The sequence below is a fragment of the Chryseobacterium indologenes genome (assembly GCF_002025665.1).
Classification (GTDB): Bacteria; Bacteroidota; Bacteroidia; order Flavobacteriales; family Weeksellaceae; genus Chryseobacterium; species Chryseobacterium metallicongregator.
On sequence record NZ_CP018786.1, the window covers coordinates 3,402,332 to 3,460,002 of the forward strand.

Below are 57,671 nucleotides of genomic sequence, written 5' to 3' on the forward strand. Positions count from 1 at the left end.
GCTGCCAAAACTGTGGAAAGAGTAAGTATATTCAGTAGTTTCATTATTTCAATATTTAAGGTTGAAGGTTTCGGCAGGCTTTCAGCCTGCCGAAACAGATCATTAATGTTTTAACATTTCCTGAGCATACTGAATTCCTATACCGTAAGCTCCTCCGTGTTTTTTCATCAGATCATTAACTGGTTTGTACGTTTCTTTTCTTGCCCAGTCTCTCTGCAGTTCCAACACATACTGAACAGAAGTAATTGGGTGTGCTCCTGCCTGAACCATACGGGTGATTGACTGATCGTGAGCTTCTTTGGAGATATCTCCTGAAGCATCTGTTACCACATATACATCATACCCTTCATCAATAGCTGATAATACAGGGCCTACGATACATACACTTGTCCATAATCCTGCAAAAACCAGTTTCTTTTTATTTTTCCCTGTGATGGCTTTGTGAGCATTAGTGTCTTCCCAGGTATTCATTGTGGTTCTGTCTACATATCCGCTTGTTACTTCAGGATATACTTCTGAAATTTCAGGGAAAACAGGTCCGCTGAATGATTTTTCTGCCACTGTCGTTACCACTGTAGGAACATTGAATATTTTTGATCCTCCTGCTACCAATGCCACATTATTTCTTAATTCTTCCATGCTGATGCTTTTTGTAGCGAAAGCCATTTGTCCTTCGTGGTCTATAAGCACTACTGCGTGATTAGTAGGGTTTAATAATGATTTTCCAGGGTTTTGAGCTGATGCAGTTAATGATAATAAACCAGCTGCAAATGATAGGATTAATTTTTTCATAATTATTTAAAATTTAAGGGTTGTTATTTCTGTTGGATTTTTTATTTATAATGTCATCGGTACTTCCATCAAAAGGATTTCTGTACCTTCTTGAAGGGTTTTGATCGTAATTTCCTGAATATCCCAGACTCCGAATCCGTCACGTTCTTCTATGATCTCTCCGCCTATTTCTGCGCTTCCTTTAAGGATAAAAACATAGATTCCATTTCCTTTTTTTCTGATCTGATAATGCGTTTCTTTATTCTGATCAAAAGTTCCCAGGTGAAACCACGCATCCTGATGAATCCATACACCCTCGTCATCTGCATCAGGAGAAAGAATCTGTTGAAATTGATTGTGGCCTTTGGTTTTGTCTAAAGTGATCTGATCATATCTCGGCGTCACATTTCTTTTTTTCGGATAAATCCAGATTTGAAGGAATTTTACCAGCTTATCACTGTTTTTGTTGAATTCACTGTGCATAATTCCTGTTCCTGCACTCATCACCTGAATATCTCCACTTCTGATCACCGCTGTATTTCCCATGCTGTCTTTGTGTTCCAGGTCACCTTCCAAAGGAATACTGATGATTTCCATATTGTCGTGAGGGTGTGTTCCGAAGCCTCTTCCGGCTTCTACTTTATCATCATTCAGGACTCTCAATACTCCGAAATGCATTCTTTCAGGATTGTGATAATTGGCAAAACTGAAAGTGTGCTGGCTCAACAGCCATCCGTGGTCAGCTTTCCCTCTTGAGTCTGCTCTGTGAATAACAGAGTTTTCTTTTATTTTTGATTCTGTATTGGGAAGATGATTGTATCCGATCGGTTCTAATGGTTCGATCTCATCGATGTCATTTTTCATAGCGCTGGCCAAAGAAGCTGATGCTACAAACATTCCTGTTCCCAATAATCCTTTCTTTAAAAAATCTTTTCTGTCCATATCAGATTGTTGTTTGTTCTTGTTTGATAGGACAAATGTAGAGAGACCAGAAACCCTGCACATTTAACTAGTTTAATAAATGACTTTGCAGCAAAAAAAAATGCCGGATACTTTTGTATTCGGCAGTATAACTAAAGTGGATTGCAGTTTTTTGGAAATTGCAAGAATCTTTTTACTCTTAGGAACTATTCAATTCAGTATAATAATTTAAAGGATAACTTCACTAGATTCCTACGGAATGACAAACTGCATGGGTAAGGCCGCAATTGCAATTGTGTCATTCCGTAGGAATCTCTGTATGAATGATAAGTCAAAAAATAGCTGAATAGTTGGAAACCGCAAAGACGCGAGTTGTTTTTTAAGCTAAATATTTTTAAGGCGTCAGGATTTTATTTCCGATAAAATGGGTGGCTATAATTTCACAGGAATATTCACACCTATAAAACCCATGCAAATCTCTGCAATCTGCAAGTATAAAAACTAAGATTTATTTCTCCTTTGAAGCAAGACGCTTTCTGATGGTACTGACAAATTCTTTTGAAACACCGAGATAAGAAGCGATGTAATATTGTGCTACTCTTTGTGGAATTGAAGGATATACTTTGATAAATTCAAGGTATCTGTCTGATGCGGTTTTGGAAATGGTATTAACCAGTCGGCTCTGCAGGGTTGCCAGATTTCTCTGAACCAGCATTCTGAAAACTCTTTCAAATTTAGGAACTTCCTGCAATAATTTTTCTTTCGTTGAAGGGTTTAGCATATAGATTTCCGAATCTTCCAGCGTTTCAATATACACTTTAGAAGGTTTCTGCTCCTGAAATGAGGCAATATCACTGATCCACCAGTCTTCGATGGCAAACAGTAACGTTACTTCAGAACCATTATCATCCAAACAATACATTCTTACACATCCTTTGTGAATATACCCTTCAAACTGGCAGATTTCTCCTTCTCTGAGTAAAACCGTTTTCTTTGGAAACGACTGGCAAACAAGCAGATCTGTAAAAGTTTTTTCTTCTTCCGGAGTGATGGAGATAAATCGTGTAATATTTTTGATGATATTTTCGAACATAATGTAGGTTTATCCCTGCAAATTAGGAAAAAGACTGTAAACTTCATTCTTTAAAAGTCCACTTCCGCCTCCGTAATGATCAATTACTTTAACGTCCTTATCTAAACCGGCACAGAATATTTTTATATCTTTCTCAAAATCATCTTCTAAGCCAGAGCTTAAAAGGACAATATCTACTTTATTATTTTTTATGTATTCATAGCAGAAACCTTGATCGCTTTGGATTTCTGCTGTCCAGCCTTCATTGTTTTCTATAATTCTTTTTAAAGTATCCAGAATTTCCTGGTTTTTTCCAATGACTAAAAAATGTAATGTTTTCATATTGTTTAAAGTTTAAAATTCAAAGTTCAAGGTTCAGAGTTTAATGTTTAATGTTTATATTGTTCACGAAGGGTAAAATGACGATCTAGATTCCTGCGGAATGACACAGTGTGCGGATAAATAAAGTGCTTAGTTTGTCCATTCCGTAGGAATCTAAACACTTTTACTCCCAAATGCTCCCACTCAATAATCTGAATCTCGAAACCCGCTTCCACACTAACAACTCTAATATTCTCAAACCCTCCGACTGTCAAACTCAAAACCCACCTTCCGAACCGCTCCTACAAATGTTTATTCCCTGTAATTTTCAGTTCATTAAGATCCAGTTGGGATTCTGCTTTTCTGATTTCATCATCACTGAAGAGTTTTTCTCGTTTCATTTTAAACAGTTCCTTTCTTTGCAGGGCAAATATGTCCAGCATTACTTTGTGATATTCTGCCATATCATTTTGCCTGTTGGCACACATTTCAATAGAACTTAAATGATTCTGGTGAAGTTTGATATCACTTTCCAGTGCCTTTTTAAGATTCTCCAGCAGACCATTGCTGTTCACCGCTTCATTGTATTCGTTATCAAGTTTATGAACGGCAAGTTTATCCAGTCTCATCTGAATTCCGGCCTGCTGTTCATGAGAAGGAAGGATATGATCAATCTCTCCTATTTTAGTTAATTTAATAACTAAAGGCAAGGTAAGTCCCTGAAACACCAATGTCACAAAAATGACTACGAATGTGATAAAAATGATCAGGTTTCTCATCGGGAATTCAGTTTGTGAATTCATCATAACCGGTATTGACAAGGCTGTTGCAAGGGAAACCACTCCTCTCATTCCTGCCCAGCCTATAATCAACGGATTTTTCCATCCCGGACTAGGATCACGACGAGCTTTTTCACTGAACCATCTTGGAAGATGAGCCACAGGATAAATCCACAACAGACGTACAACAATGACAATCAAACTGATAATTAAACCATATTTGATTCCTTCCATCAAAGAAATTCCCCCTAATCCATTGATGATATCCGGAAGTTCGAGCCCTATTAATACAAAAACCAAAGCATTCATCACAAAAATAAGGGTGTTCCAGACTCCTGTCATGTTAATTCTAGTGGTTCCTGTTTTAAAAATTTCATGAGCACGGAAAGACATAAACAATCCTCCGCTCACCACAGCCATCACTCCCGAAAAATGAAAATGCTCTGCTGAAAGAAACAAAATATAAGGAGTCATTACAGTAAGTGCCGCATCAATAGCGGGTGTAGTGGGTAAAAACCTGTGAATAGCATAAAAAATATGCGCTCCTGCGATTCCTATGACAACACCCATTCCTGCTACCAGAAAAAACTGTCCAGTCGCTTCATGCATTGAGAAAGCCCCTGTCATTACAGCTGCCAGAGCAAATCTGAAAACAATCAGTGAAGAGGCATCATTAATCAGACTTTCTCCTTCCAGAATGGCAATCGTACGCTTGGGAACTTTTAATCCTTTTAAGACGGTTGTGGCTGCTACAGCATCCGGTGGCGAAACAATTCCTCCCAATAAAAACCCTAATGCCAATGTAAACCCAGGAATCAACATTTGTGAAGTATAAGCCACTACCAGAGAGGTCAGAAATACCAATCCAAATGCCAACAAACTAATGGGACGTTTCCATTTCCAGAAATCGTTCCATGAAGTGTACCAGGCCGCTTCGTATAAAAGAGGTGGTAAAAAAATCAGAAATATAATCTCCGGATCCAGCTTTAAAACAGGGACTCCGGGAATAAGGCTGATTCCCAAACCGGCAAGAACCAGAAAGATAGGATAGGCAATTTTGATCCGCTGTGCCAGCATGACCAGCAGCATAACCAGTAATAAAAGACCTAATATTAAAAGTAGTTGTTCGTGCATGTTTTTTAGAAGTTAGAAATTAGAGGTTAGTTTTTAGATTCTGGTTATTTAGGTTTTGGCTAAAGCTAGTGGATTGATTATTTATTGTAAGGCGGGCTAAAGCTCATCTTTATTAAATGTTAATTTATGCATTGGATAGATTCCTACGGAATGACAAAGTGTACGGATAGATAAAACGTAATATTTGTCATTCCGTAGGAATCTCCACTTTACTTGATTACTTAAAATGTAATAACCACAAAAGTCACAAAGTTTTTATTTTAAAATGTTTATAAAGTTTAATAACATACAATATAAAGATCACATAAGAGAAAAATCAAAGATTTTTATAAAACTTAAGTGTCCTTGTCATAAATTCAATATTAGCTTATCAAATCTTTTGTGACTTTTGTGGTTAAATTATTTAAATATCACTGAATTAGCTATTTCAATTTCTTCCTCGTTAATAGAATGTCCGAAATTGGCATATACTTTTTCTGTTACCTCCGCATTCATTTCTCTTAAAATATTGGCTGTAGCATATACTCTTTCTACGGGCACATGAAAATCCGGATTGCTGGTTCCCAGAAAAATTGGAGTTCCTGCAAAATCGCCTTTATAATTTTCACGGTTGATTTTATCTCCTATCACTCCACCGATAATGGCTGCTGCTCCACCAAACTTCTGAGCATTTCGTGCTAAAAATTCAAGGGTAAGACAGGCTCCCTGAGAAAATCCGAAAAAGTAGATATTTTCAGGTTGAATTCCGGATTTTACTGTGGCTTTTACTGTTTCATCAACCATTTCAAGGGCTGATGACAACCATGGTTCGTTCTGTTCCACGGGTGCTATAAATGAGAAGGGATACCAGGTGTGATTCAGTGCCTGTGGCGCTAACAGAGCATAATCTTTTACATTTAAATGCTGTGATAAACTCAGAATATCCTGAGCACTTCCTCCACGTCCGTGAACCATGATCAAAGCTTTTTCTGCCTGATTCAATGGTATGCCTGCTGTTTTTATATTTAAAATATGACTCATTATTTCTATCTGAATTTTTCTGTTGGATAATCGATTTTGGGAAGAACTTCATTCAAACGTTCTCTTCTTTTTTCAAACTGTAGTGGCAATTGGAGATCTTCTCCTAAAAATGCGGCCTCTTCATCTACATCGAATCCGGGGCCGGAAGTTGCAATTTCAAATAAAACACCTCCCGGTTCTTTAAAATACACAGAAGTAAAATATTTTCTGTCTTTCACTTCAGTATGTTCCAGTCCGTATGCATTTAATCTTTTTACCATTTCCAGCTGAGATTCTGCATCTGGAGTGGCAAAAGCTACATGATGAACAGTACCTCTTCCGGCTAATCCTTTCAAAGCGTTGGGAGTAGAAAGCAGATCTACGTATTTCCCTGGCATATTTTCTGTTCCTAATCTCAATCGGTCAGGACTTTCTTTGATCACTTTATGATCCATCTGAGTCGTCAGAAGTGCAGCTGTTCTTTCATAAGCATCCTGCCAGATTTCCACGTGATGAATCCCTTTGATTGCATAATCTTTTGGAATATAGCCGTTGTAATATCCTTTTCTTTCGTCTTTATCATTAAAAACCAATTCCAGCCCTAGCCCGTCAAAATCTTCCAGATAAATGAAAACTTCATCAGAAAATCTTTGCTGCGGCTGCTTGAAAGGAATATTGAATTGTTCCAGACGATTCATCCAATAATCCAGGGCTTCTAAAGAAACTGAAAAAGCAGTGGTATTGAGCATTCCTTTACCATGTCTTCCATTGATCAAATCTTTGCCATAGGGAAAAGTGGTCATAATGGTTCCCGGTGTTCCGTATTCGTCACCGAAATAAAAATGATAAACATCTGAGTAATCAAAATTGACCGTTTTTTTTACTAATCGAAGTCCTAAAACTCCGGTATAAAAGTCTATATTTTCCTGTGCATTGCCGGTAATTGCCGTTACGTGATGCAATCCTGTGATAAGTTTCATTGTGTTGAAATTGTTAATTGGTTATTATGATGGAAGGCGAGATTTCGGGATTCGGGTTGATAAGCGCGAGAGTAGCTTTATGCATCGTTTGTCTTTCACTTCTATTTTTTAGCTCAAGACTCTCAAACCCTATTACCCTCCGATTCTCAAACTCGAATCTCGAAAACCCGCATCCCGAAACCCGCCTCTCAAACTCACTATAGCTCTTCCTTCAACCATACATCATTATATTCTTCCGGATGACGTTTGAACTGGGCGTGAACATACGGACACAACGGTAAAATTTTCAAATCATTTTCTCTTGCATAGGAAACCAGTCTTTCCAGTAAAATTTTTGCAAAACCTTTTCCTTCATATTCCTGATTTACTTCGGTATGGTAAACAGTCAGTTTTTTTCCAATGACTGAAATATCCATTTTACCTGCTTTATGATCGTCTGAGAAAAGCTGAATCTCTCCTTTTCTTCCTTCTAAAACTATTTCTGTTCTTTCCATTTTTCTTGTTTTTAATTCTTAATTCAAAATTAGCATCTTTCTAAAATATGACCGATGATCTATGATAAGTTCGGCAGTACTCCTTCTATTTTGTCACGCATTCCTTCATATTGAACGGGAAGTTTCAGATTTTTGCCCAATTCATTCAAAGGTTCGTCTACGGTGAATCCCGGGTTGTCGGTTGCAATTTCAAACAAAACGCCTCCCGGCTCACGGAAGTACAGTGAGTAAAAATAATCTCTGTTGATCTTCGGAGTGATGCTTAATCCCGCAGATAACGCTTTCTCACGATACTCCATCAAAACATTATCATCTTTTACTCTGAATGCAATGTGGTGATTGGTTCCCGCTGCATTTCTACCTGCCGGAATGGTATCATTTTCAATAATATCAACAATATTAGCCGTATCAATGGCATCAGTTGCCAATCTGTATCTTTCGCCATCTTGTTTCTGCAAATCATATCCTAAAATATCCGTCAGAACTTTGATGGTAGGATCTGCCTTTTTTAAGGTTAATGTAACATTATGGAACCCTTTCAAGGCATTTTCATCTTTGATATCATCTGTTGTCCATACTTTTCTGTTGTCTTCACTAAGCGGTTCTATCAACTGTAACTGAAGCCCGTCCGGATCTTTAAAAGAAATCATTTTTTCTCCGAAGACTTCGCCCTCTTCTGTAGCTACATGTAAGCTTTGTAAATGATCTTTCCAGAATTCAAGACTTCCTTTGGGTACTGAATATCCAATATGAGTAGCCATACCACTTCCATTATTTCCTTTTCCTATTCCTTCCCATGGAAAGAAAGTAAGAATGGTTCCCGGTGTTCCGTTTTCGTTTCCGAAATAGAAGTGATACGTTCCAGGATCATCAAAATTTACAGTTTTCTTTACCAGTCTTACACCTAAAACTTTGGTATAAAAATCTAAATTTCTTTTGGCGTTGTCTGCAATAGCAGTAATATGATGCAGACCTAAAATTCTATTGTCCATGTCTTTTAATTTTGATGCTAAATTACAGTGAACAGAAATCCTGTGCATTTAACTAGTTTAATAAATCAAAAAGGTCCAATGATCTTGTCTCTTTGATCTGATAATAATTTAATTTAAAATTCACAGATTTGATTGGAATTCCCTCAATACACACATTAGGTTTATAAATAATCTACAAAATAAAAATGCACCAGAATAAATTTCTATCTATTTTACCCATGACAATATAAAAATTATTCAATTCTCATAAATTTCAATTTATATTACATTTTTAATAATTAAAAATAAATGATATTTTCTCTATTTTTTGAAATAAAAGGCATTAAAAATATTTTTAAAATTAAAATAAATGAGTGAATATTTAAATTGTAAAATACTGCCAAACAGTAATTTAAATCATTAACAATAAATTAATATTCAAAATACCTACTTTTTTAGTAGACTAATAAAAATTAAATTATATATTTGCAAACGTATTCAGGAAATAAAACAAAATGAAGGCAAAATCAAACAATAATACAATTAAGAAACATACCATCAAAAATATGATGAAGGATATCTGTATGCCTATACATCAAGAATACTGTGGTTGACCTTACTTTTATATAGATATATTTTCAAAGGCTTTACCACGTGGTAGAGCCTTTTTTTATTGAACACAACAACATCAAAAAAATAAAAATGAGCAATTCTAAAAACAAATGGTTGATTCCATTGGCTTTTACAAACATCTATGTGATATGGGGAATTACGTTTTTAGCTATTTCATTTGGCTTAAAAGGTTTTCCGCCATTCATTCTTTCAGGATTAAGATTTCTGGTTGCCGGAATTCTGATGATAGGATATCTTCTTTCTAAAGGAGAAAAAGCAAATTCTCTGATCAACTGGAAGAAAAATGCAATTACCGGTATTCTTATTCTTACCGGAGGAACCGGGCTAGTAGCCTGGGGAGAACAATATGTAACGGCTTCTGAGGCTGCTATTTCGATTGCAACAGGGCCATTCTGGTTTATTGCTATCGACAAAAAGAACTGGAAATATTATTTTTCAGATAAATTTATTCCGATAGGATTGGTAATTGGTTTTGCAGGATTGATTATGTTTTTAAAAGGTAGTGTAAATTCTAATGCTCATGCATTGGCAGATGGAAACTTACGTATTACTGCGTTTGTAGTGTTGGGATTAAGTTCTATTGCCTGGGTATTAGGTTCTTTATATTCAAAGAAAAATCCGGCTTCTCAATCTACATTTATGAATATTGCTCAACAGCTTATCATAGCAGGATTAGCCTCCTTTCTCATTGCTTTTTTCAGAAAAGAATGGACTGATTTTTCAGTTTCTGCTGTTCCGTTATCGGCATGGTTTGGAGTTCTATTTTTGATCTTCTTTGGATCGATAGTCGCTTATTTGTCGTACATTTGGCTTCTGTCCGTAAAACCCGCTGCTTTGGTAAGCACCCATACCTACATCAATCCTATTGTAACAGTGATTGCAGGCTGGATTATTGCCAACCAAAGCATCAATGGAGGTCAGCTGTACGGTTTATTCGTTATATTGCTGGGAGTACTTCTAACGAATGTCACCAAATATTTCAGACTTTCAAAACGGTCAAAGGTCAAAATCAGAAGAGTAAGGAGATTTTTAAACAGAACAGGCAGAAGATATCAGCCTATTTAAAAAAGTATATAAAATCAGAATGATAGAAATCAGAAACATATCAAAAACATTTCATCAGAAAAAACAGTCTTTTAAAGCACTGGATAAGGTAAGTCTTACCATAGATAAAGGAGATATCGTAGGAATTATAGGATTTTCGGGTGCAGGAAAAAGTACCCTGATACGTACCGTTAACCTCCTGGAAAGACCGGATGAAGGACAGATTATCATTAATGGAAAAGATTTTACCCAACTGAGTTCCAAACAACTGGCTGAGGAGCGTAAAAAAATCGGAATGATTTTTCAGCATTTCAATCTTCTTTCTTCAAGAACTGTTTTTGATAATGTAGCGCTTCCTCTTGAACTGGATCATACCAGTAAGGACGAAATCAACAGAAAAGTCAATGAATTACTGAAAATCGTAGGACTTGAGGATAAAGCCAACGATTATCCTAAAAGCCTTTCCGGAGGGCAGAAACAAAGAGTTGCCATTGCAAGGGCTTTGGCCAATGATCCTCACCTTCTGCTTTGTGATGAAGCAACCAGCGCACTGGATCCTGCTACCACGCAGTCTATTCTGCAGCTTTTAAGAGATATTAATCAGAGACTGGGAATTACCATCCTTTTAATTACCCACGAAATGGAAGTCATCAAAGCGGTCTGCAACCACGTTGCTGTGATCGATAAAGGAAAATTATTAACAAAAGGAACGTTGAGCGAGATTATTTCGGATAAAGAAAACCCGATCATCCGCCAGTTCATCAATTCAGACATCATGACCCTGCCACAGGAACTCAGCAACAGACTACAGAAAGAACCTAAAAAAGGTTTATTTCCGCTGGTCGAAATAGAACTTAACGAAAATATCAGTGTTGAACAAATTCTTTCAACACTATACAACCAATATAAAATCCCTTATAAATTGTTAAAGGCAGATGTAGAGTATTTTGGAAATTCCAATTTCGGGAAACTTCTGCTGCAGCTTCAAGGTGAAACTGAAGAAAACCAACAGGCGATCTATTATTTCAACCAAAATAAAATTCAAAATACAGTAAAAGGATATGCTTAGTGATACGGTAATTGCCCTTTTGGCAAAAGGAACCTGGGAAACGGTTTATATGACATTTTTATCCGGATTTTTTGGATTTGCACTGGGTCTTCCGGTAGGAATACTGTTATTTTTAACAAGAAAAGGCCAACTGCTGGAAAATGCAGCCTATCATAGAGGGCTTTCTATTTTGGTTAATATTTTCCGCGCCATTCCCTTCATTATTCTAATTGTATGGATGATTCCTTTTACCAGAATTCTGGCAGGTACTTCTATTGGAGTAAATGCTGCTTTGGTTCCACTAAGTGTGGGTGCAGCTCCTTTTATTGCAAGACTTGTAGAAAACAGCCTTATTGAAGTTCCTCATGGTCTTATAGAAACAGCCAGAGCTTTAGGAGCTTCTCCATTACAGATCATCAGAAAAGTTTTGCTTCCTGAAGCACTTCCTTCATTAATCAATAATGCAACCATCACTTTGATTACTTTAGTAGGTTACTCAGCAATGGGTGGTGCCGTAGGTGCAGGTGGACTTGGACAGGTGGGCTACCAGTATGGATATATCGGATATGATATTGTCATTATGAATACGGTATTGATTCTGCTTGTACTTTTGGTTTTCTTCATCCAGTTTATGGGCGACAGGTTGTCAAAAAGATTTGATCACAGGTAATTGGGTGAGAGTGTCGGAGGGTTTGAGATTTGAGATCCGGCGTACGAGATGCGTGATGCGTGATCAGTATATATAAAATTTAATTAGAATGAAAAAAATAAAGATTTTTGGTTTATTAACTGCCGGAATATTACTGTTCAGCGCATGTTCGGGAAGAAAAGATGATCCGAACTTTATCCGCGTAGGAATTACTTACGGTCCGGAACAGGAAATTGCCGAAGTTGCCAAAAAAGTAGCTAAAGATAAGTATAACCTGGAAGTGGAGCTTATCCCTTTCAACGATTATGTAGTTCCCAATGAAGCTTTGACCAACGGAGATATTGATGCCAATGCTTTTCAGCATATTCCTTATTTAACAGAACAGTCAAAACAAAGAGGTTATAATCTTGTGCCTGTAGGCAATACATTTGTTTATCCTATAGTAGCGTACTCAAAAAAGATTAATAATATCAGTCAGCTACAGGAAGGCAACACGATTGTTATACCCAATGATCCTACCAACGGAGGACGTTCTTTACTGCTTCTGCAAAAAAGTGGTCTGCTGAAATTGAAAGATGGTGTCGGACTTCTTCCCAAAGTAACGGATATTACAGAAAACCCGAAACAACTGAAAATTATGGAAATTGAAGGAGCTCAGATCCCAAGAGTTCTGGAAGACAGAGATGTTGTTGTGGGGGTGATTAATAATAATTTTGCTGCTCAGGCAGGGTTGGATCAGGAAAAACAAGGTATTCTTGTAGAAGATAAAGACTCACCTTATGTGAATGTAGTCGTTGCCAGACCAGATAATAAAAACAGCCAGAAAGTAAAAAACTTTGTAAAAGCCTATCAGTCTCCCGAAGTGGAAAAGAAAGCCAAAGAAATTTTCAAAGGTGGCGCTGTGAAAGGATGGGATTGATGAGTGAGAGAGTTTGAGGGTTTGAGAGTAGTAGAGTTGTGAGGGTGGATTCGGGGTACGGGTTTTCGCGATTCAGAGTATTGCTTTTCACTCTTATGCTTCTCTTCAGTTTTTCCGCATTTACCAATACAATATTTAATAAAAAGCTGTCCGCCATTAAGCAGGCAGTTTTTTATTCGCTAAAATTTTATTTTCTCAATTTGAGATAATAAAAAATTTTCTTTATTTTTGCTGTAAATCAAATAGAAAGGCATTATGTTAAAGAAAACCGTCATTATAAGTTTACTCACCTTTATTTCTGCTTCTTATATGGCTCAGACCAATACTACCATCCCCGTTTATTTAGATGAATCCAAACCTGTAGAACAGCGTATTCAGGATGCATTATCAAGAATGACACTGGAAGAAAAAGTGGCCATGCTTCATGCACAGTCGAAATTCAGCTCACCGGGTGTTCCCAGATTGGGAATTCCTGAATTCTGGACAACAGATGGCCCTCATGGAGTACGTCCTGAGGTAATGTGGGACGAATGGGATCAGGCCGGATGGACAAACGATTCTATTATCGCCTACCCTGCCCTGACCGCTTTATCCGCCACATGGAATAAAAAAATGTCATGGAATTATGGTAAAGCGTTGGGTGAAGAAGCCCGCTACAGAAAAAAAGATATTCTTCTGGGACCTGGAGTTAATATTTACAGAACTCCGCTGAATGGAAGAAATTTTGAATACATGGGTGAAGATCCTTATCTGACTTCAAAGATGGTAGTACCTTACATTAAAGGAGTACAGTCTAACGGAGTGGCAACCTCTGTGAAACATTTTGCCCTGAACAATCAGGAAATGTTCCGCCATACAAGCAATGTGAATGTAGACGACAGAGCTCTTTATGAAATCTATCTGCCACCTTTCAAAGCAGCCGTAACAGAAGGTGATTCCTGGACCATCATGGGTGCTTATGACATGTACAAAGGTCAGTATGCCAGCCAGAATCAGTATCTGTTAAATGATATTTTAAAGAAAGAATGGAACTATAAAGGCGTAGTGGTATCCGACTGGGGTGCTGTAAACAATACAGAACAGGCCATCCATAACGGTCTTGATCTTGAATTCGGGTCATGGACGAACGGACTTTCCGCAGGGACGAAAAATGCCTATGATAATTATTATCTGGCAAAGCCTTATCTTGATTTGATTAAAGCAGGAAAAGTAGGAACTAAAGAATTGGATGATAAGGTAACAAGACTTCTTCGTCTTGCCTATAAAACGACAATGAACCGCAACAAGCCTTTCGGAAATATTGCTTCTGAAGAGCATAAAGCGGTTGCTAAAGAAATCGGAGAAGAAGGAATTGTTTTATTAAAAAATCAGGGCAATATTCTTCCAATTGATATTAATAAGGCTAAAAAAATAGCGGTTATCGGAGAAAATGCCATCAAAATAATGACGGTAGGCGGAGGTTCTTCATCTTTAAAAGTGAAATATGAAACCCTTCCTTTAGACGGAATCAAATCCAGATTTGGAAAACAGGCAGATGTACAATATGCAAGAGGTTATGTAGGTGACATCGGAGGAGAATACAATGGCGTAAAATCCGGACAGGATTTAAAAGATTCCCGCTCTGAAGCAGAATTACTGAATGAAGCTATAGAATTAGCTAAAAAATCGGATTACGTAATTTTCGTAGGAGGTTTGAACAAAGCAGACTTCCAGGACAGTGAAGGAAACGACAGAAAAAGCTATGGATTACCCTACAATCAGGATCACGTGATTTCTGCTATTGCCAAAGCAAATAAAAACCTTGCAGTAATTTTAGTTTCCGGAAATGCCGTAGCAATGCCATGGATTAAAGAAGTTCCCACAGTTTTACAGGCTTGGTATCTGGGCTCTGAAGCAGGAAACTCTATTGCCGCTGTTTTAGCCGGAGATGCCAACCCATCAGGAAAGCTTCCGTTTACCTTCCCTGTAAAACTTGAAGACAATTCAGCCCATCAGCTTGGAGAATATCCAGGGCAAAAGGATGAGTTTGCAGCAGGAAAAGGTAAAGATCAGAAAAATCCTATCAATATTACTTACAATGAAAGCATTTTTGTAGGCTATCGTTGGCATGACACTAAGAATATAAAACCTCTTTTCAGTTTCGGACATGGATTGAGTTATACCACTTTCGAATTCGGAAAAGCAAAAGCAGACCAGATTACTATTTCACAGGACGGTAAAATCACATTTTCAGTAACCGTTAAAAATACAGGTAAAAAAGCAGGAGCAGAAGTTGCCCAGCTTTATATCAGTGATTTAAAATCATCTGTTCCACGCCCTGCAAAAGAGCTGAAAGGTTTTGAAAAAGTATATCTGAACCCGGGAGAGCAAAAAGAAGTTACTTTCACGATTGATAAAACAGCTCTAAGTTATTTTGATGCTCAAAAACACGATTGGGTAGCTGAACCTGGAGATTTTGAAGCATTGATTGGAAATTCCTCAGATGCTATTAAAACGAAAGTGAAATTTACCCTTAAATAAAACTGAGAGTTAAGAGTACTAAACTCTATTTAATAATTATTTGATAGAATGCAAACAGATTCCAGATTGGGATCTGTTTTTTTATTCTCCAACAGGTCACACAATTTTAGCTCTGCTCAGATTACGAAATCTATAAGACACTATTGTTTAAACGCAAAAGAGCGCAATTCTTTCAGAAATAATTTTTATGGAAAAAAGTTCGCAAAGGCGTTAAACTCAGCTGAGACAAATATACCATTGCTAAACGAAGTGCCATTGCGATCGAAAAAAGTATACCATGTAATACAACTTTGCGAGCATTGCGTTTATACAGCAAACAATCTGCTATACTTTATGTACGTTTTCTGACAAACCGGTGTTTATTGTTTATATGGTTAATAAAGAAGCAGATTCCCAATTGGAAACCTGCTTTCATTTTTATCTAACAAATACTGAATTACTTTCCTCCGCCTCCGTTTTTCTCTACGTCGGTTTTTGTATTTTCTTTTACCTTCTGATTTCCGAAACGTTTTACGAAAGTAAGGGAAACACCATACCAGTCCCATTTTGAGTACTCTCTGAATGTTCCGTCCGGGCTATAAGTCGTGTTATCACCGTAAGGTCTTTTAAAGATATTCATCAGCTGCATACTTAGCTCCATCTGAGTTTTCGGGAATATTTTGGTCACTGAAATATTATGGAATACGTTGGTATTATTCGCATAAGAATTTCCATTATTCTGGTTGGCCAATTCTACCCACGCACTTAGATTAATATTTTTATTGAAAAGATTCGTGTAAGATACGTTGGCAGAAGCTCCCCAATAACTGATATAGTCTTTACCCCTTAGATCATTCTTTTGGTTGAAGTCTTTATTATTAATGTAATACCATCCGAATCCGGCGTTCACATTCAGTTTATTTTTCAGGAAGTTCTGGTTGGTATTGGCAAACAGGTAATATTTTTCAACCTTTCCATCGAAGTTTCCTGGCAATGAAACCGTTCTTCCGTTTTCCGTAACATACGTTGTCCAGTAATCCTGATTCGTGTGCATATATCTTGCAGAGATAAAGTATTTTTTCAGGATTCCCAATTTCATATAAAGCCGGTCATTCGGATTGGGATTCAGATAAAGGTTTCCTCTGGAATAGGTTCCGTTAATTTCAGGAACGAGGAAAGGATTAAATTCAGAATACCACGGTCTCCAGATGCTTCGGTTATAGGTAAGACTTAAATCAAATTTCTCTGAAAAATTATATTTCAGCAATAAATTGGGAAGAAAAGTTCCGTATGAATCTTTTCTCTCTGTCCCCGCAACATCCTGTCTTACTTTATAATCAATATATTCATAACGTACTCCGATTCTTGTTTCCAGTTTTTCAAAGAATGTCTTACTATAGTTGGCATATAAAGAGCTCAGATTATCCTCATAATGAAAGATATCATTTCTCGCAAGATTGTAATATTCTGAATGACTATCATTCATACTGAATCCATACAGACTATTGGGAATAACATGGTTATTAATTTCCGTTTTTCCTCCTACTTCTACAGTACCCCCAGATTTCCCTAAAGGCTGTGTATAATCTACTTTCAGATAATAATTACGCATCTGATTGGAGCTGATAACTCCCAGCTGCTGATTTGAGCTGCCAGTCTGATTATTAATTTGTTTATCAATTAAATTGTCATTGTCATTGCTGGAGTAATTGGTTCCTAAATTAATATCTAAAATTCTGTTCTTTTCTTTATCATAATATTTATAGAAAGCATTCGTTCCCAGATTACGGTTGAATCCCCATGTATTCTGAGTCTGAAGAAAAGAGTCTCCAGGCTCACCATTATTGAAGATCATCCCATTAGACTCTGACAGAGACAAATTTCTGCTCTGTGAATATTCTGCTACAAATCCGATATTGTTTTTATCATTCAGTGCAAATTCTGAAGTGGAAGAAATAGACGGACTTTCGTTTCTCATCACATTCTCCAAATTGAACTGGGTCAGTTTATTCGTTGCATACCGATTGTCCCATGTTTGGGTCTTTTGTACATAATTTCCGCTATTGTAGCCTCCTATAAAGGTTTGGGTAAACTTTTTCTTATGATAGTTCAGGTTGAAGTTCGTGTATTGTGAGTTCTTTGTACTTTGCCTGTTGTTGAGGGAGATGCTTCCTTTTATTCCTTCATCATCTCTTTTTTTAAGGACAATATTGATCACGGATCCTGAAGTTTCATAACGGGAAGACGGGCTGGTAATCACTTCAATTTTCATCAGGTTATCTGCTGGAATTGTTTTAAGATATTCCTTCAATTCTTTTCCTGTAAAAACAGATTTCCTGTCATTGATGTATACGGTAACCAATTGTCCCTCGGCTTTTACCTCATCATTGTTATCAATACTTACCAAAGGCGTCATCCTAAGAACATCCCATGTTGTATTTCCTGCCAGAATTGCACTATTGGCTACATTGAATACAGTTCTGTCTATTTTCGATTCTACTGTTGGTTTTCTGGCTACCAGTGTAACAGCTTCTATTTCTTTTGCATTTCCTTTTACAGTATCGCTGGCTGCCGGAGCTGGAGCTTGCTGAGCCATTGCTAATGAGCCTGTTAATAGTGCTATTGGAAATAATAGTATTTTCATGTGAAATTATAGTTTTATCTATAAGACCACTATCTTGATAATTTCGTTACATCAAAAAAGAAAAAAATTAAAATAAATACTTAATTACCAACAAGATATCAGCACTAAATTTAAACATAAATTCAAAAACACTACACATTATTCAATAAAAAGAGACAATATAAATCACTTTCATAATAAATATTCTTAAAAAAGCTTTTTACACATAATTTAAATTTAGCGTAAAAAAGTTTTAAAATCCTTGATAATTATATGAATATTTTACTTCCAGTCTATATAAATCAATTTTTATTCAGAGGTAGTCCCATAAAAAAAGCCCGGATCTCACCCGGGCCGCTAGCAATAGCAAATTTACAAGGAATGATATTAAAAAATATATGCTAGTTTAAATTTTCAAAATAGTGGATAACACCTACTTCCGGCAAACGAAGCGGATCTTTATTAAAATCAGACTCCTTATTTTTACTGCTTTCCAGAAAAGAATTACTGAAAAGCGCATAAGAAGGTTGTTCTGCCACTCCGTTTTTCAAAAGCTGATGGGCTTCCACAATCGTTTTTCCATATAATTTTCTGAAGTTTCCAATATTGTACTGTGAGAAGGATCCGTAATGAACAATAAACTTAAGAGCCAGATCAATTTTTGTGCTTAAACTTTTACTTAACTCCTCTATTTTCCTGTTGAAGGCACTTCTCATCTTCCACAATATTGTTGAAATACTCTGATAGGATGGATTTTCATCATAACGGTAAAATAAAATGGCATCGCCCTCAATCTCGGAAATTTCAAAATACTCATCGTTCACATCAATCAGTGTAGACAATAATTGTCGCACAATATACTCACCTGTGTACAATTTTGTATTGAACACAAATTCGGTAAATCCGCTGAAATCCGGAATGAGAATGATCCCCTCTTGTATATTTGTCTTCATAATGATAATGGATTAAAAACCTGCTTCGTCATTAAAGACGAAACAGATTCAATTTTACTTTATTGCCATCCGCCTCCTACAGAGCGGTACAGCGCTGTAATGGCATTCAGTCTCTGGGTTTTCAGAGAAGCCAGCTCCAGTTCTGCCTGAAGTTTATTCGTTTGTGCGATAATCACTTCTACATAAGTTGCTGAATTATATTTAAATAACAGATCAGCCTTCTTTACTGCTTCTCCAGATTTCACTGCCAGTCCTTCTGCAATTTTCTGCTGTTCTTCCAGCTTTTTAATCTGAACCAATGCATCAGAAACTTCACCTACCGCTTTTAAAACAGATTGCTTAAAGTTAATTTCCGCCTGATCAGCCAATACTTTAGACTGCTCATATTGGGTTTTCAACTGTTTCCCGTTCAAAATAGGCTGTGCTACAGCTCCCGCTACCATTCCGAAAAGCGATCCCGGAACACTGAACCATTTGCTGATCTGGAAGGCATTCACACCACCCTGCGCAGTAATATTCAATGAAGGATACATACTCATTTTTGCCACATGAATCGCAGCAGCACTTTTTCTGACTTCCAATTCTGCCGTTTTAATATCCGGTCTGTAGCTTAATAATTCAGAAGGAATTCCTGCAGCAAGATGATCCGGAGACTGTACATTGTTCAGGCTTGCATTTCTTTCAATTTTTCCGGGCATAGATCCCGTTAACAGGCTCAAAGCATTTTCCTGGGTTGTTACAGAACTTTCAATAGCCGGAATTGATTTCAAAATCTGATCTTTTACAATTTCCTGTTGCTGTACCGCCAAAGCTGTTGTCAAACCAAGTTCCTGCTGTTTGGTCAGAAATTTCAGCGTATTATCCGCATAAGCCAGATTAGATTTTGTAATTTCCAGCTGAGTATCCAGCATTAACAAGTTGTAATATCCCTGTACAACCGCAGCTACAACCTGAGTTTTTACCGCTTTTGCCGCTTCCTGTGTTTTAAGATATTCGACCAAAGCCTGTTCCTTTCTTCCTTTAATCTTTCCCCAGATATCGGCTTCCCATGAGAAACTCAAAGAAGTTGTATAATCTTCCATATACCTTTTTCCCATAAACTGTCCGGCCATCATTCCGTTCATACTGTTGTCTGAAGGACGGTTGATATTGGCATTGGCAGAAGCACTAACAGTCGGAATATTTGCCCATTTGCTCTGATTGTAAGCCAATGAAGCAAATTCTATTTGTTTTAAAGCGACCTGAAGATCGTTATTTTGCACCATCGCTTTATCTATCAATCCTACAAGAACAGGATCTTTAAAAAAGTCTTTGTAGCTGATCTTCGCAATATTTTCATGAGAACCTGCTACAATGCTGTCACTTCTGAAAGCTTCAGGCATTTTTACTTCAGGCCGTTCATATTTCTGAACTTTACAGGAGATTGCGGTTCCCGAAATGAATGCGATATATGCTATATTTTTTATTTTCATTGTTAAAATCATTTGAATTAATATTCCCAATCTGCATCGGTTACCACTTTTCCGTTGATTCTTTCATGCAAGGCCTGAAACACTACGAAAAGAACAGGAACTACGAAAATTCCTAAGATCGTTCCGAAAAGCATCCCTGAAATGGCGGCATATCCAATAGAATGGTTACCCATTGCAGAAGGTCCAACCACAAAGATCAATGGGATCAATCCGGTAATAAATGCCAGAGAGGTCATCAAAATAGGACGTAAACGGGCTTTTGCTCCTTCCACCGCAGAGGCGATAAGACTTTTCCCTGCTCTACGTCTCTGAATGGCAAATTCCACAATCAGGATACCATTTTTTGCTAATAACCCAATCAACATTACCAGAGCAATCTGTACATAAATATTATTGGATAATTCCGCAAATGTAATTCCTACAAATACTCCGGAAAGTCCCACCGGAATAGCAATCAATACAGCCAATGGAAGAATATAACTTTCATATTGAGCAGATAAAAGGAAGAATACAAACACGATACATAATCCGAAGATCATAACAGATTGTGAGCTTGAACCTGCTTCTTCACGGCTCATTCCTTTATAATCATAAGTATATCCCGGAGGAAGTACCTGCTTGCTCACTTCTTCAATGGCGGCCATAGCCTGTCCGGTACTATATCCCGGAGCTGCCATTACTGTTAAATTGGATGAATTAAACAGGTTGAAGCGGTCTACTACCTCAGCTCCTGTTACCTGTTTCAGGCTTACCAACGTATTGATAGGAACCATCTGACCTAAATTATTTTTAACAAAAATTCCGTTCAGGGATTCTTTATCTTGTCTTGTCTCTGGTGTAGATTGTACCAGAACTCTGTAATACTTTCCAAATCTATTGAAATCAGATGCCTGAATACTTCCGTAATATCCCTGCATTACTCCTAATACGTCAGAAACATTGACTCCCAGCTGGGCAGATTTCACTTCATCTACAAGCACTTCAAACTGCGGATACGTAACATCGAAAGTGGTAAATGCTACCGCTACTTCAGGTCTCTGCATCAAAGCTCCCATCATTCCGTAAGAAATATTTCCTAAATTCTGAAGTTCTCCGTTGGTACGGTCCTGAAGCACAAGTTCCATTCCACTGGTATTTCCGAAACCATCTACCGTTGGCGTATTGATCACAAGGAAATTAGCTCTTTTATCCTGGGAAAGCATTCCCTGGGTTTGTCCGATTATGTCATTGATATTATTAACAGCACCTCTCTCGCCTCCTTTTTTTAATTTAACGAAAATAGAAGCTGCCGATGATGACATTGAACCACTGAATAAGTTCAATCCGTCTACAGAAATTACTTTATCCACGGCCGGATTTTTCATCAATAAATCTTCAGTATCGGAAACTACTTTTGAGGTTCTGTCTTTTGAAGCTCCCGGAGCAAGGTTCGCGGTTACAATGATAAAACTCTGGTCTTCGTCCGGAATAAATCCTTTAGGCGTTGTCATAGACATCCATGCAAACAAACCTCCGAAAGCCACAATCATAACAAGTGCCACCCATTTTCTTTTCAAAAGGAACAGCACAGCTTTCCCATAACGGAATGTCAGTTTATTAAAGCTGGCATTGAAACCTGCGAAGAAACGATCTTTGAAATTCATTTTTTCATGCGTTCCCGGATGGTGTTGTTTTAAAAATAAAGCACATAACGCCGGGCTCAATGTCAAGGCATTGATCGCTGAAATCACAATCGCGATAGCCAATGTCAAGGCAAACTGCTGGTAAAACAATCCCGTGGAACCACTCATAAAGGCTACCGGAACGAATACGGCAGACATGATCAATGTAATGGAAACAATGGCTCCTGTAATTTCACTCATCGCTGACATTGTTGCAGCCCTCGGATTAAGCTTTTTATGTTCCATTTTAGCATGAACCGCTTCCACCACAACAATAGCATCATCCACTACAATACCAATGGCGAGTACCAAAGCAAACAACGTAAGAATATTAATAGAGAATCCGAAAACCTTCATAAAGAAGAACGTTCCTACAATAGATACCGGAACTGCAATAGCCGGAATCAGCGTAGAACGGAAATCCTGAAGGAAGATATACACCACAATAAAAACCAGGATAAATGCTTCTATCAATGTATGAATAACCTGCTCTATGGATTGATCCAGTGCATCTTTTGTAGCATAGGGAATTTCATAATCCATTCCTGCAGGGAAGGACTTTTCCAGCTCTTTCATTCTTTCCTGAAGGGCGATCTGTACTTCATTGGCATTGGATCCAGCCATCTGGAAGATCGCCATCGTTACCGAAGCTTTTTTATTATAATTGGAAGAAACCGTATAACTGTACGCTCCGAATTCTACTTTGGCAATGTCTTTTAATTTTAAAACAGAACCATCATTCAACGCTTTAATCGTGATATTTTCATATTGCTCAGGTTCTGTAAATTTTCCTTTGTAGCGAAGAACATATTCCATCACTTCTTTACTTCTTTCCCCTAATCTTCCGGGTGCTGCTTCAAGGTTTTGCGTCTGAATAGCACGGGAAACATCGGAGGGCGTAAGATTGTAGGAAGTCAGTTTATTCGGGTCCAGCCAGATACGCATGGAGTAATCTTTATTTCCATACACCATGGCATCTCCTACTCCTTTTACTCTTTTCAGTTCCGGAACAATGTTGATTTTCGCATAGTTTTCAAGAAAAAGATCACTCATCGTACCATCTTTACTGGTCAGAGAGACCATCGCAATCATACTGTTCTGTCTTTTCACGGTGGTGATTCCCGCCTGGATTACCTCTGCAGGAAGCTGGTTGGTCACCTGTGCCACTCTGTTCTGAACGTTAATCGCGGCCTGATCCGGATCTGTTCCTAATTTAAAAATAACAGTAATACTCAATGTACCGTCATTACTCGCTGTAGAAGTAATATAGTCCATATTTTCCACTCCATTGATGGCATTTTCCAGTGGCGGTGCTACTGACCTGGCAATTGTTTCAGCATTAGCTCCCGGATAAGCAGCTGTTACCATAACGGTAGGAGGTGCGATGTCCGGAAATTTTGTAATCGGAAGGCTTACCATCCCGACGATCCCCAGAATAACAAGCAATACGGAAATAACCGTTGCCAGTACGGGTCTTTTTATAATTTTCTTTAACATGACTTCTTCTTAGGATTTTTTCTGTTGAGCATTTTTCTTTTGTGCCACTACAGGAGTTCCCGGCTGCAACCGGTCAAAACCGCTGGTGATATATTCATCGCCTGCTTTAAGCCCTTTCGCTACAATAAAGTTATCGCCTGCTTTTCCGTTTACTTCAATCGGAAGCATTGCGGCTTTTCCTCCCTGAATGGTAAATACAAAAACTTTATCCTGAATGGTTCTCGTAGAAGCAATCGGAAGTAAAACAACATTGCTGTAGAACTGATCAAGTATAATCTTGCCTGTATTCCCGCTTCTCAAAAGGTTGTTGGGATTGTTGAATTTCGCTCTTAAAGTAATGGATCCTGTTGTTTTATTGAACTGTCCTTCTACAGCATCAATCTTTCCTGTTTCAGCATATTTTTCACCTCCTGAAAGCAATAATGATACTGCCGGAGTATTTTTGATCACCTCGTCAATACTGCTTCCTGTGTACTGCTTCTGGAAATTATTAAAATCATTTTCGCTCAGGCTGAAGTAAGTATACACCTGGTGAATATCTGATAATAAGGTAATCGGCTCCTGATTTCCCGGAGTCATTAAACTTCCCAGACGATAGTTGAACCTTCCGATAAATCCGCTTACCGGAGCTTTAATGGTGGAGAAGTTCAAATTGATTTTAGCCGATTCAATGGTAGAAGTGGATTGGCTTACTGCTCCACGTGCCGCATTATAAGCTGCCTCAGCTTCTTTCACCTGAATTTCTGAAACCATTTTGTTCTTGAACAGTTCTTTTTTTCTGTCCAGATCAATTTTAGAAGTGGAAAGATTCGCCTGAGCGGTAATCAAAGATGCCTGAGCACTTTTCAGCTGCTCACGGAAAACCTGATCTTCAATTTTGAACAACGGCTGCCCTGCCCTTACAAAATCACCTTCATCTACAAAAATTTTGCTTAAATATCCTGTTACCTGAGGTCTTATTTCCACATTGGAAACCCCTTCAATAGATGCTGCATATTCTCTGGAAACAGAAGCGTCTCCCTGTGTTACTTTTGCCACGGGTAATTCCGGCGCCTGCTGCTGATAGCTCTGGTTTTGATTATTCTTCTTACAACCCGCCAATACAATCAGCGAGAGAAAAAGTAGAGTCGATTTTTGAATAAAAAATCTTTGCATAACAATAGTCCTTTTAAATTTTCCGCACAAAAATCGAACGAAAAAAATTCAATAGGATTATTCGAAAAACTCCTTATTTTGTCAAAAAGACTCCTTATTTAAAAAAACATGAGAAATATCATTCATAGACAATATAAATAATACTATTTGCTATTTTTAATCAAAATAATAGTTGAAATTTGGTAAAAAGACGTCTCAAAAACACAAATCACTGATTATCAATACAAATCATCTTTTTTGTATTCCAAAGGAGATCTTCCCGCGTGTTTTTTAAAAAATTTACTGAAAGATGCCTGATCTGAAAAACTCAACTTGGATGCCACTTCACTGATATTCAGGTTAGGATTTTTCAGCAGCAGCCTGGCTTCAACAGCCAATACCTGATGGATAATATCTCTCGGGGATTTAAATACCGTTTTATTGATCACTTTCGTAAGGTATTTACGGCTGATAAAAAGTTTATCGGCATAGAACTGAACATTGTGTTCTTCTTTGAAATGATGCTGAACGAGCTTAAAGAAACTGGTCGTCAGCTCATCTTCTCTGTGGGTAACCGGATGAGGTCTCTCCGTTTTCTTGAAATAATTGTCAATTTCGTAAATCACCAGTGAAAAATGATGCCAGATCATTTCATTGAAATAATAATTATCTTTTTCCTTGTCATTCAAAACTTTCAACTCGTCGAGATGGAAATTCACTTTCCTGTATACATCCGATTCATTCCTGATGATATTGGCCGGATCAGAAGACAGGCTCTTGAGAACATTATTTGATTTATAATTAAAGCCTGCATCGGATATAAAGTTCAATGAAAAGAAAATATATTTAGCATTGTAGTCTTCTGTAATTTCATCCAGCCAAAATGTTTCCAGCATGGGGCAAAAAATAATATCTCCTTTGGTCACGCTGTAACTCTTATCATCCAACCTGAATGTAACGCCTCCTTTTTGCACCATAAAAATGCAGAAATAGTCGGAACGATAAGGCATATTAGGTTGTATGATGTAGTTTGCCTTGTCAATTTCCATCACGACAAATTCCTTGATTCTAAGATCAAATTCCACCTGCTGAAGAACTTCATCAAAAGCAAGCTGCGAAACAAAATCAGGTTTTGGCTGGGATTTTTTAGGCATTGGAAAGGTATTAGAATACGAAGATAGTGATTAAGGAGAAAGGATAAAATAGGCAATAGGCAATAGGCAATAGGCAATAGGCAATAGGCAATAGGCAATAGGCAATAGGCAATAGGCAATAGGCAATAGGCAAAACTACTTTTTTGCTAAACGATAACAATCAGTTCTTTATCATAGCCGTTATATTTTTCATCGATATACCCATGAGGATTACAAATAACTTCTGTTTTTTCAATTTTATATCTGCATGGCGTATGGATATGCCCATGAATCCAGTACAAAGGTTGATATTCTTTGATTACATCTTCCAGATCAGATGCATAGGCAGAGGTAACGGGATCTTCTTTATAATGCTCCGGCACTGATTGGAGACTGGGAGCATGATGGGTAACGACAATATTTTTAAGTCCTTTTGAGTCTTCAAGACTTTCTTTTAACCATTGTTTTGAAAGCTGATGAATTTTAAAGGTATCTAATGTTCTCATTTTTGAATAGGAAGGATCTCTCCTGATCATTTTATAATCGTTCATTTTGGACTGACAAAGCATTCCGTACTGAACAGGATTTCCAAAGATTGAAAAATCTGTCCACAGCGTTGCCCCATGAAAACGAATACCGTCAATGTCTACAAATGAATTTTCCAGCACGTGAACATTGGTATCCAACGCTGCTTCCTTAATTTTATTGAGTGTCTTCGGGTATGAGCCTTTATAGTATTCATGATTGCCCAAAACATAGATGACAGGTTTATTGGGTATTGTTTCTTTAATCCATTCAACTCCTTTGGTTCCCAGATTGATATCCCCTGCCAGTACCAACACATCTGCGTGATCAAAACATAATTCCGTACTTCCAAATTCCCGATGAAGATCGCTGATAACCTGTATTTTCATGATATATAGTAAATAGCAAAGGTAGTAAAGGGAAACAGAATGGCAAAAGAACAAAAAAAAGAACCGACACCTAAGCATCGATTCTTTCCTCATATAGTTTGTGTATTTTTAAGACCGCTTATGAAACAGCTACTTCTGCCTGTTTCAATTTTAAGCTTTTCAATATAAAATAGAATAACATTCCGAGAGCCAGTAAAGCATAACTGATCAAAATAATCAGATTCAGGCTTCCGACTGCAAGTTCTGATGGAAAAATCTGACTCATCAATGTCATGAATGACAATCCGATTCCTGCTCCCAGAAAGTAACTTGTAGAGCTCAAACTTGATGCCAACCCGTAATGTGCAGGTTCCACATCCTGAATTCCCATCACTGAAAGTGCGGTAAAACAAAATGTCATTCCAACTCCGGAGATGCATGCCGCTCCCAATAAAACTACTGTTAGCGGATGTCCGGTATAAACAGAAATCAAGAGTAACAAACCTCCAGTCAGCATGAAAGACCACCCTAAAATTCCCATCTGGGAAGAGCTCAGACGTTTTGATACGTGTGGCAGAATAAATTTAGCCGTCAAAGCAGAAAGAATACTGAACGGAACAAGCATTAATCCTGCAGAAGCAGCACTATATCCCATATCTTTCTGAAGCATCAGTGAAATTAGAAATAAAAACCCGATAAAAAATGCTCCCAGGGTAAAGAATACCGCATTGGAAACCACTAAAGATCTATGTTTAAATAGTTTTAAATCTACCAAAGGCTCAGCAACAGATTTTAAACGGTAATACACCATAACAAGCAGTACTAATGCCAGTACCAAAGAACCTATTACCAGGAAAGGCTGTTCTTTAATATGAATCAATTCATGAGTTCCGTAAGTCAGACTTAAAAGCCCAAGTACCATCAATATTCCTGAAACCATATCTGTTTTTTGAGCAGTTTCATTTTTCTCATCTGCCGGCAGATAATAGTACGATAACACCAATGTGATTAAAAGAATAGGAACATTGATCAGGAAAACCCAATGCCAGCTCAGGTATGTACTGATAATTCCTCCTACTGAAAGACCACTTCCTGAACCAATAGCAGCAAATGAACTGAAAATTCCGATGGCCCGGTTTCTTTCCTGTTCTCCCCTGAACGTATTGGTTACAATAGACAGCGCTGATGGCATTACTAACGCAGCTCCCAATCCCTGTAAAGCACGGAAGATGGCCAGTACCTCAAAATTTTGAGATAATCCTGCGCCTAATGAAGTAAGCATAAAGATCAACGCTCCAAGGAGAAACATTTTTTTTCTCCCGATCTGGTCTGAAAGCTTCCCTCCAATGATCAGAAATCCTCCAAAGAACAATACATAGAGCGTCTGCAACCACTGAACAGTCTCGGCTCCAATCTGAAACTGCTGCTGAATAGAAGGAATGGTTAAATTAATAATGGCAATATCCAACGCCTCTACAAATGTTCCTACCGATGCTAAAATTAATATTACATTCTTTCTTGTATCCATGTTTCAAATTTCCTGCAAAATTAAAATTAACAGAACGTATTTAAAAATTTAACCTTAAATTTGGAACAATATTTAATATTTAAAACATTTAAAAGAACAAAACATCTGATCTACCAGAAAAAACCTATAAAAACAGAACAAAATGGCAACTGAAAATTATATTCCAGATGAAAAAGACTTATCTATCCTCCGTTTGCTTCAGAAAGATGCAAAGATGAGTGTCCGTGATATTTCGGCAAGGATCAATTTGAGTCCTACGCCTACGCATGAGCGTATCAAACGTATGGAAAAACAGGGAATCATTAAAGAATATACTGCTGTAGTAGACCGTAAAAAGGTCAATAAAGGAATGATGGTGATCTGTATGATTGCCTTAAATGTCCATAATAAAAAAACAGCGGGAAAATTCATTGAGGAAGTGGGCAAACTGAAGGAAGTGGTAGAGTTTTACAATATCAGTGGGGATTTTGATTTTATGCTGAAGATCCTTGCTCCCAATATGGATGAGTTCCATGAGTTTTTTGTGAACAAATTATCTGAAATTGAAGGAATTGGTCAGACCAAAAGTATTTTTGTTATGAACAGTATCAAGGAAAGTGCTCAGATTGTTTAATATGGGAAATAAAAAAGCAACTGCATAAAAATACAGCTGCTTTCTATTATTTTAAGACAGATTACTCTGCCTGTACTTATTTCCAGTAGTTCCAGACTGAGCCGTCAAATACTGCCAGAGTCTTGCTGGCTGTATCATAACAGATCATTCCCGGATAAGGATTTTTCACATTAAGATGGGGTGATGTTATTTTAGGAAGAATCATTGCTTTATTTTGAGATTCCAGCACCAATACTCCATCAGCAGAGCTTGTTGCCTCTCCCATAATGACTCCTTTCCCTGACTCTGCAGAATTGTTGACAATAACCGCACTTGAATTTCCGGCATCTGATAAGGATTTCCAGACCTCATTTTCGTAGACTTTTACTTTGCTATCTGTGACATCAAAGATGAATGTTCCGTTCACCAAAGATCCTGTGGGAAATCCTGAGGTAGCGGGAAGAATTAAGCCTTTTGTATTTCCGGATACGTTATCAAAGTCTAGCACCGTACTGCTTCCGTCTATCACCTGTTTACCAATAGCTACCTGAGCAAAAAACGAGTTAAAAATAACCAAAGCTATTGCTATCCCTATATTTTTTATATTTTTCATACGATCTATTTATTGGGTTAATCATTACAGCTTCTTTGTACACATTTCCATTCGGTGCCGTTATAAAGCTTTATACATTTATCCTGAATGTCATACAGGAGCATTCCTTCTTTCGGTTCTGCGATGGAATCTCCGGGCTGTGGAGTCTGGCTTACGTGCTGAACTCTGGTAATGACAAAACCTTTGTTTTTTGATTCCATAGCCAAAAATCCATTCGGTACATTTTCCGGCCATGCCTTGTTTTTCTGCTGTATGGTAATTCCGAATTTAGTAAATCCATCTGGTGTACCGGAAATTCCGGGTTTTGTACAAAATCCATCGATCTCATCAATAATCACAGGCGCATTTCCACAACTTGATTTATCTTCAGACAATCCTTCAGGCCAAAGAGAAGGACACATTGCTTTGGTGGCATTCGGTCCACAAAAACTGGAATTTCCCATTCCTAATCCTGTTACAGATCCCATAACAATAGCAACTATCTGACTGTCATCACTGATAATAGAAGCACCTCCGCCTCCACTTACATCCGCTTTTGCAATACAGTACGCTCTGCCGGTAGGAATACCTACATATTCAACGGAAGGATACGTGGTGGACTGCTGGGTAAATGTTCCACAAATTTCTACCACACTGCTTGTTCCCATTTCAATAACAGAAGTTGTTCCGGGATAAAAGCCACCAAAGGTTGGATCTTCCTGAACGACCGATCCTACAAGCGATAGAAAGGATTTGGTTCCCAGTTTAATTTTTGAATTTTTCTGAGATCCGAAAGTTCCTACTTTCACTGTTCCTGTCGACTTAACACTTGCTCCATCACCAATTTCCAGCACTCCATCCACCTGGATACTGTTGGATTGCAACTGTCCGGATTGTATCATAAGAGTTGCTCCGTTCGGGATACTGATATTGGTACTTACATTAAGATTTCCGTTAAGACAATACGTGTTTCCACTTGTCATCGCCTGCCCTGTATAAGGAATACATTGAGCATAAGCCACAGCGCTAAAAGCAAGCATTAATAAAAAAGATATTTTTTTATTAATCTTTAAAAAAAATAGGTTATTCATATACATTTATAATACTTTAACAAATTATTACCGTTTTAATAATAAAAATTTAAACTTTCAACATCATCGACCCCACTAACAACAATTAACACACCAAACAACTGTTTAATTTTTTACTCCATATATGACATTTAACCACCATCCATCATTGTTAATGTTACTAAAAAACACTTATAAATGTTACACCACAGCAAACTATACCTTTTCAATTCTGTTTATATTCAACAGAATTATTTTTCAAAATTTCATCTTTAAAATTGTGTTTTCATACTATGTTTAATAGAAATATTTCCGCTGTTTTTAACTGAATACAACAATAGATAATCTGAATAGCGGACCTCCATGAAAATTCACATTAAAAACCGTAAATTTGCAGCATGAATAACGATACGATATGTGCACTGGCTACTGCCAATGGAATAGGTGCTTTGGGCATCATCCGAGTTTCAGGAAATGAGGCTTTATCTGTAGTTCAGAAAAGTTTTCCGGCAAAACAACTGGAAAAACAGAAATCCCACACCATTCATTACGGTTATTTTATGGATGAGGAGGAAGCTATTGATGAGGTAATGCTTTCAATCTTCCTGGCTCCAAAAAGTTTCACCACTGAAAATTCTGTGGAGATTGCTTTTCACGGGTCTCCGCATATCGGAAAACGTATTCTTGAAACCCTGATCAAAAACGGAGCAAGAATGGCGAAGGCGGGAGAATTTACCCTTCGTGCCTTTATCAATGGAAGAATTGACCTTTCCCAGGCGGAAGCTATTGCTGATGTCATCGCCTCTGAAAATGAAGCTTCGAGAAAAGTTGCGATCAACCAGCTTAAAGGAGGAATTACCAACGAAATATCTGTATTAAGAACTGACCTTTTAAATTTTGTTTCCTTAATTGAACTGGAGCTTGATTTCGCTGAAGAAGATGTAGAGTTTGCTGACAGAAGTGCATTGAGTGGATTATTGGATAAAATTGAATTAAAATTAAATTCTCTGATTGAGAGTTTCCAATACGGAAATGCCATTAAAAACGGAACCGCCGTAGCTATTATCGGAAAACCCAATGCCGGAAAATCTACGCTGCTGAATTCTCTTTTAAAGGAAGAAAGAGCGATTGTAAGTAATATTGCAGGAACAACAAGAGATACCATTGAGGAAATTCTTCATATTAAAGGACATGCTTTCCGATTGATTGATACCGCAGGACTTCGTGAAACGGTGGATGAAATTGAAGCTATCGGAGTAAAAAAAGCAAAAGAAAAGGTAGAAAACGCCAATATCCTTGTGTATCTGGCCGATGCTGCTACGGAAGATTTTTCGGAAGATATTGAAATGATCCAATCCCTATTGAGAGAAGATCTGAAGCTGATTATCTGTGCAACAAAAATTGATGAAGTTACTCCTACCAAATATGAAACATTAGAAGATATTTTCAGAAATGCCATTTCCCACGAATTTGATTTTATTAAAATATCAGCAGTTGAAAATCAAAATATTCAGGATCTGAAGAACGAACTCTCATCGTATGTTGAGCATTTAAAGTCTGAAGAAAATAATGTTGTTATTACCAACCAGCGTCATTTCGAAGCCTTAAGAAAGTCTCTGGATGCCGCTCACAAGGTAAAAGAAGCTATTTCTTTCCAAATCTCTACAGAATTACTGGCGTATGAGCTTAGAAACGCCCTGGAACATCTTGGAGAAATTTCCGGAGAGGTGACGAATGATGAAGTACTGGGGAATATTTTTTCTAAGTTTTGTATCGGGAAATGATGCGTATAAGTGACTGAAAATCAACAACTTAAATAATTAAACAACCCCCCTTAAATATGCTATAAATCGCTGTATTACAGCAATTTATATGTTTTACAAAAGAAAATTAGCACTATAAATCAGTTAAATTTGTCCCCAGTTTTGTCCCCTAGCTCCAAAATAAAAACCGTACGATTTTATTGGTTAATTCACTGCACTTAATATATACTAGCACGCTCTAAATGAATTAATTAGTATTTATTTAAAGGTAATTCTTTAGAACTTTTACAGCCTTTTTTTAAATAATTCATTTTCATACAAACGATTTAGATTTAAACAATTTACCATTAGTATAAAGGTTAATTTACTGTACTTAATGGGTCTAATTTCTATATAAATTGATTAACAATTATCAAAGTTGATTTCTAAGATTCTTTTAAGCATTTTATAATCCACTTTTGAGACAATTTAACTGTCTTATTTTAGACTTTGGACAATTTATTGCATTCATTTACAACCATCTATTTTTAGATTTATATTCAAGATGCACAACTAGTTAGAACAAAGCAATGAGTACACATATCCACATATTGAAAACATGCGAATATTGTGGATTAGAATTTGCAGCCAAAACCACTGTAACAAGGTTTTGCAGTCAAAGATGTAGAACAAAAATGTATAAGAGATATAATAAAAATTCATCTCAAACAATAGAAAATAAGAATTTATGCAATTTTAAACTGTACACTTATTCTCCCTTTGATTGTATGACGATAAAAGAAGCCTCCAGTATTATAGGATGTGCCCGAACTACAATCTATGATATGATCAAAAAAGGAAAGTTATCTTCTATTAATTTTAGTCAAAGAAAAACCAGAGTTTTTAAGGAAGAAATTGGAAAGTTATTATATCAAAGTAAAACAGAAATAGAACCTTTTATATTTAAAGATGAAGATACAAAAATAAAAGACTGTTGGACAATAAATGAGATCATTAACCTATATAGAATCTCTGCCAGTGCCCTGTACAATAAATTGAAAATAAATAATATAATTAAAATAAAGAAGGGAAAATCTGTTTATGTGTCTAAAGAAATTATACGAAGGTTATTCAATACAGTTATCAAAAATCATAATTAATATAGTTGATTTTATATTATTGGAAGGCCTATAAAAGACAAATTAGGCTTTTCAAAGACATAATTTAAAACTAAACAGAGTTCATAATATTTTTGTAGACAACTCTAAAACAAAATATTATGACACTTATTAAATTACGTAAAAAGCCTGCAGCTAAAAATACTGTTAGACTTTATTTAGATGCTTATCCTCCTATCTATGATCCATTAACTGGAAAATCGCAGCGAAAATTTTATTTAAAACTTTTTCTGTATCGCATGCCTAAATCGCAAATTGAAAAAAAGCATAATGACCAAACACTGTTCCTAGCAGAAAATTTAAGAGTAAAAATGATGCTTGAAGTATATAATGATAGGATTAGCAATAAACTACGAATGAGTATATTATCAGGAAATTACTAAACTTCTAGAATTTTCAAACATTACAGTATCCACTATTATGGATACACATTGCAAAATGTTATGGGTTAATCCCATATTAAATTATTTGGTTAACAGTCCGCTTTAAAAACATTGATATGAGTTCTAACATTGAGATCATAAGAATATGCCAATATTGTGGCAAGGAATTTATCGCAAAAACAACAGTCACAAAGTACTGCAGCCATACCTGTAATAAAAAAGCATATAAAGCTGAACTAAAAACAAAAAAAATAGAAAAAAGTAACATCAACACTCAACTTTTTAAAGAATCCTCTATGGATCTTATAAATAGCTCCGCTTTTCTAACCGTTAAAGAATCAGCCTGCTTATTGAAATGTAGTAAGCAAATGGTATATGATCTAGTTAATTCTGGCCGTTTAAAATCAATAAAACTATCTGTAAGAAATACCAGGATTAGTAGAATAGAAATTGATAATCTTTTTAAGATTAGTATTCGAAAAGTCAAAGAGAATTAGCATTCGAAAAAACTGCAATTGTGAAAAAGACCTTTTGACCTTTAAACTATGCTTTATTAATGAGAAAATAAACCGATGATGACAAGGGTAAAACTAAGACAAAAGCCCATAAGCAATGGACAAGAATCTCATTATTTGGATATCTATCCTCCCATAGCACATCCAATAACGGGAGAACTTAAGAGAAAGTATTTTCTACATTTACACACCTATTTGAATCCTAAAAATAATGTAGAAAAACTACATAATATTGAAACTTTGAAATTGGTGGAATATAGAAAAGCCGAACGTCTAATAGATATTCAAAATAAAAACTATGATTTTTTAATCAAAAAAAGGATATCAGATTTTACTGAATTCTTTCAAACTGAAGCAAACAAAAGACCAGATTCATGCAATTGGCAAATGGCTGTAAGGTATTTTCAGAATTTTTGCGGAAAAAATTTACCTTTTATTGAGCTCGACTATTCTACATGTGAACAGTTTAGAAATTTTCTATTATCTAATCCATCTGTTGGCAGATACGAAAGAAAAATCAGTCTTAATACTGCATCATCTTATTTTGACAAATTTAGAAATACCCTTAAGAGTGCTTTTATTAATAAATATATTTTAACAGATTTCAGTACGGTTGTCAAAGGAATAAAATTAGAGGAAACTCATCGCTGTTTCCTCTTCTTACATGAGCTACAAAGTATGGCTGATGCAAAATGTGAATCACAATTAGTTAAAAAAGCTGGCTTATTTTCCGCATTAACCGGTTTTCGTTTTTCCGATATTAAAAAACTTGTATGGGGTGACATACAAGGGTCTAAGGGCAGTTTTTACATTATATACAAACAAAGTAAAACTGGAAATGCAGAATACTACCCTATATCAGATAAGACATTAGAAATATTAGGTCTTCCAAAAGATAATAATGAAAAAGTTTTTGAAGGAATTAAGTATGATGATGTTATTAAATTTCTTAAACCATGGCTAAAGAATGCCGGCATCAACAAATACTTTACGTTTCATGGTTTTCGACATACATTTGCTACATTACAGCTTGCATCAGGCACATCTATTTATACAATTTCTAAACTTTTGGGTCATAGAAACCTTAAGACAACAGAAATTTATACTAAAATAATAGATTCCGTTGCCAGAGAAGCGTCATTAAAAATTAAGTTAGATTTTGATTAAAATCTGAATAATTGTTCTACTGCTTATTATAGTTTGGTATATTAAAGCATATTATATATTATTATCCATTGTTGTCCCCATAAAACAATGTTAAAAAATATTGATGAAACTGTAAATTGAGATGTTGTAGTAGGGTTGACTTGGAAAAATTATCAGAAAAATGGGATACTTACATACTCATCGAAAATTAGAGATTTATGCAACCACTTCATGATTCGATACTATTCCTCAAACATCTATCTACATACACCTGCGGAATTTTCTCCTGTTCCAGCCTGTTTTTTTCCAAAGCCTTTAAATACTGGAAAAGATCGTTTTCATCTTTGGTCAGCAGATTTAGATTTTGGGATTTATTTCTTGCGCCACTTACTGCATAGTTTTGAAAAGTTTCAAAAGTCGTCCGGTCCATCATAACGCTTTGGGCATGCCGATGGTACGAGCGTAGCTGATGCAGGATCTGAAAACCATGTTCGTCAATATCGCCCCAGTAAAGGATTTTTTTTTCTGATAGCCAGAGCGCATTTTTCAGATAGGCAATATTAAAGCCGCCGCCGCTCCATATGGCAACGGTGGATTCTAATAGCGGTAAGGTTAAAAAATTCATTTTATTTTCGGCAATCAGGATATTTTCCACCGGAAGTTCAAGGGCTTCGAAATCGGATAGTGGAATGCTGATGTCCCTGAATCTGAAATCCGGATGTGGGTTTTCATCCAGAAAGCGGAGCCTGACCAATGGCTCATCGTACCGTAAAAAGAACCGTTCGACAAAACGTTTTTGTTGGGCTGAACGCACATGATCAGGAATCAGGAAATCGAGTAAGGATTGAATCAACGCATTGTTTTCCTCAATGAATTTGGTATGGATCTCGATGGGCAGCTGACGCAGGTAAAGATTGGGCCGCGGGGTCTCTATAAAATATCGGCAAACCTTCAGCACATCATTCCAGCTGATTTCTCCTTTTGTTAACCATAAGCAATTGTTCAAGGTCCAGTCTTTCAATCCTGGAATAGTACCGATAATGGTGTTATAATTGGCTATAAATAGTCGCCATTCCTTCGCACAGCCAATAACATAGAGATAATCATCAATCGTTTCAAAAACTACGCTATCCGGCAAATCATGGCTGCCTGTCCGCCTGAAATTCCTACCGGCGGTCTGCACGAGGTAGCCTTTACCGGTTTGATTTTTTGAATAGCGGTATAATTCTTCTATTTCCTTTTGCAGGACTTCAAACCGTTCGGTAATGTGACCCGATTTTACTTTTCCGATACGGTCTATTATTTTCGGGAAAAAGAGTTCTTCCAGAATATGGCTTTGCAGCAAGGGCTTCCACCATTTCAACGCCTGTTTTTTAATTTCTGCCGGACTGATCATATTTTGGGTGTGTTATTGAAAATTCCGTTATGTTTATCGCGTTCGCTTTCATATTCTTCTTTGGTGAAATTACTCACCTGCGAGTTATTGCCTTCGCGGTTGCTCACAAAGTGAAAGGAATTGACATGTCCTTCTATTACATGGATTTTCTGCAGTGGCGTAACGATCAGCAGTTGGAGATTTAATTTTTTAAACAACTCCAGTCCGTAACGGGTACTTTCGTCGCTGCCTCTGCCGAAGGCTTCATCAATCACCACAAAACGGAAACTTTTGCTTTTGCGCTCTCCGAACTGCAGCCCAAACTGATAGGCCAAAGCACTGGCCAGGATGGTGTAGGCCAGTTTTTCCTTCTGCCCCCCGCTTTTTCCGCCTGAACCTTCATAAAATTCTTTTTCCGTACCATCGGAGCGGTAACGTTCGCTGGCGTTGAACTCGAACCACTGGCGCACATCCGTAACGGTTGAAGTCCAGTCGCGGTCTGCATTTTCCATGCTGGCAAAGCGGTCCAAGATCCTTTTCACCTGTTCGTATTTTTCCTCAGTGTATAAATCATTATGGCTGCTGAAGGAATGGATATAACATTTTTTCAGTTCTTCCCTGAAAAGCCGTACTTCTTTATTCGGGGTGGCATCCATTAAAATGGTGATGTAGGTATCCTGCACCGCGTTATACACAATTTCCGAAAGGTGTTCGTTAATGATCCGGATTTTCTGTTTGATGTCTTTTTCGTGCTTCTGCAATTGGCTGTCGAACACGGCAATGCTGTTGATCACGTTTTTATTCAATTCCTCCTTGAAGCGTTCTTCGTGCCGTTTCAGGTCTTCAGATTCCAGTTGCCTGAACTTTTTAATGTATTCTGCACGGGCATCAATGCTATCGGTAACTTCACTGTATTCGGCCCGGGAATGTTCTTTAATTTCCCGCATCTTTTTCTCAATGTGGGTACGGTAACCCGCCTGACGTCCGCGAAGCCTTTTCAATTCACCATTTTCACCCTGAAATTGTTTGCGGAATTCATCCTGCCTATTTTCTATGCCTCTGAGGTTGATTTTTACATTACTCAGTTTTTCGTCAATCAGCGGATACCACTTTTCTTTCAGGTGAAGTGCTAATTGTTCTTTTTGGCGCAATGCATGTTCCTGCTGATCTCTATATCCTTGAATTTTTGTTTTGAAACCACCAATGTCTTCCGTGAGCTGGTTTTGTCTGGACTTTCCATCCGAAATCTGCTGATCTACTTCACTTTTGTTGCGTTGCAGCTGGGCAAGCTTATCATTGTTATTCAGCAATTGATTGCGCTCCTGTTCGAGTTCATAGATTTTGGAGACATGGTACTGCCAGTTAATGCGGGAAAAATCTTTTACGTAAAGCAAAAGCCCCAGCAGTTGCTTCTGTTCGCTGTTTTTTTGTCCTTTCTCTTCAATATCCTTTAGCCTGGTTTTTAATTCATGAATAGTCCGTTCGAGCTTATCCACCGAACTTTCCAGTGCTTTTATTTTTTCGGCATTGCTCCAGCCCAATACATAATTTCGTCGGTCATCAATGCGTTTGCGGTCGTCTTTGGTATGGCGGATGCGACCACTCTTGATCAGCCCTTGCCGGGTGATACCGAAAGGAACATGTTGTAAACCATCCACATCGGTGCAAATATAATCGCCAAAGCTGCGTTGCAGGTAATTTTCCAGCCAATCGTAAAAGGGCGTTTCAGGTTTGATGTCTATTTTGTATGTTATGCTGTCTTCATCCAATTCTTTAAGGATTCGGCTACTGCCATTCAAGTCCGCTTCCAAATAGGTCAGTTTAATGCCCCTTCCATCAGCACCTTTTAACGGATTGTTGTTGACATAATGGCTAACGCTCCGGTAATGCTTTCCGGGAACGAGTAAGCTGATGCCGGCATCACGGAGCAGCTTTTCGATAGCGCCTTCCCATTGGCCTTCCTGTTCATTCACTTTCAGCAATTCCCCCGCGAAAGGCAAATCTTCTTCGTCAATCCTCAAATCAGTACAGAGTTGCGAACGGAAGGCCACCAGCCAGGCCGGAATCTGTGTTTTACGTTCTTTGAGCGATTGCAGTTCTTTTCGCTCCGCCTGATATTCGGCTTCCTGTTTTCGCAGTTCAGTCACTTGGTTATCCCGCTGTTCCCGTAATTCTTCTTCTAAACGGCCGCAGTTTTCAATCAATTCATTGGCCCGACTAATGTTGTTCCGAAAGTCTTTTTCGTGCTTTATGCTTGCCAACCCGGTCTGTAAAGCGAGGCGATCATAATCGTCAAATTCCTTTTGCTTGGTTTCTTTGTCCTGCTCATGCCGCCTGATCTCTCCGGCAATCTGTTCAATTCGTGTTCCGCCATTATTGGCAATATCCTGTATAATCGTTTGCCTACGTTCTTCCGAGGCTTCCAATTCCTGTGTAATGGTGCGTTGCTGCTGTTCTGCTTTTGCGAGTTCGTGGCGGGTTTCATCGATCGCCTGTTCCAACAGTTCCCATTTCTTTTCGGCAAACCATACTGGCATGACTTCCAGCATGGCTTCTATGTCTTCAATTTCCCGGCTAACCTTGTCGTAATTTTCACTGGCTTCGGCCAATGGTTTCAGGATTTGATATTGTTCCCGGGTGTTTACCACTGCGGCGTGGGCTTTGTTAAGGTCGTCGAACCGTTTAAGCAGGGCATCAATCTGTTCTTTGACATCGGTTTTTTCCAGCATCTGTTCGCGGACAAAATCGGTCAGGCTGCTGACGGATTTCATGGAAACGGTTTGATAAAAGAGATCGATCGCTTTATCGCTGTTCATGCCGAAAAGCCTGCGGAAATGCTCGCTATACTGCGAGAAATTATCGTTGAACAATTGTACGCCCGGTATGTTGCGGAGGTTCTTTCGCAGCTCATTGATATCGCCGAAATGCTGAAAATGTTCCTTTATGGTTAAAGGCGTGGTACTGATGATGAGCAGCTTCTCTACTTTTCCCTCTTTGCCGATCCAGAAAAACTGGGCCAGGCAAATGTGTTCGTTATAGCCCTGGTTATAAAAATTCCCGATAATAACGGTATAGGTATGATCATCTGGTCGTAAATAAACCTTTTTCGCCGTTTTGGTGATTTCTTCCTTTTCTTTTTTAAATTCCCCTCGCACGTAGCTCAGCAGGTTGCGCTCTTTCCCCTCGGCACCGGCAGCTTTATTGAAGATGATTTTATGGTGAGGGACAAGCAGGCAGGTCAGAGCATCCACGAGGGTGGATTTTCCTGAACCGATATCGCCTGTCAGAAGGGCATTTTGTCCGTTGGGCTGGATCTGCCAGCGCACCTGGTTAAAGGTTCCCCAGTTAAGCACTTCGAGGTATTGCAGGCGGTAGCCGGACAGGCTGAAGTCTTCCGGATGGGTATCAAATAGTTTTTCCATAAATGAGTTTAGTCTTTCGGTTGGTTTTCAGCGGCATAATTCCGGAACTTCTGTAAGGTTTCATCGATCACGTCGGCATTTACAAAACCTTTAATGATCCGGTGTATTTCATAGTTTTTTTCCTGGTCTTCCAGCTTTCTCAGGAAGCCGATGTCGACCACTTTATTAATAGAGGTATTGATTTTTTCCTGTTGTTTGGCTTCGTCATTAGTGTTGGGTAAAAATACCTTTACACGGTTAATGATCTCCTGTTCGCTGATGATAGAACGTACGGAGCCGCCCTGTGCATCATGCTCCAGTAAGAATTTTCTCAGGACGATACAGATCAGAGAGGTCATAAAATTGAGCGGCCGTTTATCAGATAAGGCAGGTAAGGCTTTTTCGCCGTCTTCCCATTTTTTTGGGCGTAAAAAGGCATAGCCTTCGCTTTTATCCAGAAAGAGTTCACGTCCGATGGGGACGAAATATTTTTTCACATCGGCTTCGTATTGCAGCAGGTTTTCCCAGGTTTCTTTCTGGTGGCTGTAAACGATGCCTTTTAATAAGGCAATGAGGCTGGTGGAGTAGCGGTATTCCATGTTTATCGGTTAAAGATGATGACCGGGGTTTGCATGCGATAGATTTTTCCGGTGCTTTCGTTTTCGATGATGTGGTATTCAGATTGTTCACGGTTAACGACATGTTTTTCTTCGTTGGTGGCGATCTGCATGTAGCCTAATATTTCGGCAACGCCTTTGGTAGGCTTATACTGATGGAGCAGATCGGAAAGTGCTACCTGTGAACGGTTTTTCAATAGGGTTTTTACGTTGTTGCGAAGAAGTTCTATGTCGACATAAAACTGCTCAAACAGCAGATCGGTATCCGCCGAGGCCACGCCGTCAGCAATTTCTGTGGCTGCAAAGGCCACTTTAACCGGTGGGGTAAAAAGCGGCCGGTCCATGGTAAAGGAAGGTTTGAAAACTTCATCGATCTCCATCCACACGGCTTGCTGATCAAGCGATTCTTTATGTTCGAGCAGCAGGCTTTCGATCTGTTCGATACTTTGCAGGATGTGCCGGCTTTCGGAAAGGTTCTTTTGTTCTACAAATTTCCGAAGCTGCTCAATGAGGCCGTCGTTGCTCCGGTTTACCTTATCTCCGGCATCCACAAGGTTGGTTTTGATCCTATCTACGGTTTGTTCTTTTTTGATTTCGAAAATCGCCGGGATGGCATTGATCTTATCCAGCAATTCTTCGAGCTCTTCCTGCATCTGCTCGCTCATCAGAAATTCCCAAAACGCTTTAAAACTTTTGCCCTGATCGGTGTTCCACAAAAAATCCTGCTGCTGAAAGACATTGTCGAGCAGATCGGCTTTGGCCAGGCTGCTTTTGATGATGGTCTGGCGGGTCTGGGTATCGAGTTCCCTGAAATTTTCTTCCACCTGCCGGAAATCCGACAGCAAGCGCTTGGCGGTTTCTTCGGCCAGAAAGTAGTTTTCCTTGAGCTGGGTATCGGAAGGCTGCTCGAAATTTCCCTGGCGGATCTGTTCGATTTCCTGATCAATCTTCCGACGCTCTTCCTGCAGCTGCTGGATGCGTTCGTAAGGTCCTGAGGTAGTGTTCACGATCTGCTGGAGCAAACGGAAAAACTGGATGAGGCGGCTGTGGGTGCCTACAAATTGTTGTTTGTTCAGGTCTTCGAGCCATTTGAGTGCATTTTCCGTCGCCGGCGAAAGTTCGTACACGGGTTCGTCGGCTCTTTCGTAATAGCGGCGCAGATATCCCTGCTCGGCCCATTTCTGCAAATAATCTACAGGTGCTTTCTGGTAATCTTCAATGCCCTGCCTTTGGAGGGAAAAGAGATAATCGCCCAAAATGCTCTGCAATTCGGTTTGCAGGTATGAAATCCGGTCCTGCTGCTTGAAAACCAAATGGAAAAAGCTCACCAGTAACGGGAAATGTTCCGCCCGCAGTAGCTGGAGGGTTTTGTCGTTTTTGTAGAGGGAGAGCGCTTTTTCGTAGTTCATTTTTGATTGGAATTCAGACTAACTAGTAAAAAACTATATTTTTGGATAAGGTTCTAATGATTTCTAATATTTTTTTTAATTTGATTGTTAAATGTCAACTATTTAACTTTCTTTCAACCATTGTAACTATACCCGATTTTTTTAATTCGTCAAGGATAACGCTAATATTTGTTATTGATTGATCCCGCAATCCAAAACGACCAGTTCTTTTCTTACTAAATGTAAATGCTACACGCTCTTTTGCTCTTGATAATGCAACAAAAAATGCACATTTATCTTCATCCGGTTGTCGTTCAAATGACCAAAAAGCACCATCCTCCAAGCCAATAAAAATCACAGTATGATATTCAAGACCTTTGCTTTTATGAATTGTCATAACTGGTATTGTGTCTTTACCAAGGACCATATCTAACGCTAGAATCATATTATTCTTAGTAGTATGATAATCTTTAATAAGCACCTCTTTCAAAGAAGTAATGGTTCGATCGAATTCAGCAGCATTTTTGTATGACGGAAAACTTGCTCTAATGCGGTCTTTACCTGCGAAGTCGATGATTTCATCAATAAGTGTATTGATCTGCTCTTCACTGAGAGTTCTCTTTTGATATTCATCTTGCTTTTTCTTAATAAAAACTGAAATGATATTTTGCAGTTTTAGTAATTGATCATCTTCTAATTCTGTGTGAAGATTGCTTAAAAAAACAAATGCCGCTTGTTTGGCTTCGCCGGCTTTTTTCTGAAAAATAGCATATAGAATATTAATGATATAAATACAGACTTCTTGTGTTAAAATATCTTGCAATTTATTTTCGTCTCTGGCTTTAATACCATTTTCATTAAAATAAGTAATGAGATCTCCGGCATATTGCGTTAATTGCTGTTTAACCAAAATACATATATCCCTGGGATTTATCCCTTCTGTATTTATCCAATCTTGAATTTCACGAAAAAGTATTTGCATTTCTGATTCTGGATTTTCAAAAACCCAAAAGTAACATTCTCCCTGTTCGGCGTTCCATTTCGGCGATGGAGTAGCAAAATCATCTTTTCCTAATAAATGACGAGTAAGATGATTTAACAAAGTCACTAGTCTGGGCGCACATCTAAAGTTCATATTGAGAGGAATTCTAGTCGCATTTACATCAGTAATAAAATCCTCAAACACAGTTTCTCTTGCGCCGGCCCACATCATTATACGTTGTTTATCATCACCAACAGCGGTGTAAGAAGTGTGACTATCTAAAAAGCAACTTTTGAATAGATCATACTGTAGTTCAGTAGTGTCCTGAAATTCATCTAAAAATACAAAATGATAAGTTTGTTGAAGGTATTTTTTAATTTTCGGGTTTGTATTGATAATATATTCAGCCAAACGCATCACCATGGTGAAAGATAACTTTGATTGTTGAATCATTTTCTGCCAAACTTTATATCTTATAGTCTCAGCTTTATTATTTGATAAGTGCGGTAATTGTGCGTTATGAAGTTGGATAATGGTATTTCGATGTGTTGTATTGAAATAATTAATATCTTCACTTTCATATAAAGCTAAAATGAATTGATCCCCAAGCACAATTTCATATTCTGATGAGATTTTATATTCATCTGGAAGTGCTTGCTTAAATCGATCTAATAATTGTTTGGCAAATGAGTCAAAGGTTAATGAATCAAAGCGTTTAGATAATTCGTCACCGCAACGAAGTCTAACCCGTTCTTTTAGGTTGTATGCAGCATCTCTTTTAAAACTTATTGCTAGTATCTTATGAGGAAATTTACAGGTATTCGTTTGCAAGAGGAAGCAAGCTTTTTGAGCTAAAAGCTCTGTCTTTCCTGCGCCCGGACCAGCCACAACAAGGTTATTTTCTATAGTGGTTGCAACTTTAAACGCGTTTTCTTCAAGATCCATTCCATTTGTTGGGATCCATTCTTTAGATTTGATTGGCTTCATCTTCTTGATTTGTTTTTAAAAGTGACGATATACAATCAAAAACCTCCGTAAATACCTGAGGTAGATTAGCATTTATTTCTTCATCAGTCATAGACGATAAGACCTGAATATGGGTAGTTGGTTTTCCTCGGCCTAAAAAGTGGTAATTATACCAGATCATTAATTTTCGATCTTCCTCAGAGTAGGTAGCTGCGGTTGCTTTCTCTGATTTTAATGTAGCTTGGATGGCTACCTTCACTTTAGCATCAAATTTTTCAGCTTCAGTTGTTTCATCTGGTATTTGAGGTCCTCCATTTTTTGGAATTGCTTTTCTATAAAATTCTGGATAATGTGTAAGCATTAGAAAATCCAAATCAAGAGGATTAGAATAGAAAATATTATACTTTCTCAAGTAATCCACCCAGCCATTCAAATTTTCAATTGAATCTTTTTCTGTCAAACTCCAGGTATGCATTTCTTTTAATGCATCATCAGAGAGTATACTTCCATCAGCCAACTTTAGAAGCTCTTCTTTTTTTACACCTATTTTAATTAATTGATTAAGTGCATATTTAATCCTTCCCCAACCGCCACCTTCTCTTTCCACGTCTAAATCTAAGAGAGTAACATAAGGAATATGGAGTGTTTCTAACAATCTCCAAATATGATTTACAAATCGGTGGCCAAGTGGGGCAAAAGTGATAATATTGTCATCAAAATCAACTTCCATTACTTCCATAAGTCTATTGAAGATCACTTCTTCACTATCTCCTTCGCCAATTACAACCAATCTAGCAAAGTATAATTCGGGATAATTGTGAACAGCTTCCTTGACATACTTGTATGCATCATCTGTTTTCTCTGGAAGTAATATTTTATTTACTTCAGTTTCAAATTTTTCCGTAATTCTAAAGTGAAGAATACTTTCCGGATTCAGCCTTTTAACGATCGCAGGTGTATGAGATGATAGTAAAACCTGTGAATTATCTTTACTTGCGATTTTTTTTAATATTTTTATTACCCTTCCTAAAAGCTGTGGAGCAATATGATTTTCGGGTTCTTCTATCGCTAATATTGTCAGAAGAGGCCTATTTATTCCAATATTCTCTTCGTCATCATTTTCTGCTAATTTCTCTTCTATTTCCAGTAAGGCACATACCAGTGTTAAATAAAATAAAGAACGATAGCCCTCTCCCAGCTCATCAATCTGATAGGTTTTGTGGGTTCCGGTGGGACTAAAGGATATTTCAAGCTTTTTCAGAATGGAATCAAGATCGCTTCCTCCAAAGCCAAGAGTCGTATCTTTATAACGCTCATCTTTATGGAATTGTCTCCAATTTTCTGTAATAGATGTTTGTACGATATTAAAGTCTTCCAAACCTTTAAAAGCATCATTTATATCTTTTATTTTTTCATCGAATTCTGATTTAAAAGTATCATTTGATTTTATCTTTTTTAAAACACGAAATAATATACTTCCAGATGCATATTTTAATTGTTCAACAGGTCTACGTATTGCAGGAACATAAAGTATTTGTATCAGACGTTTTAAGTGATTAGGAAATATTTGTTTGGTGTCGTCACCTTCTACACTACCTTCAGGAACTTTAATATAATAAACTTTACTATCAATTTCACCTTCAGGACCATAATCAGTTTTTATCCAAGAAGCTTCGAGTCTCAACCGGAGATATGGAATGCTGTTTTCTTCATCAATTACCATATCGGTAAAAAAATGAGGAACTGCTTCCTGCTCTTCTTCGTCAAAATCAATTCTGGCTTCAATAGAAAGAGTCCTTTCAGTAATATCTTCAAGTTTTTCATCTTTGCCGATATGAAAATCTTGCCGGAAAATTTCCCTATCTGTTAAGGATTGTCCAAATAATTTTCTTAGTGCTTCAAGAGCAGTGGTTTTACCAGCACTATTGAGTCCAATAAAACCAACCAGTTTTTCATCAACAGGAATCTTAATTTCTTCTGGCCCAAATGATCTAAATCCTTTAATCTTTAAATTACTTATTTTCATAGTTATAATTTTTAAGTTTTTTTTAGTTCTAAACTCCCATCACCTCCACCTTACTTCTCCCGCTCTGCTGCTTGCTCACCTTTATCTGCACCGGGATCCGTTCCGTCATTTCCTGTACATGGGAGATCACGCCGACTTTACGGCCCTGGTTGTGGAGGCGTTCGAGGGCGTCCATGGCGATATTGAGCGTGTTGGGATCCAGCGAGCCGAAACCTTCATCGATAAATAAAGATTCCACTTTCATGCGGCTGGACGACAGGGAGGCAAGGCCCAAAGCCAAAGCCAGTGACACCAGGAAAGATTCTCCGCCGGAAAGTGAATACACCGTACGCACTTCGTCGCCCATGTCCTGATCCACCACCTGCAAACCGAGCGATGCCGGAATGCGTTCGATCCGGTAGCGGCTGGTGAGCGCCTGCAAATGGATATTGGCATAACCAAGCAATACATCCAGCGTATATTCCTGCGCAATCTGGCGGAATTTCTTCCCATCAGCCGAACCGATAATATCGTTGAGCTTGGCCCAGTTTTCGGTAACAGTAGCCTGTTCCGAAATGCGTTTTAACAGGTCGCCGATTTTGTTTTTGTTAGCTTCGTCCTGCTGCAAGCGGAAACCGTTTTCCCCTTTTTTGTGCTTCTTTTCTTCCACTTCCGATCGGGCATTCGTGTGCAGGGTCATCAGTTCTTCGAGTGGTATTTCCGCGTTACTGTTTTTCTGATGACGGTCTAAAGCCTGTTTCCGTTCGGTAAGAATGCTGTTGGCTCTGGTCAGTTCCTCATCAATAGCTTGTAGTGCTAAACGTTCATTTTCGATCCAGTCATTTCCTAAAGCGAGTAATTGGTGAAGTTCTTCCAGGTTGAGCCATTGCTCATTTTTTTGATTATAATCGTTCAGCCAGTCCTGTATTTGGCGGGAAGTTTTCTGAATTGCTGCGTTCAATGCAGTTAAGGCGTTTGCCAGTTCCTCCTGGTGGGTGAGGATTTTGGTCTGTTCGATCGCCAAGGTTTGCTGTTTGGTTTTCAGTAGCGCTACATCTTCCTGTGCTTTGATAACCGCCTGTTTGAACTGAAGTTCCATTTCGTCGGCAGGCTGACCATCAAATAGGTTTTTACGTTGTCTAGTAAGATCCAGATACGATTGCTGTTGCGCACGGTGGATTTCGATTTTACTACTGGCTTCCGTTTCCAGCGTTTTGGCTTGGCTTTCCAGCTCTTTCAGTGTGGCTTCGAGGGCTGCTTTTTCCCGGGTACGGACTTCCAGTTTTTCGGCTTGGGCTTTCCATTGTTGGGCAAAGGCGGTGATGCTTTCCACAAAGGTTTCCGGAGCTGCTTTCCAGTTGTTCATCCAGCCGGATATGGTAAAATATGGGGCAAGAAGCTGTTCAATTTCATCCAGATAGACGGTAGCCAGCTCCTGTTCACGCCTTGCCTGGCTGTGCTGCTCGTCATAAAGCGATAAGCTGTTTTGAAGGTCTTTCAGCTGTCCGGCAAGGGTATCGATATTTTCTTTCAGTTGATCTATTCCTGTTTTTGCGGCTTCCAATTCCTGCTTCTGCCCGGCATAGGCTTGTAACCGGGCAGAGAGATCGGCTTGTTTGGTTTTAAGGGTTTGTAATTGCGCTGTGATCCAGTCCGCTTTTCCGGCATCGGGAATATTCAAACTATTTTTGGCGATATCAGATTGTTCCCAGGTTTGCTTTTGGGTTGCCAGAGCTGATTCTTTAGCATGCATTTCTTCATTTCGCCGCTGAATATTTTGCTGTAGGGTGGTGCATTCCCGCTCCAGGGCATCATGACGGCTGTGGAGGCTGAGATGGTATTGTGTTTTCTCCTGGCTGGCTTTTTCCAGTTGGGCCAACACTTTTTCCAGTTGTGGATTTTGTATAGCGTAGGGATGATGGGTGCTGCCACATACCGGACAGGGTTTATCTTCCACCAAAGCTTCCCGGAGTGTTTCTACATTTTCAGCCGATGCCAGACGGGCCTGTTGCAGGAGCTGATCTGCGGTATCGCTTTCCGCTTTTGCTAAGGGGAGTTCTTGTTTGAGTTGTTGTAAAAGTTCTTGTCTGGTCTGATGATCGGCTTGTTCCTGTATGTGCTTATGCCGTAAGTTTTCCCATTCGGTCTGTGCATAATACAAAAGCTGCCATTGCGCCTGTGCCCTGACGGTTTCTTCTACTTTCTGATCGGTTTCGGTTTTATCGAGAGTTAAGCTTTCCATCGGAACGGAGTGTAACGCTTCGGACTTTGCCTCATACGTTTTCCGGTTTTCGTCCAGCAGTTGAAGCTGATTTTTCCAGCTGTCCTCAATGGTTTTCTGCTGCACTTCGGCCGCCTGGATTTTATCCTTTAACGCCACTAATTTTTCGGAAGAAGCTTTTTGGTTCTCCAACAGCTTTTGGGCATCTCCGAGTTTGGCGAGAATGAGGTCTGTATGCTCGGCAACAGGTTTGCGGGCTGCCTGTTCGGTTTGCCACTGCGTAATGCTTTCAATCTGTAAAACAAGATCGGTGAAGGCTTGCTGTTTTCCTTTTAAGATATCCTGATGTTTCCGATTCAGCCCGGCAGCTTTTTCAGCCTCTTCTTTCAGCCGGTCGACCTGTTCTTTTTTCTCTCCCAGCAAGGTATCCAGTTTGCGGGCTTCTTCCAATAGCGGTAGGGAATCGGTAAGGGCCTTGTTTTGAACGGAAAGTTGATGTTCTGACTGTTGAAGCTGCTTTTCAAGGCTTTCTTTTTGTTGCTGTAAGGAAATCAGGGTTTCCTTTACCGTTGCTAGTGCTGTTGTTTTAACGGTATGTTGTTCCTGTGACTGCGCCAAAGCGTCTGCCCAGCTTCGGGTTTGTTGTGCCTGTTCGGCCATTCGCAGATGCCTGCTTCTCGGCAAGGCCGAATCTTTGTTTTCGGTTGCCTGCTGTACCATCAGGATGGCTTCATCGTGGCCCTGACTGTATTTGGCGAGCTGCTCATACCAGCTAATTCCTGCGTTTAATCTTTCGATTTCTTTATCGAGGTCTGTGATCTGCCTCTCCAAAAGCGCCTGATCTGCCACCAGAACTTGCAGTTCTTCATCGCTCAAGGTCAGAATGCCTTCTTTGTGCAACTGAAGGTCACGCAGCAACACTTCTTCTGCTTTATATTTTTCGTAAACCTTCCTGGAAATCTCGGAGTAGATATGGTTTCCGGTCAGCTTCTCAAGCAGGGAGGATTTCTCATCCCGGTTGGCTTTCATAAAAGCAGTAAAATCACCCTGCGCCAGTAATACCGAGCGGGTAAACTGTTCGAAATTTAACCCGACTAACCTTGCAATTTCACTGTAGGTTTCGGCTTTTCTTCCCGGAAGATCAACCTGATTGGAAATGTTTTTTAAGGTCACGGCATCCGACTGCATGCTTCCGTCGGCCCGGTTTCTGGCCCGTCGCACACTCCAGGTTGCCCGATAGTTTTGCCCGTCGATCCCTCTAAAATCCACTTCTGCAAATCCATCTGCCGTACCGTCACGTAAGATACCGCGTACATCGCCCTGGCTCATAGTGCTATTTTGTACATCCTTTATTTCAATGCCCGTTTCTCCTCTTGCCTGAACGTATCGTGGTGTTTTACCATATAAGGCGAGGCACAACGCATCCAGTATGGTCGATTTCCCCGCTCCGGTAGCGCCGGTAATCGCAAAGATGCCCGCCGAACATAAGGGTTCTGCCGTAAAATCAATTTCGGTAGTGCCTTCCAGTGAAGCTAAATTTTTAATGCGTATGGCTAATATCTTCATGTTATCCGGCGTTTTGGTTGATTTCCTGCGCCACCTGTTGGAACAATTGCATGATTTCCTGTGGTACTTCGCTCTGGTATCTGGATTGGTAGGCTTTATCGAAAACATCAATGGGCTGCAGTTCATTCAGCTTTTCAGCGGTGATGAGTTCGGGTGTTGCTGCGGCAGCGGACGGATATTGGGCATCGATTTTAGCCAATCGTACCGCTTTACCAGCCAGGGCGGTTTCTATTTTATGACGTAAAGCAGGCTCGGGTCCATCGAGTAGTACACGGACTTGTAGATAAGGCAGGTTTTCCATGCCGGCAACCAACTCTGGCAATTGCTCCAACTGGGCAATGACTTCATGCAAAGGCTGATGCTGATGTGGAATTCTTTGCAATGGCACAAATACCGGAATTTCAATCGCCTTCAGATTGCTGATTTCCTGATCGAGATCAAAAACAATCACCTGATGTATGTAATGAATTTCTGAAAAGGACATCGGCAAGGGACTGCCACAGTAGCGGATGTGTTCCTTTCCGCCTATTTTCTGCGCCTTGTGGATGTGTCCCAACGCAACGTATTTGATATCGGAATGAAAAGCACTCGCTGAAATACATTCCACACCGCCCATGATCAGCCTTTCGGTTTTATCCAGATCGGTAATTTCTGCCTGCTGCGTATGCAGGTGTCCCATGGCAATAATAGGCTGGTCTTCCGTGCTGTATTGTTGGGCATACGCAAAGGCTTCCTGATATAAAGCCGCGACGCCTTCGGTGTAGGGATTGGCACAATCGGCAATGGCAGGATAATCACCCATCCGCAGGAACGGAATGGCCAGGCAAAAAGCTTTTATCGCTCCGGAAGCATCATGTATTTTAACCAGTAGTTTTTCGTAATCAATGTTTCCCACTGCATCTTTTTCTACCAGGCCGATAATGTGAACATTAGAGGATTCCAGTAGAGGTTTCGGTGCTTCCAGTCGTGCCGCCGAATCATGGTTACCTGCCGTAATCATGATCTGCAGATGAGGCACTGCTCTGGTCGCTTCATTTAGGAAGCGGTAGAACATCCTCACCGAGGCTGCCGACGGATTGGAACTATCGAAGATATCACCACTGATCAGCAAGACTTCAATGTTTTCAGTTAATAAAATTTCTACCAGCCAGTTCAGAAACTGCTGATGCTCGTAGCTGCGGTCGTATTCGTGAAACAGCTGGCCAATGTGCCAGTCTGCGGTATGTAGAAATTTCATAATACAGTTTTAGGACGGTTAATCTGTATCCCAATAAATTAGGGATACGTGCAGACCTGACTTGCCTGTTAATCTCCGGACAAATCATTCCATGCTTTTGATGAAGCAGGCTGTTAAATTAAAGAGGATTGTATATTTGGTTTTTCATAGTGAAAGTTATTAGTTGATGCAATTTAATAATTAATTCAAAACCACTACTAAAATTCAAGCAATTTTGCATGCTCTTCACAAATTCTTTAAGCTTTATCAAAATATCGGGCTAAACTACTTATATAAAACAAGATGGGTTTACGGAAAACAGTAAGGAAATGATGTATATTTTTATACGGAATGAAGATAACAATATTTATATAGAATATGGACCAATTTTGAAAAGCAATAAAGAACATGGCAAAAAAAATCATCGTGCAATTGGTGTCTATGGGATGCATGCAAAGATATTAAACAACGTAGAAAGTTTAAGGAAAGCTTTAAAGGTAAAGCCTGAACGATACGGTTTACTAGATAAACCGTATCTTATTGCAATAAATGCAGTTGATATATTGGCTCTAGATAAGGATTATGTAATGGATTGCTTGATGGGTTCAACATGTATCGTACCGAAATTAATTACCAACCAAAATGCTTTTCAGGAATTTCGGGAGCATGACGGATTTTTTACAGGTAGAAATGACAAAGGTCAGAATACGCGGTAAGTGCAGCAATGATCACCAGAATACATCCAAGTAATTGGAGGGATTCAGATTATTGGATTTTTGAAAATGAAATGGCAATACTTCCTATAAATTTAAGGAATTCATCACTAATCACCAGATTTATTCAAGATGGTATAATTTATAGAACCAGCGGGAAATCCTTTGGTGATATCATTGTTTACTGAAATGATCTTACTGACATTGAGATCGATTTGAAATGTCTTTTCAATTAATATTGAGTTATTTTTAAAATATCACTACCTTTGTAATAAATATTATTAGTTTGTGGGATTCTGTTACCCCATTGTCCCTCAGAAAGCATAAATATCTGTTTATCAGTTATTTTTACTTTCTGTATCGGGAAGTAAATATATGTTTATTTTAGTTGAGAGATTAACTTTTATTACAGATATTATATTAAAGACGGAGATATTATTTAAATAAATTCTAGAAGTCAGCTTGATAATTTCCTGAATAATCTATCTTGATGACAATTTTTCAGTCGTCACTTCCTCAGACTACTCGTTTTTTCAAAACGATTGTCATTCGTTGCTCCTTTATTCAAAATTTACGTTTATAATCAAAAGCCCGGTATTGTTATATACCGGGTTTATATTAATTATATATCATTAGAATAGCGTTAGTACACTATTTTGAATTTCAATTGGCTTCTTAGAATTAAGCATTCTTCCATTAAGACCAATCCTTCTATTCCATTTTCTGAATATATTTCATAATTTATTTGCAAGCGAAAACCACATTAAAAAAAATTATTTTTAGCATTTTACCTCTCTTGTTTTTTTTGATATACATTTTGGGGAATTTATATTTAGAAGTTATTTGAAAGATTGAATATAAATATGCATTAATAATCATAAATTTGAAAAAAAAGAAATTAAATTTGTATTTGTCGAATTAACGTTGATAGATAAATAAAATTTTAGGATTACAGTTTATGGATATTAGAGATATTTTTGAAAATAAAATTAAAATCGAGTCAAAAGTAATGTCTATTGAAAGTTTATTCAATAACAAAACTAGAGTTAGAAATACCGATTTTAAACCATCATATCAACGTAATTATGTATGGGATGATGAAAAGGCATCTTATTTTATTGAAAGTATATTGCTTGGAACAGAAATTCCCCCATTAGTTTTTTTTCGAAACGGTGATAAGATGGAAGTAATTGATGGACGCCAAAGATATCAAACTGTTTTAAGATTTAAAGACAATGAGCTTAAATTAAGGAAAAATGGACTACATAAATTAGGAAACATAGGATTAGCTAATAAAGCTTTTAAAGATATTGATTCTGAACTTCAGGATTTATTTTGGGATACCAAATTACGTATTATTGAATTCAGTTTGCCATCAAAAGAAGGAATTAGTGATGACGTAGAAGAATTAGTTAAAAGAGAAATATTCAAAAGATATAATTCAGGAATTACACCTCTAAAACCATCAGAAATAGACAACGCAGTCTATTTAGAAGATGATTTAAATGCATTTTTAAAGAAGAAAATACAAGAAGATGAAATTCTAAATCGAGATATTTCACATGTTTTTAATTTAGAAATGAATGATATAGAAATAATACTTAAAAGGATTCGACAGTTACTTGTTCAACATGAAATTCCAATCAAGTATTATGCAGTCAAAAAACAAATTGTTATTTCAAAGTTTTATGAAGCACTATTTGCAAAAATTGATGATTCAGAAATTGAACAAATATACAAAGGCTTCGTTGCGAAATTAAATCTTTTAACTAAAATAAAAAGCAGTTTTGCAAAACAAAGTAGTTCATATAATAGATTAATTTCAGAGTGTTTATTTTGGGTGTTTTCAGCACTTGAAAATGAGGATATTGAGCTAAAGAATATTGACAATCCTGAAATAATAAACAAATTGGTTATTTATTTGATAAATAACATAAGCTCATATAGACTTCAAAGAAGTTCTTTTGCAAAAGAACTTTATGAAAGGTATAGCATAACAACAAAATTTTTTGAAGATCAATTTGGAAAATCACTTAATCTTTACTTAGATACAAATCAGGATTTTAAACAAAAAAATAAAGGAATTAATCCTGTTGATGAAGAATTGAAAAGTTTTGAAGAATTGAGGATTAATAAACCAGAGCCTTCATCTATTTCTATAACTGATATTATACGTTTAATGGAGCGGCAACGCTTTTTAATTCGCCCCCAGTATCAAAGAAAAGAAGTAATAAACAAAAAAAAATCATCCTCTATTATTGAAAGTATTTTACTAGGAATAAAAATTCCTCCAATTTTTGTATTTAAAAGGGAAGATGGAATTAGGGAAGTTTTAGATGGTCAGCAAAGAATATTAAGTATACTAGGTTTTACAGGAGATTCTTATTTAAATGAAAATGGCGAGACAACTTATTCCAATAAAAATGGATACTCTTTATATTTAAAAAATGGAATTTTAAATAGCTTACATGGAAAAAAATTTAGTGATTTATCACTTGATTTTCAGGATAGAATTAAAAATTTTGATTTATGGATAATTGAAATTGACAAGAAATATAATAAAAATTTTGAACCCATAGATTTATTTGTAAGATTAAATGATAAGCCATATCCTATAAAAGAAGATACATTTGAAATGTGGAATTCATATATCTCAAGGGATATTATTGATAATATAAAGGCTGTTCATAAAAATCACAAGAGCTGGTTTTATTTCAGGAAGAATAATTCTAGAATGGAAGATGAGAATATATATACTGCATTAGCATTTTTAGAATATTCTAGATATAAGAATAGTAACAATCAAAGTATTGAAAAATCAGAAATTGATATATATAAAATTGGCAGTAAAATTAATTTTAGATTAAAATCAAAAAATGAAATTACAAAAGCATTAGAAAGTATAGAAGTTAAAAATCATTTTGTTGAAGCTATCAATTTTTTTGAATTCGAATTTATTCACAAACTAAAAGAGTTACTTACTGACAAAAAAGATTCAACAACAGTAGTTTTGAATGAAAATCTAGATGATCTATTCTTAATTGGAAATGGTAGAAGAACCCAGCAAAGTTTTTATGCTTTATGGTATTTTTTATTTAATATCCCATATGATCTTATTTTAAAAAATAAGATCAAAATTCGAGAGGATATTAAAGATCTTTTTTCTTTAATGTCAAGTATTGATGAAAAATCAACATTTGAAAATGCTGTAAAATTATTTAAAAAGAAGTATTCTGGTAGTCCCATTAATAATAATAATAATAATAATAATAATAATAATAATAATAATATTAGTGCGTTTCTTAGAGAAATATCTTCAATAGAATTAGGAGTAAAAGGAAACGTCAGTAAACCTTCTCTAAAAATTTCAAGTGAAACACATATCACATATAAATGCTTAACTCAGGATATTTTTAAAAATTATACTATTGATAATAAAAAATTAGATTCAATAACCCTTGATATAGATTCTCGTTTTAGGGAGTTTTTTGATTCTAAGGAAAAAATTCTAATATCTCGTAATTCAAATTCTTTGTCTCGTTTAAATATGGCAATTACAAATGCTACTTTGGCATTTAGAAATAACATTATTGGGATAGTATTAAAAAGACCTAATTTTTTACCTAAGTTTATCTTAGCTCTATTATCAAGTCGATTTTACTTTAATAGATATTTTGTTCAAAAAAGAACTAATACGGAAGAAACAAAACCGTTATTATCTAGTTTTTTTAATGAAATAAAAATACCTATTATAGATTTAAATAACCAAGCTAAATTCGCAAATGTAGTTGATTATATTATAAATAGTGAACATAATCATAAAGCTACTTTATTTTTTGAGAGAGTTCTTGATGCTTTAGTGTATGAGATATTTTTTGATAAAGAATTTAAAGAAAAAGAAATTGACATCAAAAAACATGTTTCCATGTTTCCAATTTTGGAGAATGAAAATGATGTCACCCAAAAAGCTGCAGCTGTTGAAAAACTATATACAGAAATAAGCTCGCCAGAACATTATTTAGGAGGGGATTTACTATCACTTTTAAATATTCCTCAAATTATTGATATAGAATCTATTTATTAATTTATTTCTTAAAAATGAGTAAAAGGATTACATCAATTGCGATTAATAATTTTAGGGGCTATTTTGGAGCGTATGATTCTATAGATATGCCAAATGGGGAAAATATGTTAGTTTATGGTGAGAATGGTAGTGGAAAGAGTTCTTTATATAAAGCAATAAATGATTTTTTTGCAAGTTCAAGAGATGCTACCTTACAGTTTATAAAAAATAGATATTTACTTACTCATTCATGTGGAATAAAGTTACAGTTTTCTGATTATGATTCATCAATAGGTAGTACACTTGCTGGAACGGAGGTAACTCACATATTTTCTGATACAAGTTCTGATAACAATGTTCTATTTATTCAAAATACTGCTCTAATAAAAGGTTTTCTTGATTATACTGATTTACTAAAAGTCTATTTTCATAATGAACCTGAACCAAATTTATTTGAATTAATAATCTTAAATCTATTGGGAGATCATATTCCACATAGTACAGGAGGGAATTTTAGATTTAAAGAAAGATGGCACCAACTTCAAAATGATTTAATTACAAATGCATATACAAGGAATGATCATTGTCATAGAAATGCAATTACATTTCTTCCAATTTTTGAAACTCATTTAAAAGGTACATTAGATGAAGTTTTTACGATTTTAAATCAATATTTATCTAATTATTTTAGTGAATTTAATATTGAATTAAGTTATATACTAGCTCCCCTTAACTTTAATTATGGATATAAATGGGAATGGAATACTACAAGTGTTTTCAAACTAAAGGTAATCAAAGATGGAGTTCCAATTGTTGGAGGATATAATGATTTTTTAAATGAAGCTCGATTATCAGCTATTGCTGTATGTTTATATTTAGCCTCATTGCGAACTAACCCAACAACAGTAGATTTAAAAATTCTATATTTAGATGATGTTTTTGTAGGTTTGGATACCGCTAATAGAATACCAATACTTAATATACTCAAAAATGAATTTTCAGATTATCAAAAATTCATTTCTACATATGACAGGCATTGGTTTGAGTTAGCTAAGAAATATTTTGAAATTAACAGTAGCGAAAAATGGAAGATTATTGAAATGTATGTTGGCTTAGATACTGACCCAATCTCAAATAATAAAATTAATAAACCTATCATTATAGAGGGAGAATCAAATTTTGATAAGGCGACAAGATATTTGAATCATAGATCTGCCCCCGATTTTCCAGCTTCTGCAAATTATTTTAGAAAAGCATTGGAAGAATTAATTAAAGAATTTATTCCAAAATGGGAAACTGCTGATGCTGAAAACACGCAAATACCAGATTATCAGCTGACTCAGCTAATTTTGAGAGCGAAACGTTTTTTGGGAAATTCCGGAAATTCAACTGAGTATGTTGATATTATTTATTCTTTGCTTTCTGCTTTGTTACATCCTCTTTCTCATCATGAAATAACGTCGCCACTTTACAGGAGAGAGCTAGTTATTATACAGGACAGCTTCATTAAGTTAAAAGAGCAATTTATAAATTTAGATATAGCAAATAACTTCAAATGTTGTTTAGAACAAGGAAAGCGACTAAAAATAACTTATGAAATTGATGTTCCAACAAATCATTATTGTTTTTATGAATTAATTTTAAAAGATGCTTTGACAGTGAAAAAAAATGGGGTGCTTGCGCCAGTTCTTTCTAAAGTTCATTGTGTTGCAGATAAATGTTATGGACATAATGGTACAATCCCATATCCTTCATATAATCCCGATAAGAAAAATCCTAATTTTAATTATGAGTCTTTACAAGATGCTTATG

At 37.4% G+C, this 57,671-nt stretch carries 42 protein-coding genes (2 of these 42 running past the window's edge); 14 read left to right on the top strand and 28 right to left on the bottom strand.

Annotated features, from left to right (window positions below):
• The 10 genes from BUE84_RS15340 to BUE84_RS15390 all read right to left on the bottom strand — a co-directional run.
• Nucleotides 1–44, bottom strand: the 5' end (the start) of a protein-coding gene (locus tag BUE84_RS15340) for an amidohydrolase (protein WP_099049850.1). It extends 1,729 nt beyond the left edge of the window; only the first 44 of its 1,773 coding nucleotides appear in the window; it begins with the start codon at nucleotides 42–44; its stop codon lies beyond the left edge, outside the window.
• A 58-nt stretch (nucleotides 45–102) separates the two neighbouring features.
• Nucleotides 103–792: a hydrolase gene (locus BUE84_RS15345; protein WP_079242422.1), complete on the bottom strand. Its 690-nt coding sequence runs from the start codon at nucleotides 790–792 to the stop codon at nucleotides 103–105.
• 45 nt (nucleotides 793–837) lie between these two features.
• Nucleotides 838–1,713, bottom strand: coding sequence for a pirin family protein (locus BUE84_RS15350; protein WP_079242423.1), 876 nt, complete (start codon nucleotides 1,711–1,713; stop codon nucleotides 838–840).
• Between the two features lie 487 nt (nucleotides 1,714–2,200).
• A complete protein-coding gene (locus BUE84_RS15355) occupies nucleotides 2,201–2,785 on the bottom strand; it encodes a Crp/Fnr family transcriptional regulator (protein WP_079242424.1) in 585 nt (194 codons plus the stop codon).
• A 9-nt stretch (nucleotides 2,786–2,794) separates the two neighbouring features.
• On the bottom strand, nucleotides 2,795–3,106 hold the full coding sequence (locus tag BUE84_RS15360; protein WP_079242425.1) for a hypothetical protein: 312 nt from the start codon (nucleotides 3,104–3,106) through the stop codon (nucleotides 2,795–2,797).
• A 281-nt stretch (nucleotides 3,107–3,387) separates the two neighbouring features.
• The gene (locus tag BUE84_RS15370; RefSeq protein WP_079242427.1) at nucleotides 3,388–4,998 is read right to left on the bottom strand and encodes a Na+/H+ antiporter; all 1,611 of its coding nucleotides are present in this window, start codon (nucleotides 4,996–4,998) and stop codon (nucleotides 3,388–3,390) included.
• 399 nt (nucleotides 4,999–5,397) lie between these two features.
• Nucleotides 5,398–6,018, bottom strand: coding sequence for an alpha/beta hydrolase (locus tag BUE84_RS15375; protein ID WP_079242428.1), 621 nt, complete (start codon nucleotides 6,016–6,018; stop codon nucleotides 5,398–5,400).
• A gap of 5 nt (nucleotides 6,019–6,023) precedes the next feature.
• Nucleotides 6,024–6,977: a VOC family protein gene (locus BUE84_RS15380; protein ID WP_079242429.1), complete on the bottom strand. Its 954-nt coding sequence runs from the start codon at nucleotides 6,975–6,977 to the stop codon at nucleotides 6,024–6,026.
• 197 nt (nucleotides 6,978–7,174) lie between these two features.
• Nucleotides 7,175–7,471 (bottom strand): GNAT family N-acetyltransferase, encoded by a 297-nt coding sequence (locus BUE84_RS15385; RefSeq protein WP_079242430.1) that lies wholly within the window; start codon nucleotides 7,469–7,471, stop codon nucleotides 7,175–7,177.
• 59 nt (nucleotides 7,472–7,530) lie between these two features.
• Nucleotides 7,531–8,463, bottom strand: coding sequence for a ring-cleaving dioxygenase (locus tag BUE84_RS15390; RefSeq protein ID WP_167595396.1), 933 nt, complete (start codon nucleotides 8,461–8,463; stop codon nucleotides 7,531–7,533).
• A gap of 681 nt (nucleotides 8,464–9,144) precedes the next feature.
• Between BUE84_RS15390 and BUE84_RS15395 the strand changes: the two genes are divergently transcribed.
• From BUE84_RS15395 to BUE84_RS15415, 5 genes are all read left to right on the top strand, one after another.
• Nucleotides 9,145–10,140 (top strand): EamA family transporter, encoded by a 996-nt coding sequence (locus BUE84_RS15395; RefSeq protein ID WP_145953267.1) that lies wholly within the window; start codon nucleotides 9,145–9,147, stop codon nucleotides 10,138–10,140.
• A 19-nt stretch (nucleotides 10,141–10,159) separates the two neighbouring features.
• Nucleotides 10,160–11,188: a methionine ABC transporter ATP-binding protein gene (locus BUE84_RS15400; RefSeq protein ID WP_079242433.1), complete on the top strand. Its 1,029-nt coding sequence runs from the start codon at nucleotides 10,160–10,162 to the stop codon at nucleotides 11,186–11,188.
• The gene (metI, locus tag BUE84_RS15405; protein ID WP_079242434.1) at nucleotides 11,181–11,837 is read left to right on the top strand and encodes a methionine ABC transporter permease MetI; all 657 of its coding nucleotides are present in this window, start codon (nucleotides 11,181–11,183) and stop codon (nucleotides 11,835–11,837) included. Before BUE84_RS15400 ends, metI begins: the two co-directional genes overlap by 8 nt.
• An 88-nt stretch (nucleotides 11,838–11,925) precedes the next feature.
• Nucleotides 11,926–12,735: a methionine ABC transporter substrate-binding lipoprotein MetQ gene (gene metQ, locus BUE84_RS15410; protein ID WP_079242435.1), complete on the top strand. Its 810-nt coding sequence runs from the start codon at nucleotides 11,926–11,928 to the stop codon at nucleotides 12,733–12,735.
• Between the two features lie 309 nt (nucleotides 12,736–13,044).
• A complete protein-coding gene (locus tag BUE84_RS15415) occupies nucleotides 13,045–15,255 on the top strand; it encodes a glycoside hydrolase family 3 C-terminal domain-containing protein (protein WP_409993851.1) in 2,211 nt (736 codons plus the stop codon).
• A 436-nt stretch (nucleotides 15,256–15,691) separates the two neighbouring features.
• Here BUE84_RS15415 and BUE84_RS15420 read toward each other — a convergent pair whose 3' ends face one another.
• The 8 genes from BUE84_RS15420 to BUE84_RS15455 all read right to left on the bottom strand — a co-directional run bounded on the left by BUE84_RS15420 (nucleotide 15,692) and on the right by BUE84_RS15455 (nucleotide 28,128).
• Nucleotides 15,692–17,878 (bottom strand): outer membrane beta-barrel protein, encoded by a 2,187-nt coding sequence (locus BUE84_RS15420; protein WP_079242437.1) that lies wholly within the window; start codon nucleotides 17,876–17,878, stop codon nucleotides 15,692–15,694.
• Nucleotides 17,879–18,258: 380 nt separating this feature from the next.
• On the bottom strand, nucleotides 18,259–18,810 hold the full coding sequence (locus BUE84_RS15425; RefSeq protein WP_079242438.1) for a DUF2652 domain-containing protein: 552 nt from the start codon (nucleotides 18,808–18,810) through the stop codon (nucleotides 18,259–18,261).
• Between the two features lie 59 nt (nucleotides 18,811–18,869).
• The gene (locus BUE84_RS15430; protein WP_079242439.1) at nucleotides 18,870–20,282 is read right to left on the bottom strand and encodes an efflux transporter outer membrane subunit; all 1,413 of its coding nucleotides are present in this window, start codon (nucleotides 20,280–20,282) and stop codon (nucleotides 18,870–18,872) included.
• Nucleotides 20,283–20,299: 17 nt separating this feature from the next.
• Nucleotides 20,300–23,440 (bottom strand): efflux RND transporter permease subunit, encoded by a 3,141-nt coding sequence (locus BUE84_RS15435; RefSeq protein ID WP_079242440.1) that lies wholly within the window; start codon nucleotides 23,438–23,440, stop codon nucleotides 20,300–20,302.
• Nucleotides 23,441–23,449: 9 nt separating this feature from the next.
• A complete protein-coding gene (locus BUE84_RS15440) occupies nucleotides 23,450–24,595 on the bottom strand; it encodes an efflux RND transporter periplasmic adaptor subunit (protein WP_079242441.1) in 1,146 nt (381 codons plus the stop codon).
• A 218-nt stretch (nucleotides 24,596–24,813) separates the two neighbouring features.
• Nucleotides 24,814–25,728: a helix-turn-helix domain-containing protein gene (locus BUE84_RS15445; RefSeq protein WP_079242442.1), complete on the bottom strand. Its 915-nt coding sequence runs from the start codon at nucleotides 25,726–25,728 to the stop codon at nucleotides 24,814–24,816.
• A gap of 146 nt (nucleotides 25,729–25,874) precedes the next feature.
• Nucleotides 25,875–26,621, bottom strand: a complete 747-nt coding sequence (locus tag BUE84_RS15450; protein ID WP_079242443.1) for a metallophosphoesterase — start codon at nucleotides 26,619–26,621, stop codon at nucleotides 25,875–25,877.
• Nucleotides 26,622–26,739: 118 nt separating this feature from the next.
• Nucleotides 26,740–28,128, bottom strand: coding sequence for an MFS transporter (locus tag BUE84_RS15455; RefSeq protein WP_079242444.1), 1,389 nt, complete (start codon nucleotides 28,126–28,128; stop codon nucleotides 26,740–26,742).
• A 142-nt stretch (nucleotides 28,129–28,270) separates the two neighbouring features.
• Between BUE84_RS15455 and BUE84_RS15460 the strand changes: the two genes are divergently transcribed.
• Nucleotides 28,271–28,741, top strand: coding sequence for an Lrp/AsnC family transcriptional regulator (locus BUE84_RS15460; RefSeq protein WP_034696927.1), 471 nt, complete (start codon nucleotides 28,271–28,273; stop codon nucleotides 28,739–28,741).
• 76 nt (nucleotides 28,742–28,817) lie between these two features.
• Here BUE84_RS15460 and BUE84_RS15465 read toward each other — a convergent pair whose 3' ends face one another.
• Entirely contained in the window at nucleotides 28,818–29,333 is a 516-nt protein-coding gene (locus tag BUE84_RS15465) for a hypothetical protein (RefSeq protein ID WP_079242445.1), read from the bottom strand.
• Nucleotides 29,334–29,350: 17 nt separating this feature from the next.
• Nucleotides 29,351–30,352 (bottom strand): hypothetical protein, encoded by a 1,002-nt coding sequence (locus BUE84_RS15470; RefSeq protein WP_145953268.1) that lies wholly within the window; start codon nucleotides 30,350–30,352, stop codon nucleotides 29,351–29,353.
• 428 nt (nucleotides 30,353–30,780) lie between these two features.
• On the opposite strand from BUE84_RS15470, the gene mnmE reads away from it, so the two are divergent.
• The 5 genes from mnmE to BUE84_RS15495 all read left to right on the top strand — a co-directional run bounded on the left by mnmE (nucleotide 30,781) and on the right by BUE84_RS15495 (nucleotide 35,367).
• Nucleotides 30,781–32,166 carry a tRNA uridine-5-carboxymethylaminomethyl(34) synthesis GTPase MnmE gene (mnmE, locus tag BUE84_RS15475; protein ID WP_079242447.1) on the top strand — a complete coding sequence of 462 codons (1,386 nt, stop codon included), beginning with the start codon at nucleotides 30,781–30,783 and terminating at the stop codon, nucleotides 32,164–32,166.
• A 548-nt stretch (nucleotides 32,167–32,714) separates the two neighbouring features.
• Nucleotides 32,715–33,284, top strand: coding sequence for a helix-turn-helix transcriptional regulator (locus tag BUE84_RS15480; RefSeq protein WP_145953269.1), 570 nt, complete (start codon nucleotides 32,715–32,717; stop codon nucleotides 33,282–33,284).
• Between the two features lie 119 nt (nucleotides 33,285–33,403).
• Nucleotides 33,404–33,685, top strand: a complete 282-nt coding sequence (locus tag BUE84_RS15485) for a hypothetical protein (RefSeq protein ID WP_007847103.1) — start codon at nucleotides 33,404–33,406, stop codon at nucleotides 33,683–33,685.
• Between the two features lie 116 nt (nucleotides 33,686–33,801).
• On the top strand, nucleotides 33,802–34,182 hold the full coding sequence (locus BUE84_RS15490) for a helix-turn-helix transcriptional regulator (RefSeq protein ID WP_007847102.1): 381 nt from the start codon (nucleotides 33,802–33,804) through the stop codon (nucleotides 34,180–34,182).
• 75 nt (nucleotides 34,183–34,257) lie between these two features.
• The gene (locus tag BUE84_RS15495; protein ID WP_079242449.1) at nucleotides 34,258–35,367 is read left to right on the top strand and encodes a site-specific integrase; all 1,110 of its coding nucleotides are present in this window, start codon (nucleotides 34,258–34,260) and stop codon (nucleotides 35,365–35,367) included.
• A 208-nt stretch (nucleotides 35,368–35,575) separates the two neighbouring features.
• On the opposite strand, the gene BUE84_RS15500 is transcribed toward BUE84_RS15495, so the two are convergent.
• The 8 genes from BUE84_RS15500 to BUE84_RS15535 form a co-directional block, all read right to left on the bottom strand.
• The gene (locus BUE84_RS15500) at nucleotides 35,576–36,742 is read right to left on the bottom strand and encodes a Wadjet anti-phage system protein JetD domain-containing protein (protein ID WP_079242450.1); all 1,167 of its coding nucleotides are present in this window, start codon (nucleotides 36,740–36,742) and stop codon (nucleotides 35,576–35,578) included.
• Nucleotides 36,739–40,143: an ATP-binding protein gene (locus BUE84_RS15505; RefSeq protein ID WP_079242451.1), complete on the bottom strand. Its 3,405-nt coding sequence runs from the start codon at nucleotides 40,141–40,143 to the stop codon at nucleotides 36,739–36,741. Before BUE84_RS15505 ends, BUE84_RS15500 begins: the two co-directional genes overlap by 4 nt.
• Nucleotides 40,144–40,151: 8 nt before the next feature.
• Nucleotides 40,152–40,721: a DUF4194 domain-containing protein gene (locus tag BUE84_RS15510; protein WP_079242452.1), complete on the bottom strand. Its 570-nt coding sequence runs from the start codon at nucleotides 40,719–40,721 to the stop codon at nucleotides 40,152–40,154.
• A 2-nt stretch (nucleotides 40,722–40,723) separates the two neighbouring features.
• Nucleotides 40,724–42,148, bottom strand: coding sequence for a DUF3375 domain-containing protein (locus BUE84_RS15515; RefSeq protein WP_079242453.1), 1,425 nt, complete (start codon nucleotides 42,146–42,148; stop codon nucleotides 40,724–40,726).
• A gap of 94 nt (nucleotides 42,149–42,242) precedes the next feature.
• Entirely contained in the window at nucleotides 42,243–44,096 is a 1,854-nt protein-coding gene (locus BUE84_RS15520; protein ID WP_079242454.1) for a UvrD-helicase domain-containing protein, read from the bottom strand.
• On the bottom strand, nucleotides 44,077–46,101 hold the full coding sequence (locus BUE84_RS15525) for an ATP-dependent nuclease (RefSeq protein WP_079242455.1): 2,025 nt from the start codon (nucleotides 46,099–46,101) through the stop codon (nucleotides 44,077–44,079). The genes BUE84_RS15520 and BUE84_RS15525 overlap by 20 nt, the downstream gene beginning before the upstream one ends.
• 28 nt (nucleotides 46,102–46,129) lie before the next feature.
• Entirely contained in the window at nucleotides 46,130–49,867 is a 3,738-nt protein-coding gene (locus tag BUE84_RS15530; RefSeq protein ID WP_158521373.1) for an AAA family ATPase, read from the bottom strand.
• A gap of 1 nt (nucleotide 49,868) precedes the next feature.
• The gene (locus BUE84_RS15535; protein ID WP_079242457.1) at nucleotides 49,869–51,104 is read right to left on the bottom strand and encodes an exonuclease SbcCD subunit D; all 1,236 of its coding nucleotides are present in this window, start codon (nucleotides 51,102–51,104) and stop codon (nucleotides 49,869–49,871) included.
• Nucleotides 51,105–51,412: 308 nt separating this feature from the next.
• Here BUE84_RS15535 and BUE84_RS15540 point away from each other — a divergent pair, with 308 nt between their 5' ends.
• From BUE84_RS15540 to BUE84_RS15550, 3 genes are all read left to right on the top strand, one after another.
• On the top strand, nucleotides 51,413–51,799 hold the full coding sequence (locus tag BUE84_RS15540; protein WP_145953270.1) for a hypothetical protein: 387 nt from the start codon (nucleotides 51,413–51,415) through the stop codon (nucleotides 51,797–51,799).
• Nucleotides 51,800–52,754: 955 nt separating this feature from the next.
• Entirely contained in the window at nucleotides 52,755–55,880 is a 3,126-nt protein-coding gene (locus BUE84_RS15545; protein ID WP_079242459.1) for a DUF262 domain-containing protein, read from the top strand.
• A gap of 14 nt (nucleotides 55,881–55,894) precedes the next feature.
• A protein-coding gene (locus BUE84_RS15550) for an ATP-binding protein (RefSeq protein WP_079242460.1) crosses the window boundary here: on the top strand, nucleotides 55,895–57,671 show its 5' portion. The gene runs 128 nt beyond the window's last position; 1,777 of the gene's 1,905 nt are visible here — the first part of the coding sequence; its start codon is at nucleotides 55,895–55,897; its stop codon lies beyond the right edge, outside the window.

Excerpts from the sequence above, each read along its gene's own strand:
- BUE84_RS15455 (WP_079242444.1), bottom strand. The coding sequence starts at position 28,128 with ATGGATACAAGAAAGAATGTAATATTAATTTTAGCATCGGTAGGAACA.
- BUE84_RS15540 (WP_145953270.1), top strand. The coding sequence starts at position 51,413 with ATGATGTATATTTTTATACGGAATGAAGATAACAATATTTATATAGAA.
- BUE84_RS15420 (WP_079242437.1), bottom strand. The coding sequence starts at position 17,878 with ATGAAAATACTATTATTTCCAATAGCACTATTAACAGGCTCATTAGCA.
- BUE84_RS15345 (WP_079242422.1), bottom strand. The coding sequence starts at position 792 with ATGAAAAAATTAATCCTATCATTTGCAGCTGGTTTATTATCATTAACT.
- BUE84_RS15395 (WP_145953267.1), top strand. The coding sequence starts at position 9,145 with ATGAGCAATTCTAAAAACAAATGGTTGATTCCATTGGCTTTTACAAAC.
- BUE84_RS15485 (WP_007847103.1), top strand. The coding sequence starts at position 33,404 with ATGACACTTATTAAATTACGTAAAAAGCCTGCAGCTAAAAATACTGTT.
- BUE84_RS15500 (WP_079242450.1), bottom strand. The coding sequence starts at position 36,742 with ATGATCAGTCCGGCAGAAATTAAAAAACAGGCGTTGAAATGGTGGAAG.
- BUE84_RS15400 (WP_079242433.1), top strand. The coding sequence starts at position 10,160 with ATGATAGAAATCAGAAACATATCAAAAACATTTCATCAGAAAAAACAG.
- BUE84_RS15380 (WP_079242429.1), bottom strand. The coding sequence starts at position 6,977 with ATGAAACTTATCACAGGATTGCATCACGTAACGGCAATTACCGGCAAT.
- BUE84_RS15440 (WP_079242441.1), bottom strand. The coding sequence starts at position 24,595 with ATGCAAAGATTTTTTATTCAAAAATCGACTCTACTTTTTCTCTCGCTG.
- BUE84_RS15470 (WP_145953268.1), bottom strand. The coding sequence starts at position 30,352 with ATGCTTGCTTTTAGCGCTGTGGCTTATGCTCAATGTATTCCTTATACA.
- BUE84_RS15530 (WP_158521373.1), bottom strand. The coding sequence starts at position 49,867 with ATGAAGATATTAGCCATACGCATTAAAAATTTAGCTTCACTGGAAGGC.
- BUE84_RS15435 (WP_079242440.1), bottom strand. The coding sequence starts at position 23,440 with ATGTTAAAGAAAATTATAAAAAGACCCGTACTGGCAACGGTTATTTCC.
- BUE84_RS15450 (WP_079242443.1), bottom strand. The coding sequence starts at position 26,621 with ATGAAAATACAGGTTATCAGCGATCTTCATCGGGAATTTGGAAGTACG.
- BUE84_RS15525 (WP_079242455.1), bottom strand. The coding sequence starts at position 46,101 with ATGAAAATAAGTAATTTAAAGATTAAAGGATTTAGATCATTTGGGCCA.
- BUE84_RS15505 (WP_079242451.1), bottom strand. The coding sequence starts at position 40,143 with ATGGAAAAACTATTTGATACCCATCCGGAAGACTTCAGCCTGTCCGGC.
- BUE84_RS15375 (WP_079242428.1), bottom strand. The coding sequence starts at position 6,018 with ATGAGTCATATTTTAAATATAAAAACAGCAGGCATACCATTGAATCAG.
- metQ (WP_079242435.1), top strand. The coding sequence starts at position 11,926 with ATGAAAAAAATAAAGATTTTTGGTTTATTAACTGCCGGAATATTACTG.
- BUE84_RS15430 (WP_079242439.1), bottom strand. The coding sequence starts at position 20,282 with ATGAAAATAAAAAATATAGCATATATCGCATTCATTTCGGGAACCGCA.
- BUE84_RS15385 (WP_079242430.1), bottom strand. The coding sequence starts at position 7,471 with ATGGAAAGAACAGAAATAGTTTTAGAAGGAAGAAAAGGAGAGATTCAG.
- BUE84_RS15465 (WP_079242445.1), bottom strand. The coding sequence starts at position 29,333 with ATGAAAAATATAAAAAATATAGGGATAGCAATAGCTTTGGTTATTTTT.
- BUE84_RS15510 (WP_079242452.1), bottom strand. The coding sequence starts at position 40,721 with ATGGAATACCGCTACTCCACCAGCCTCATTGCCTTATTAAAAGGCATC.
- BUE84_RS15390 (WP_167595396.1), bottom strand. The coding sequence starts at position 8,463 with ATGGACAATAGAATTTTAGGTCTGCATCATATTACTGCTATTGCAGAC.
- BUE84_RS15480 (WP_145953269.1), top strand. The coding sequence starts at position 32,715 with ATGAGTACACATATCCACATATTGAAAACATGCGAATATTGTGGATTA.
- BUE84_RS15520 (WP_079242454.1), bottom strand. The coding sequence starts at position 44,096 with ATGAAGCCAATCAAATCTAAAGAATGGATCCCAACAAATGGAATGGAT.
- metI (WP_079242434.1), top strand. The coding sequence starts at position 11,181 with ATGCTTAGTGATACGGTAATTGCCCTTTTGGCAAAAGGAACCTGGGAA.
- BUE84_RS15445 (WP_079242442.1), bottom strand. The coding sequence starts at position 25,728 with ATGCCTAAAAAATCCCAGCCAAAACCTGATTTTGTTTCGCAGCTTGCT.
- mnmE (WP_079242447.1), top strand. The coding sequence starts at position 30,781 with ATGAATAACGATACGATATGTGCACTGGCTACTGCCAATGGAATAGGT.
- BUE84_RS15495 (WP_079242449.1), top strand. The coding sequence starts at position 34,258 with ATGATGACAAGGGTAAAACTAAGACAAAAGCCCATAAGCAATGGACAA.
- BUE84_RS15460 (WP_034696927.1), top strand. The coding sequence starts at position 28,271 with ATGGCAACTGAAAATTATATTCCAGATGAAAAAGACTTATCTATCCTC.
- BUE84_RS15515 (WP_079242453.1), bottom strand. The coding sequence starts at position 42,148 with ATGAACTACGAAAAAGCGCTCTCCCTCTACAAAAACGACAAAACCCTC.
- BUE84_RS15425 (WP_079242438.1), bottom strand. The coding sequence starts at position 18,810 with ATGAAGACAAATATACAAGAGGGGATCATTCTCATTCCGGATTTCAGC.
- BUE84_RS15360 (WP_079242425.1), bottom strand. The coding sequence starts at position 3,106 with ATGAAAACATTACATTTTTTAGTCATTGGAAAAAACCAGGAAATTCTG.
- BUE84_RS15415 (WP_409993851.1), top strand. The coding sequence starts at position 13,045 with ATGGCTCAGACCAATACTACCATCCCCGTTTATTTAGATGAATCCAAA.
- BUE84_RS15545 (WP_079242459.1), top strand. The coding sequence starts at position 52,755 with ATGGATATTAGAGATATTTTTGAAAATAAAATTAAAATCGAGTCAAAA.
- BUE84_RS15350 (WP_079242423.1), bottom strand. The coding sequence starts at position 1,713 with ATGGACAGAAAAGATTTTTTAAAGAAAGGATTATTGGGAACAGGAATG.
- BUE84_RS15355 (WP_079242424.1), bottom strand. The coding sequence starts at position 2,785 with ATGTTCGAAAATATCATCAAAAATATTACACGATTTATCTCCATCACT.
- BUE84_RS15535 (WP_079242457.1), bottom strand. The coding sequence starts at position 51,104 with ATGAAATTTCTACATACCGCAGACTGGCACATTGGCCAGCTGTTTCAC.
- BUE84_RS15490 (WP_007847102.1), top strand. The coding sequence starts at position 33,802 with ATGAGTTCTAACATTGAGATCATAAGAATATGCCAATATTGTGGCAAG.
- BUE84_RS15370 (WP_079242427.1), bottom strand. The coding sequence starts at position 4,998 with ATGCACGAACAACTACTTTTAATATTAGGTCTTTTATTACTGGTTATG.